Here is a 55818-nt window from a genome sequence, read left to right on the forward strand (position 1 = left end):
CGACTGCACTGTGGGTGGGGTCGATGGTCCAGGTTCCAGCCTTGTAGCCGGGGATGGAGGTCGCGGTCAGAGTCGTCATGTGGTGTGCTCCTTCAGGGGCAGGTCGGGGATCGGCGCGCTTGCGCCATGAATGATGCAAACGCATGCATTCCGGATCCTATTCCCCCGACGTGAACATGACGTTTCGCGACAGGTCAGCGAAGGGGTTCACCCAGCCTCGCGGTCTCGTTCCGCGCAACCAGGAGTTTCAGCGCGGCATCGTCGATCTGCTGTTCGGTGATCCGGCCCGCGTCGACGGCCGCGCCGATGTCGGCGACGAGGGCAGCCGGATCGACTCCGTCGACAGCCGGGGAGGAGCCCAGGACGAAGAGAAGCATCGTGGTGCCCGCAGCAAGCGCACGGATGGCGTTCTCCGACGGGTCCTGGTATTCGGCCAGACCGGTGTTGCGCAGCATGAGCATGTCATCGGTGATGGTGATGCCGTCGAAGCCAAGGGTGTCCTTGAGGATCTTGTGCCAGACCGGCGAGAGCGACGCGGGCTGGGGATCGACCGCGCTGTAGTCGAGGTGCCCGAACATGACGATGGGCGCCCCCGCCGCGATCCCCTTCTCGAACGGGATGGCATCCGCTGCCGCCCACTGCTCCAGGCTCATCGCCGTCGTGGGAACGCTCGTGTGGGAGTCCCCTGGCGCCGCGCCGTGGCCGGGGAAGTGTTTGAGGGTGGAGAGGACCGAGCGCTTCTCTCCCTCGACGGCCGCAGCGACTCGGTCTCCGGCGGCTTCGGGCGTCGTGCCGAGGGCCCGACGGTAGATGAATGAACCCGGATCGTCGGTGACGTCAGCGACGATTCCGAAGTTCACGGAGATCCCGGAGCGGGCCAGGAGTCGCGACCGCTGTCCGAAGGCGCGCTCGGTGTCCTCAACCGGTTGATCCTTGAGGGTCAGCGACGACGGCCACTCGTCCGAGCGGATCCGGCGGACGTCTCCGCCCTCCTGGTCGATGCCGATGAGCAGCGGGAATTCAGGATCTGCGCTCACTCCTGCGGCGAGGGCAGCGGTGTCGTCGACTCCGCCGCCGATGTTGTCGCCCATGAAGATCAGCCCGCCGGGCCGGTACGTGTCGACGAACGTTCGCAGCGCCGTGGCATCCGTTCCCGGCACGTGCAGCATGAGGAGACTCGCGATCTTCTCCTCCCTGGTCATCCCGTCGAACTTCACCTGGGCCGCCTCAGCGGCCCGGCTGGACGTCGGCGCCGGATCCGTCGAGGTCGGCGCAGGGCTCGGGGCGGGCCGGTCCTCCGGCGCCGTGCACCCGGTCAGCGCGACGGCCGAGAGGACGACGACGGCCGAGAGGCGCAGCAGTCGTCCACGAGTTCGTGCGGACCGGATCATCCTTCCAGCCTATGTCGCGGCGGACCGGTCAGGGGACGATGAGGGTCACCCCAGGGGCGTTGCGTGCGTTCGCGAGGTCGATCATCGCCGCAGGTGCTTCGTCCAGGGTGATGCGCCTGGTGATGAGCTCTTCTGGCCGGAGCCGCCCTGACGCGATGATGTCGAGCATGGCCGGGTAGTGCTGGGCAGCCATCCCGTGACTGCCGAGGACGGTCAGCTCGCCGGCGATGATCTCGCTCATCGGTACCCGGGGATCCTGGGCGAGCAGGCCGATCTGGACGTGCCGTCCACGTCGGGCGAGCGAGCGGACTGCGACCGCGATCGTGCTCTCCCTGCCGAGCGCTTCGACGGAGACATCCGCTCCCCCTCCGGTCAGTTCACGGACCGTCGCGACGACCTCGTCATCAGACAGACCGCTCGAGTCGATGACGTGTTCCGCGCCGGATGCCGTCGCCAGCGCAAGCGCGTCCGGTGCGATGTCGACGCCGATCACCCTGGCGCCAACGGCGGCACCGATCATGACAGCGCTCAGCCCGACGCCACCGCAACCGACGACGACGACCCATTCGTCCTGCTGCACCTTCGCCTGGCCGACGAGTCCCCGGAAGGACGTCGCGAACCGGCACCCCAGGATCGCCGCAGCGCCGGGGTCGAGTGTGTCGGGGATCGGGATGACGTTCACCTCGGCGTCGCGGATGGCGACGAACTCGGCGAACGAACCCCAGTGGGTGAAGCCTGGCTGGGTCTGGTTGCGGCACACCTGCCCGTTCCCGCTCTCGCACTCCGGGCACCTTCCGCACGCACAGACGAACGGTACGGTCACCCGCTGTCCGATCCGCAGCTCGGTGACTCCGGCGCCCAGCTCAGCGATCCGGCCGACCAGTTCGTGGCCGGGCACGTGCGGCAGGGTGATACCGGAGTCGTGTCCGCCCCACGCGTGGACGTCACTCCGGCACAGTCCGGTTGCGAGCACCTGGATGAGGACACCGCCCTCACCGGCATCCGGTCGGGGCACGTCGACAACACGGGGAACAGAGCCGAAAGACTCGTACAGGACGGCACGCATCAGGCCAGTATCCCCCAGCACAGCGGCACCGTGGCTCCGATACGCTGGAGACCACGCGATCACCCGAGCTTCGCGACCGCGACGATTCCCCTGGGGACGGTGATGGACCAGACAGCAGAGACCTTCACCCAGGTCCTCCGGTTCGTCGATCTCGCCGGTGTGCTGGCGAACGCCATCCTCGGCGGCATCGCGGCCCGCTCCGCTCGGCTCGACATCGTCGGATTCGTGATCCTCGCGGTGATGAGCGGGCTCGGTGGCGGCATCATCCGTGACACCCTGCTGCAACAGGGCACGCCTGTTGCCCTCACAGACCCTGCGTACCTGGCGATCGCCATCGCCGGAGCCGTGATCGCGTTCTTCGTCCCGTTCCGCGGCCGGTGGTCCCAGCGCTCGCTGATCCTGCTCGACGCCCTTGCCATCGGTTGCTGGGCGGCAACGGGCGCACAGAAGTCGCTCGACGCTGACCTGGGCTGGCTCGCAGCGATCGCGATGGGCATCGTGACCGCTGTCGGTGGCGGAGCCGTTCGCGATGTCATGCTGCTGCGGATTCCCCGGATCTTCGGCGGAAACACCCTGTACGCCACGAGCGCACTGGTATCCAGCGTGGAGATGGTGGTCTTGAGTTCACTGGGCATGCCGACGCTCGGTTCGGCCGTCGCGCTCGGGAGCGGCGCGCTGCTGTCATTGCTTGCGCGCCGGTACGGCTGGACTCTCCCCACCGAGATACGCATCCCACGCCCCCGCCTGCTCATCGACGCGCGCAGGCGTTTCAACCGGAGGAGAACGGATGCCGCAGACCCCGATCCTGCGGAGCCCGACGCGTCGAGCTGACGGGCGGCATCCGCTTTCACCCCATTTCCTCGACAGCGCTGTGACCGAGTCGTAGCGTTTATCGTGTCGCGACCTGGAGCCGCATCGGCCCAGGCGCTGACTCTGAGGAAAGGATGACGATGACCACCATCCACGAGCACGAACCTCCGTACACTGTCGGCTATTTCATCGGCAGTCTCGCGAAGGCGTCGATCAACCGGCAACTCGCGGGTGCGCTGGTGAAGCTCGCTCCCGATGACCTCATCCTGAGCGAGATCCCGATTCGCGACCTGCCGTTGTACAGCTACGACTACGACGCCGACTACCCACCCGTCGCGCGCGAGTTCAAAGAAGCCATCGCCTCGGTGGACGCCGTCATGTTCATCACTCCCGAGTACAACCGTTCGATCCCCGGAGCCCTGAAGAACGCCATCGACTGGGCCAGCAGGCCGTACGGCGAGAACTCGTTCACTCGCAAACCGTCAGCTGTGATCGGCGCATCGGTCGGTGCGATCGGAACCGCCGTCGCCCAGCAGAGCCTTCGAAGCGTGCTGAGCTTCTGCAATTCGCCCCAGATGAACGCGCCGGAGGCCTACATCCAGATCACGCCGGGTCTCATCGCCGAGGACGGCACGGTCACGAATGAGGGAACGGAAGAGTTCCTGCGGGATTGGATGATGGAGTTCCGCACATTCATCACGCGCGTGCTCACGGTCATCCCTCGCAGCTGACCTTCCGCTCACCGCGCGTCGAGATAGCGCCAGTTCCGACCCTCGCGGACGAATCGGCTGACTTCGTGCTGCTCTCCGCGCCCATCCGGGGATCGGAAGAACGCACGGAACTCGACGATGCCGTCCTCGTCGAGGAGGCCGCCGCGTCGCGTCGAGACGATGTCGAGGCAATACCAGCGCACGTCAGGGTCGGGCTCGACCATCTCCGGACGGGTTCGTGGATGCCATGACGACAGCAGGTAGGCCTCATCGCCGACGACGTAGGCCGAGTAACGGGACCGCATAAGCCTCTCGGCCGTCGGTGCACTCGAGTCTCCGTGATGGAAGGGGCCGCAGCAGTTGCCGTACGTCTCCCCGCTCAGGCAGGGGCAGCGGTCGGAGTCATCGAGGACGGCAAACGGCATGCTGCAATTATGGTGCCGGTCGCCTCTCGCTGGAGCACCACCGGCTGCTCGTGGGTCAACCGGCTGAGAAACCGGCGAGGCGTCTCGAGACCTGATGACCGTTCACCACGGGCTGGGCGTTCAGGGGTGGAGGTAGGGTTTGCGGGTCATCCAGGCTGATGGGACGGTGACCGGTTGCCGTCCACGACGGTCATGGTCCATTCGCAGGCGTGCATCATCCGGTGGTGGAACCAGCACAGAATCACCCCGTTCTCGACGACCGTTTTCCCGCCTTCCGACCAGGGGATGATGTGGTGCACTTCACAGCCGGTGGCGGGGATGTCGCATTCGTGGCAGGTGGGTCCGTCACGGGCGATGATCGTGAGTTTCTGCGTCCGGGTGAAGGTGCGTTGGGGGCTGGCCAACCCGGCCACCCCACCACCCGGGTCGAGGAACACCGGTTGGACAGTGCCGTCGCAGAGGATCTGCTCCACCGCCGAGTACGGGACCGGGTCGCTGACCCCGACAACCTGTCCTGTACCGGACTGCTCAGCCACCGTGTCCGCTGTGACGGTGACCAGTACCGTCGGTGCCGCACCGGAGATCGTGGGCATCTCGCCGGAGCGGGCGAGGGAATCGATCATCGCGGCGAACACGTCCGCGCGTTGCTGCCCCGGTGTTCGTGGGTCCTTCCGTGATTCCCGGTCGGCGTGTTCCGCATCGGTGAGGAATTGGGGTGCCGACCGGGGGTGAGGATCGCGTCGAACAGCGCATTCAGTTTCGCGGCGACATCCACGGTCAGTCTCCCGCCGAACGGCACCACACCGTGCTGGGCGGTGCGGGACACCCAGAGGTCCCGGTGCTGGAACGCCGCCTCGGCGCGGGGCTCGATACCGTCCGGGTCGAGGCCGTCCCGCCAGAGCCTCGCCTGAGCGGCGATCAAATCCGTTGGCACCGCCAACCCGCCCGGCATTGCAGCGCCGGTCGCCTGCCCCACCAACGCGGCCTCCGCGGCGACCAGATCCTCGACCTGGGCCCGCGGAGCCGCCTCCTCCAACGCTTTCGTGATCACCTCAGCGGTCTCCGCCCCGATCAACCCCGCCGAAAGCGCAGCACCCACGGTGGGGAACAGCGCCGGCAACACCATCCCGGTGTCGGACACCCGTTGCCCGGTCAAAGCGCCGACCTTCACGAACCGGTTCGCGGTGCGGGAAGACAACCCGGTGACCTGCTCCACCAGTTGCGACGGCCGGGCGAACCCATGCCGGGCAGCCAAACCGGCCGCACCACGGGCCTTCTCGGACCTGATCGCGACCTCGTTACTGCCGGCCGCCAGCACCGCTTCCGCCCGCCGCGACAGCCGGGCGACATCGGAGATCAACGTCAGCAGCTCGTCGCCGGTCACCCGGCCCAATGTATTCAGATCAGTGTCGAGAACAGACGCCGGCAGTCCTCAGCACAGCCCACATCGCCGGGCCGGGTATCGGTCGGAAATATGCCGGTGATCGGGGTGTTCATACGACCAGTGAACACCCCACCACCGACATTCCCACCCCCAGAACCCGCCCACAACCGCCCCTGTGGACAACACATCCGAAAGAGCTTCTTGTGGAGGATTCAACGACCGGATCGGCGGTATTTTCCCCGGCCGTCGCACGTGGATGAGCCGGTTACAGGGGCATTGGAAACGCGAACGGAGAGGCCGCGAGCCCGTCACCCGGGACCGTGCCGTCCGCGTCGCCGTCTCACTGGCCGACGCCGGCGGCATCCCGTCGCTCTGCATGCGCAAGCTGGCCGGCGAGCTCGGGATCGAGGCGATGTCGCTGTACTACCACGTCGCCGGCAAGGAAGACCTCCTCGTCGGCATGGTCGAGAGCGTTGTCGATGAAATGGCTGTGCCGACCGACGGCGAGCCCTGGCGGGACGCCCTCCGCAGGAGGGCCGACTCCGCGCGCTCCGTCCTCGCGAGGCATCCGTGGGCGATCAGCCAGATGGATGCCCGAACGACCCAATCGACGCGCGCCCGCACGACGCCATCATCGGATGCCTGCTCGGCGCAGGGTTCTCGATGGCGCTGGCCGCTCATGCGATGTCCCTCGTCGACAGGTACGTGCACGGGTTCGCCCAGCAGGAGGCGTCGCTCCCGACTGACGACGCCGGTGACATCAGCGTGGCCACCGAGGCCATCCTCGAACAGACACAGCGGATGCAGGCGTTCCCGAACCTCTCCCGGATGGGCAGGGAACTGGTCATGCAGCCGGGCTACGCCTACGGCAAGGAGTTCGAGTTCGGCATCGAACTGATCCTCGACGGACTGCAGGCCGCCCTCGAGCGCGAGGGCGCGTCCCGAAAATGAGAAATCCCTCCCGAACGCCTGTTCAGGAGGGATTTTTGGTGGATCTGAGGGGATTCGAACCCCTGACCCCCTGCATGCCATGCAGGTGCGCTACCAGCTGCGCCACAGACCCATTCGGTTGCTCTGATCTCTCGGAGCAACCTGATTAGATTACTACAAAATTCGCCCGGTCACGAATCGGCACTGCCGATCGGCGAGCCGTGTCGCTATTCCGCTACGGCAGGCGCTGCGACTGCGATCGGGACGACGGGGCAGTCCTTCCAGAGGCGTTCGAGCGAGTAGTACAGGCGCTCTTCCTCGTGGAAGACATGCACGACGAGGTCACCGAAATCGAGGAGGATCCAGCGGCCTTCGGAACGTCCTTCACGGCGGAGGGTCTTGTGTCCGGCCTCGTTGAGCTTGTCTTCGATCTCACCGGCGACGGCGACGACGTTGCGCTCGCTCCGGCCTGTGGCGATGAGGAAGATGTCGACGAAGGGCAGTGGCCCTGACACGTCGAGGGCGACGAGATCTTCTGCGCTCTTGTCCAGGGCTGCTGATGCAGCGATGTTGAGCTGCTCGATGGTTGATTCGCGTGCTGTCACGTGATGGATACCTTTCCGTTGATTATCGCGACTGGAATGCGCCGGCCGCGATACCGACGATGATGACAGCCAGCACTGCGACGGCGAGGACGCCGGCGGTGATGGCCAGGATGAGGAGCAGCCTGTTGCTGCGCGCTGGAGCCGGAGGCGTGATGACGTCACGCGTCGCGGTGTGGGTACTGACCGCCTTGCTGGCCGAAACCGGGGTTCCGGCGGTGGCAGGGCGAGCCTCGTCTTCGGCGTCGAACATCGCATCGATGTCGCTCTTGTCGAAGTGGTCGGGATGACCGCCGTTGGATCCCATCCCCGACGGCAGATCGATGGAACCGGTCACGACGACGTTCCCGTTCGCCGAGAGCGGGCCGGTCAACGGGTGCGAGTTGGGCATGATCGGGAGGATGATCGAGCTCGTGCTGACGCCGCTTCCGGCCTCCTCGAGCCCGCGTGCGATGATCTGGTCGAACGGTTCGTCCGTGCGCGGCGCTGCCGTCTCGGCCGGAGCGACACCGTCGAGAACGCCCTGTCCGAAGTTGCTGGCCAGCTGGGGCGCGTCTTCGTCCTTCTTCGACGCCTGCGCTGTCACCGCGGGGCCGAAGGCGGATTCGGGGTGAGGGGCGAGAATGAGGTCGATCGGTTCCTGTGCCGGGCCGTGGTCGTCGCCCGGAACGACCTCCGCGTCGACGATCTCAGGTTCCGCGACGGCTTTCTGCGCCGACGACGGTACGAACGAAGGCATTCGGCTGACAGACGTCGTCTGGCCGCCGTTCTTTCTGCCCTGTCGTGGGGTCGCAGGCTGGGTCGCCTCGGTGATTCCTGTGTCGACCTCAGGCGCCTGCTCGACGGTCTCGTTCACGGCCGGTTCCGCCGCGGCATCCGAATCAGGGCTTTCCGGGGTGATGACGCCGACGGATGCCGTTCGCACGCGCTCGAGGTCTCGCGCCTGGCGGCGCGTGAGCGGCCTGCCCTCTGCCTCGGCTTCTTCGAGCGCGGCGACCTCGCCGGTCGACAAGCCCGGTTCCGGCGGTGCCGGATTGACCTCAGGAATGTCTCCCCCGGCGACCGGGGACGTCGTCGACACACGCCTGGAGCGCGTCTCGGTGGGTGCACTGGGCTCGGTCGTTCGCTGCTGCTCACGCAGCTGGCGACGAGAGAGCGGTTGCTCGTCGGGCAGCGGGGTCATGCATTACTCCGATATAGGTGGTGTTTGGTGATGTACTGAACGACACCGTCGGGAACCAAATACCAGACCGGGAATCCCCGGCTCACCCGGCTCCGACAGTCTGTGGACGAAATCGCCAGGGCCGGAACTTCCAACAAGCTTACGTCCTGCTTCGGCAATCCTGAAACGCTCAAGGCGTGTCCCGGACGACTCACAGCCACGAAATGGGCGAGGGACCAGAGCTCCTCGACGTCTTTCCAGCTGAGGATCTGTTCGATGGCGTCCGCACCGGTGATGAAGAAGAGCTCGGCGTCCGGCCTCGCCTGGTGCAGGTCGCGCAGCGTGTCGATCGTATATGTCGTGCCCTGCCGGTCGACGTCGACCCTGCTGACGGTGAACCTGGGGTTCGATGCCGTGGCGATGACGGTCATCAGGTAACGGTGTTCTGCCGAGGTCACGACGTTCTTGTGCCAGGGCTGGCCGGTGGGCACGAAGAGGACCTCGTCGAGGTCGAACGACTGCGCCACTTCGCTGGCTGCCACGAGGTGGCCGTGGTGGATGGGATCGAAGGTACCGCCCATCACTCCCACCCGAGGTGGGCGCGGCAGATCTGCCATTGGGGGCTAGTGGCCGGTTCCCCGGGTGGAGCCGGTACGCTCGCGCGCGGCAACACGGCCGCCGTGGCGATTCGCGACATCACGGTAGCTGAAGGTCGCCACGCCCAGGAACAGGAAGACGATGAGCGCGATCACACCGAACATCCAGGCGGGCATCGGCAGTTCCGCGTGCTGCGTCGCTTCGGCGATCAGGATTGTCGCAAACGACATGTGTACTCCATTCGGTTCTCTGCGCTCGTCGGCGCCATGACAAGTCTACCGACTATGCACGTACCTGGCCTGTACCCCGAACGGTCCACTTCGTACTTGTCAGCTCGGAAACACCCATCGGACCCCGCGCATGCAGTTTCTGCGTCGAGATCCCGACCTCAGCACCAAACCCGAACTCGCCCCCGTCGGTGAACCGCGTGGACGCGTTCACCATCACGACGGCTGAATCGACCTCGGCCAGGAACCGCTCGGCTGTTGCGACGTCCTCGGTGATGATCGACTCGGTGTGCCCGGTGGAATACCGGCGGATGTGGTCGAGGGCGTCGTCGAGTCCGTCGACGACACGTACCGAGATGTCGAGGCTCATGTGCTCGGTCGACCAGTCGTCGTCCGTCGCGGGGACGGTCCCTGCGACGAGACCGGCTACCGTGTCGTCGGCGTGGATCGTGACACCGGATGCCGCGAGCCGGCTGAGCACGGACGGCAGCAGCCGTTCGGCGGCGGCGCGGTGCACGAGCACGGTCTCGACCGCGTTGCAGACGCTGGGGCGTTGCACCTTCGCGTTGTGGACGATTTCGGTGGCCCAGTCGAGTCTGGCGGATTCGTCCAGGTAGATGTGGACGACGCCTGCGCCGGTCTCGATCACGGGAACCTTCGACTCGGTGACGACGGCCTGGATGAGGGATGCACTCCCACGTGGCACGAGCACGTCGACGAGACCGCGAGCCTGCATGAGCTGTGTCGCACCTTCTCGCCCGAAATCATCCACGGTCTGTACGGCGTCGGCAGGCAGTCCGACGGCCTCGAGTGCGTCGCGGATGACCGCGATGAGCTCACGGTTGGTGTTCTCTGCCGCCGTACCGCCGCGGAGGACGACGGAGTTGCCGCTCTTCAGCGCGAGTGCTGCAATGTCGATGGTGACGTTCGGCCGGGCTTCGTAGATCGCACCGACGACACCGAACGGAACCCGTACCTGGTCGATCTTGACGCCGTTGGGGAGCTTCGACCCCCGGACAGTCTGCCCGATCGGGTCGGTCAGGGCGGCGATCTCCCGCACAGCGGCGGCCAGCGCCGCCACTCTGGCTTCGTCGAGGCGCAGTCGGTCGAGCAGTCCGGGTGCGAGTCCTGACTGCTGGCCGTTCTCCAGGTCGACGGCGTTCGCGGCGAGAACGCGCCCTGTTGCGGCGACGACGCCGACGGCGAGTGCTTCGAGCGCGGCGTTCTTGAGGTCGCCGTTCGCTGTCGCCAGGGCTCGGGACGCAAGCCGTGCGCGTTCCAGCCGCGCCCGGACGCCCGCGGCGACGTCGCCAGGGGTGGTCGAGGCGGGCGATGACGGCAGAGTTGTGGTCATGCCTTCGATTTTAGCCAGCGCCGCGCGCGAAGCGTGACCGGTCAGCCTCGAGGGGTGGGCTCGAACCAGGTTCCGATGTCGTCGCCGTTGAGGGCGCGGGCGACCAGGCCTGTCGACGTGATCAGCACACCGGCTCCCGCTTCGGCGGCGAGCCGCGCAGCAGACACCTTGGTCGACGCTCCCCCGGTGCCGACCCCTGCAGCGCCGATGTCGCCGAAGGTGACCTGACTGAGGGCGTCACCGGCGGCGACCGTCGGGATCAGTTCGGCCCCGGGTTCGGACGGGGGTTTCGTGTACAGGGCGTCGACGTCGCTCAGCAACACAAGAGCATCGGCGCCGACGAGGACCGAGACGAGCGCGGCGAGCCTGTCGTTGTCGCCGAAGCGGATCTCATGCGTCGCCACCGTGTCGTTCTCATTGACGATGGGGAGGATGCGCAGGGCGAGAAGACGTTCCATCGCACGCTGCGCGTTGCTCCTGTGCGCGTCGATCTCGAGGTCACCGGCCGTGAGGAGCACCTGCCCGGCGACGATGTCGAACCGGTCGAGGCTGTCCTGGTAGCGGTAGATCAGCACGTTCTGCCCCACCGCCGCAGCGGCCTGCTGCGTGGCGAGGTCGACCGGCCGTGAGGTCAGCTGAAGATACGGCATCCCGATCGCGATCGCACCGGATGACACGAGGATGATCTCGGTGCCACGCCCATGCGCCTCGGCGAGAGCGTCGACGAGGTGGGTGATCTGACCGGCGTTCTTCCCGCTGATCGACGACGAACCCACCTTGACGACGACACGACGTGCTGAACGGATGCCGTCACGACCGGTGAGCGCCATGTCCTACTTTTCCTCGTCAGCGCCTGCTGCTGCTGCGGCCTGCTCGTCTGCCTCGTACTGGTCCCGCCACAGCCCGGCTTCGCGCTCGCGGACAAGCTCGGCCCTGGCTTCGGTCTTCGCATCCATGCGCTCGAAGTACTCTTCGCGGCGCTGGTTGCGCGTGGGACGGTTGTTGGCGTCGAGCCTGGCGTCCAGACCACGCGGTGTGGTGATGAGCTCCGCAGACGACGTGAGAGTCGGCTCCCAGTCGAAGACGACGCCGTTGTCCCGGCCGATGATGACCGTCGAACCGCCGACGGCGCCCGCCTTGAACAGGCCGTCCTCGACGCCGAGCTTCGCGAGCCGGTCGGCGAGGAAGCCGATGGCTTCTTCGTTGGTGAAGTCGGTCTGCTGAACCCAGCGCTCCGGCTTGGCACCGAGCACGCGGTAGATGTTGCCGTAGCTTCCACCCTCGACGAGGACGGTGAACTTCGACTCGTCGACGGCCTTCGGGCGAATGACGATGCGCGGACGCTCGGCGGCTTCGACGCGGCGCGCCTCACGCTCGGTGGCGACGAGGTCGCCGAGGGCGTAGGAGAGCTGGCGGAGGCCTTCGTGGCTCACAGTGGAGATCTCGAAGACGCGGTACCCGCGCGCCTCGAGGTCTGGTTTCACGAGCTCAGCGAGCTCACGTCCCTCAGGGACGTCGATCTTGTTGAGAGCGACGAACTGCGGCCGATCGAGCAGGGGCAACTGGCCCTCGGGGACCGGGTAAGCGCCGAGCTCGCCGAGGATGATGTCGAGGTCGGTGAGCGGATCGCGACCGGACTCGAGGGTTGCACAGTCCAGGACGTGGACGAGGGCGGAGCAGCGCTCGACGTGGCGGAGGAACTCGAGGCCGAGTCCCTTGCCTTCGCTTGCGCCTTCGATCAGGCCGGGAACGTCGGCGACGGTGTACCGGTTGTCGCCGGCCTGGACCACGCCGAGGTTCGGGTGGAGGGTCGTGAACGGGTAGTCGGCGATCTTCGGCTTCGCGGCGGACATCGCGGCGATGAGGCTGGACTTTCCTGCGGACGGGTAGCCCACGAGAGCGACGTCTGCCACGACCTTGAGTTCGAGGGTGACATCACCCTCCCAGCCGAGCGTTCCGAGAAGCGCGAACCCGGGCGCCTTGCGCTTCGTGGTGGACAGCGCGGCGTTGCCGAGTCCGCCCTGCCCGGCCTGGCCGACGACGTACCTGACGCCAGGTTCGGTGAAGTCGATGAGTTCGTTGCCGTCGGCATCCTTGACGACGGTCCCGACGGGGACGGGGAGTTCGAGCTCTTCACCGGTCGTACCGCTGCGGTGGTCGCCCATTCCCGGGCCGCCGTTCTGCGAGCTGCGGTGCGGCGAACGGTGGTAGTTGAGGAGCGTGGTGACCTGAGCGTCGGAGACGAGGACGATGTCGCCACCGTTGCCTCCATTGCCGCCATCAGGACCGGCCAGCGGCTTGAACTTCTCTCGACGAACAGACACACATCCGTTACCGCCGTTTCCAGCACGCAGGTGCAGTGTCACCTGATCGACGAATGTGGCCACGAGAGCCCTCCAAATACCTTGTACTTCACGAAAATCGCTGCTTGATAAAAAACTCAGGGGCGAGCCGAAGCTCGCCCCTGAGATGAAACCAACGGATGCCTATTCGGCAGCTGCCGTCACAATGTTGATGACCTTGCGGCCGCCCTTGGCGCCGAACTCGACCGAACCGGCCGAGAGAGCGAACAGGGTGTCGTCGCCGCCGCGTCCGACGTTGACGCCGGGGTGGAAGTGCGTGCCGCGCTGACGGACGATGATCTCGCCCGCAGAGACAACCTGACCACCGAAGCGCTTCACGCCGAGGCGCTGTGCGTTCGAGTCGCGACCGTTGCGAGTGGAACTCGCGCCCTTTTTGTGTGCCATGTCTGTTCTCCCTCAGGCTCTACTTGATGCCGGTGATCTTGACGCGGGTGAGCTCCTGGCGGTGCCCCTGACGCTTCTTGTAACCGGTCTTGTTCTTGAACTTCTGGATGTGGATCTTGGGGCCGCGCAGGTTCTCGATGAACTCGGCGGTGACCTTGACCTTCGCAAGCTTCTCGGCGTCGGTGGTGATGTTGTCACCGTCGACGAGCAGGACGGCAGCCAGCTGGACCTTGCCGTCCTTGATGTTCTTGACCCGGTCCATCGTCACAATGGTGCCGACCTCAACCTTTTCCTGCCGACCACCGGCGCGCACTACTGCGTAAACCACTTCACGTACTCACTTCTCTGGGGAGCTCTCGCTCCGAGCTCAATCTGTCAAAGGAAAATTCACTGTGCGGTAGACCCCAGCGGGAAGGGAGGTCAAGCTGACAGAAAACCATGGGCAAAACGCGGGATAAGCCAACGTGCACCAACAGGCAACTTTACTTCATCCCACCCAATCCCACAAATGCAGCGGATGCCGTGTCGCGCCTTCCTAGAATTCTCCCATGACAGTCCTCATCGACCCGCCACGCTGGCCGGCCCACGACACTCTCTGGAGCCACCTGGTCAGCGACGCGTCGCTCGAGGAACTGCACGATTTCGCCGGTGCCAACGCGATCCCCGAGCGCGGCTTCGACCTCGACCACTACGACGTCCCTGCTTCTCGATACGACGCACTCGTCGCCGCAGGCGCTGTCCCTGTCGACGGCCATGAACTCGTTCGGCGCCTGATCCGGAGCGGACTTCGCGTCACGGCCAGGGAGCGACGGTCGTTGTGATGCAGAACGGCGGCCGCCCCGTCCAGGAGCGGCCGCCGTTCGTGTGAGTGCTACTCGCCCTGTGAGCGGTTCGCGTCCGCGTCGTACGCGACAGGAGTTCCGGTCAGCGCAGCCGTCGTCACACGACGGCGACGTGCCCGGCCCTTGCCTGGCTGCTTGGGCTCGGGGAGCGCGTCCAGCACCGAGCCGAGAAGGTCCTCGGCTGCGCGGGCGGTGACCCGCTGCTGCGGCTGTCGGGCCGGTTCGATCGGGATGTCCAGGATCGCGAGCGACGGGGCATCCGTCGGCTCGGTGCGCTCAGGAGTCTCCGTCTGCTGGTCGGCCGTTTGTGCCGGCTGCCCCTGCTGAGACTTCTGCGACCGGCGACGATCGTTGCGACGGTCGTTGCGCGACTCGTTCCTGTCGTTCCTGTCGTTGCGCGAATCGTTGCGTGAATCATTGCGGCGTTCGGCGGCGGGAGCGACCGGTGCCTCTGCGGCCACCTCGTCGTCGACGTGGTGAGCGATGGTCGACGCAGCGATCTTGGCCAGCGCGTTCTTCGCGTCATCCGTGATGGCGTGCGTGGGGACCTTCGGCGCGTTCGAGTTTCCGTTCGACCCATTTCCGTTCGACCCGGATGCGTTCCTGGAGTCTCCGCCGCCTGAGGCCTTGCCCCGGCGTTTGGTCTCCGGCTGCGGGCTCTGGCGGTGCTTCACGACCGGGTCGTGGTGGATCACGACGCCGCGACCTGCACAGACCTCACACGGCTCGCTGAAGGATTCGAGCAGGCCGAGGCCGAGCTTCTTCCTGGTCATCTGCACGAGACCGAGAGAGGTGACCTCTGCCACCTGGTGCTTGGTCCGGTCGCGGCTGAGGCACTCGATCAGGCGTCGAAGCACGAGGTCGCGGTTGGATTCGAGCACCATGTCGATGAAGTCGACGACGATGATCCCGCCGATGTCGCGCAACCGGAGCTGACGGACGATCTCTTCTGCGGACTCGAGGTTGTTCTTCGTGACGGTCTCTTCGAGGTTTCCGCCGGAACCGACGAACTTGCCGGTGTTGACGTCGACCACGGTCATGGCTTCTGTGCGGTCGATGACGAGGGAACCACCGGACGGCAGCCAGACCTTGCGGTCCAGCGCCTTCTCGATCTGCTCGGTGATGCGGTACTCGTCGAACGCGTCTCGCGTTCCCTCATACCGTTCGACCCGCTCGAGCAGGTCGGGGGCGACACTGCGGAGGTAGCTCTCGATGACTTCCTGGGCCTCGTCGCCTGCGATCAGCATCTTCTGGAAGTCTTCGTTGAAGACGTCACGGACGATCTTGATCAGCAGGTCGGGCTCGCTGTGCAGCAGTGCGGGCGCCTGGACGCTTTCCATCTGCTTGCTGATCTCGGCCCACTGGCTGATCAGGCGGTTCACGTCGAGCGTGAGCTGCTCTTCGGTCGCACCCTCAGCAGCGGTACGCACGATGACGCCGACGTTGTCCGGGAGGACTTCCTTGAGGATCTTCTTCAGGCGGGCACGCTCGGTGTCGGGAAGCTTGCGTGAGATCCCGTTCATCGAGCCGTTCGGCACGTAGACCAGGTAGCGGCCAGGAAGCGAGACCTGGCTCGTGAGGCGTGCACCCTTGTGGCCGATCGGGTCCTTGGTGACCTGGACGAGAACGCGGTCGCCCGGCTTGAGCGCCAGCTCGATGCGGCGGGGCTGGTTGCCGGTCTCGGCGGCATCCCAGTCGACCTCGCCTGAGTACAGCACGGCGTTACGGCCACGGCCGATGTCGACGAACGCGGCTTCCATGCTCGGGAGCACGTTCTGCACGCGACCGAGGTACACGTTGCCGATGAGCGAAGCTTCCTGGTTGCGGGCGACGTAGTGCTCGACGAGGACACCGTCTTCGAGTACGCCGATCTGGATGCGCCCGTTCTTGGAACGGACGACCATCTTGCGGTCGACGGACTCGCGTCGGGCGAGGAACTCGGCCTCGGTGACGACGGGACGGCGGCGGCCGGCATCGCGACCGTCACGGCGGCGCTGCTTTTTGGCCTCGAGCCGAGTCGAACCCTTGATCCGCTGCGGTTCTGTGATCAGTTCCGCTTCGCGCGGTTCGCGCGGCTGGCGTACCTTGACGACGGTGTTGGCCGGGTCGTTCTGGTTCGAGCGGCGGTCGTCGTTGGATCGGCGACGGGCACGACGGCGGACCGTCGAAGGCTCATCGTCTTCGTCGTCCTCGTCGTCTTCGTCGTCCTGTCGTGCGCGGGGCGGGAGCGGCTTGACGTCGGGGGCCTGGAAGAAGAGGGCCGTGGTCGGGGCGCCGGTGAAGACCGGGAGGGCCGGTTCGGCCGGGGTCTCTTCGGCGGCCTGCTCAGCGGCATCCGTGTCGTCAGCAGGCGTCGCATCCGAAGACGGCGCCTCAGTGGTATCGACGGCTTCTGCAGCCGTGTCTGGAGTGTCAGCACCGGTTCCGGTGGTCACCGGCTCCGTCTCGTCTGTCACCTGGTCATTGTTGCTGTCTGAATTTTTATTCACCATTTCTGGTGGACTCCTCATCCGGCGGGGCGACCGCGCCGCCCTTCCGGGAATTATCGAGCGGATGGCCGCTTCCGCGTGCCTCCCGCAAATCCTGTATGTGAGCGGCCGGCCCTCTGGCTCTAGCCCCACACCTTCTGTGTCGATCGTTCTGATCGACGAAACACTGTTTCCATCGAACACCGGTTCTGTGCCGTTTCGTTACGAGCACTGACCCGATAAGCCTTCTGTTGTACGAGCCCAGGGCGCGGCCCTGTCCTCGTCCTGCCATTATCGCACGGACCGGCCGTCGGGGCGCGACCACGCGCTCGACACGAACGGTGTCGTGCGATAATCCGAGGGTGAGCCCCCGTGAAATCGCACAACGCCCCGTGGGCCTCGGGATCTTCCTCATCGTCGCCGGCGTCATCGGCTGGATCGCCGCATTCGCGCTCACCATGGAGAAGTTCCACCTCCTCGAGTTCCCGGATGCGTCACTGTCGTGCGATTTCAGCGTGCTGGTGCAGTGCGGTGCGAACCTCGCCTCCTGGCAGGGTTCTGTCTTCGGGTTCCCCAACCCGATCCTCGGGCTCACCGGCTGGGTGGCGCCGATCGTCGTGGGGGCGGCGCTCCTCGCCGGCGCCCGGTTCGATCGCTGGTTCTGGCTCTTCTTCAACGCCGGAGTGGCGGCGGCGCTCGTGTTCGTGATCTGGCTGATCTCGCAGAGCATCTTCGTGCTCGGGACGCTCTGCCCGTGGTGCATGGTCACCTGGGCCGTGACGATTCCCGTGTTCTGGGCGGTGACGCTGCGGAACCTTGCCGCGGGGACTATCCCGGCTTCGCGGCGGATCCGGCGGGCCGCCAGCGCCCTCAACGGCTGGATCGTCATCCTCACGCTCGCCTGCTACGTCGTCGTCGCCGTTCTCGCGCAGCTACGGCTGGACGTGCTCGCGACCCTCTGACGCTGGCTCGCCGCGTGCGTGGGCCGCCGGCGGCATCCGAGTCGTTTCATCCGTCGCGTATGCAGACTTTCCACCCACGAAACCGACAAACGCGACGGATGAAACGGATGCAACCAGCCGGCCGCGCGGTTCATCCGTCGCATGTGCAGGGTTTTCGCACCCGAAGCCGACATTCGCGACGGATGAACCCTCGATGGCTTCTAGCCGATCGTTCGCTGCACGCAAAGTGCGGATTCGCGACCGCATGCCGTCCGTCCGTGACAACACGAACGGATGCCGCGACGCCGCATCCCCACCGCTTCATCCGTCGCGTATGCAGGGTTTTCGAGAACGAATCCGGCATACGCGACGGACGAACGGGGCCAGCCGGGCAGAAGACGCAAACGGCGGCACCCGGAAAACTCCGGATGCCGCCGTCGGAAAAGCGTGGACGCTACTTGAACCAGAGCGAGAGCTCGCGCGCCGCTGACTCGGGGCTGTCCGAGCCGTGCACGAGGTTCTGCTGGACCTTGAGGCCCCAGTCCCTGCCGAAGTCTCCGCGGATGGTCCCAGGGGCGGCCAGCGTCGGGTCTGTGGTGCCTGCGAGCACACGGAAGCCCTCGATGACACGGTTCCCAGCGACACGGATCGCGACGATCGGCCCGGAGAGCATGAACTCGACGAGGGGCTCGTAGAACGGCTTGCCCTCGTGCTCCGCGTAGTGCTCGGCAAGAACCGAACGATCGGGCTGGACGAGGCGGATGTCGACGAGCGAGTATCCCTTCGCCTCGATGCGCCGGAGGATTTCACCGGTGAGATTGCGTGCGACGCCGTCCGGCTTGATCAGGACGAGTGTTTCTTCAACCATGTGTTCTAACTTCCCATTTCTTCTGCGGCGGCTTTCTGACGGTCGATCCGGCCCCCGACGACCATGCAGTACACCCACATGCCGGCGAAGATGAGGCCGATGACCCACATCACCGGGACGAAGATGCCCGTGGCAACGATAACGCCTTGCAGCACCCAGCCGAGCGCGAAGCTCCACTCGTAGCGCAGAAGAGCGAGGGTGGCGAGGAGCGCGAGGCAGATCACTCCCCCACCGATCAGCGCGACGGGTCCCGGCTGAACCTTGAGTCCGAACGCGACGAGGGAGGCGAGGAACACGACGATGACCTCGAAGGCCAGCACGATCGACGCGAGGGACTGCCGGACGCTCCGTTTGCCGCCCCTCACTTCTTCCACCCGCTCTCCTCGGCCAGTTCGACGACTTCACCGGCGAGAACCACTGACCCGGTGACGACGACGAGTCTGCTCTCACCCTCGTTGGCCCATTCGCGGGCCTCGAAGACGGCATCCTCGAGGCTGTCGTAGCTGTGCACAAGCCCGGGCTCGACCGTCGCTCTCGCACGGTCGGCGAGCTCATCGACCGGCACCGAACGTGACGACGTCGACGCCGTGAGGTGGATGCGGGCGGCCAGCGGCGCGAGGACGGAGAGGATGCCTTCGGCATCCTTGTCACCCAGCACGCCGAGAACGAAGACGATCTCCTGGAAATCGAAGTACTTGCCGAGAGCCGCCGCGAGCGACCGGGCGCCGTGCGGGTTGTGCGCGGCGTCGACAAGCACGGTCGGCTCGATGCCGACCAGCTGGAGCCTGCCGGGCGATTCGACCTCGGTCAGCCCCTCGGTGAGCGGATCGGTCGACAGGCGCTGCAGTCCGTTACCCAGGAACGTCTCGACGGCAGCGATCGCCACCGCCGCGTTCTGGCCCTGGTGGTCGCCGTACAACGGCAGGTAGAGGTCGGAGTACTCCCCGGCACGTCCCCGCACGCTGATCACCTGACCGCCGACGGCGACGACATCGCTCGTGAGCGCGAAGTCGACGTCCTGCGCGATCACAGGCGCCTCGGAGAGCTCGGCGGCGTGAACGAGAGCCGCCATGGCATCCGGATGCTGTGCAGCGGTCACGACAGTGGCCGCCGGCTTGATGATCCCGGCCTTGGTCCGCGCGATCTCGGCGATGGTCTTGCCGAGGCGGTTGGTGTGGTCGAGGTCGATCGGCGTGAAGACGGCGATCTGCGCATCGGCGACGTTCGTGGAATCCCACTCGCCGCCCATACCCACCTCGACGACCGCGACGTCCACAGGCGCGTCGGCGAAGATGGCGAACCCGAGGACTGTCAGCACTTCGAAAAAGGTGAGCGTCGGCTCGCCCGCGTCCTCGAGCTCGAGGTCGACCATGTTCACGTACGGCTGGATGTCGTCCCAGTTGCGCACGAGGGTCTCGTTGGAGATCGGTTCTCCGTCGACGACGATCCGCTCGTTGAAGTGCACCAGGTGCGGGCTCGTGAACAGCCCGGTCCTCAGGCCGTATGACCGAAGGATGCCCTCGATCATCCGGCTGGTGCTCGTCTTGCCGTTCGTCCCGGCGAGCTGGATGATCGGGAACGCCCTCTGGGGGTCGCCGAGCAGGTCGAGCGCGCGCCGTGTCGGTTCGAGACGCGGCTGTGGCGCCCCTTCGCCGGTGCGGGACAGCAGCGCCTCATAGACGGCGCGACCCTGCTCGCTGAATTCGTCGTTCTCAGACATCGATTCTCCTGGTTGCGCGGCTCACGGCCACGATGAACGATCCGGTGTTGGCGAACGCGCCCGCAGCGAACTCCTGGTAGAACTCGACGGGTCCGCCGAACAGGCCCGGCAGCCACTCGGACGGCGTGCCGGCGCGCGTGGCCTCGCTGACCTCGTCGAGCACGTGGATGGACGAGCTCGTCGCGAGGGTCTCTGCGGCGATGTCGACGTCGGTGACGAACGACACGGCATCCGCGTCGCCTGCGTCTGAGAAGACGAGGCCGAGCACGATCCGGTCGCTGACGTCGAAGCCGGCGGCCTTGCGGGTGTCCTGCACCGACCGGACGACGTCCCGTGCGAGCCCTTCGGCTTCGAGTGCGGGAGTGGTCGCCGTGTCGAGAAGGACGAATCCACCCCCGGCGAGGAGCGCCAGGGCCGTGTCGGACCCGCCCTCGGCCGCGGCGGTTTCGAGGACGAGCTCGTATTCGCCTTCCTCCAGCGGGATCCCGCCTGCGGTGACGACGCCGCCCTGCTCGGACCAATCCCCTGCGCGGGCCGCCTTGATGACGGTCTGCACGTTCTTGCCGAGGCGCGGACCGGCGGCGCGGGCGTTGACGGTGAGGCGTGAGGTGATTCCATAGTCGGCTGCGCTCGACTCCGACAGCTGTACGAACCTCACCTCCTTGACGTTGAGCTCGTCGCGGAGGATGTCCTCGAACGGCGCGAGCACAGCGGGGTCCGGCGCCACGACTGTGAGACTCGCCAGAGGGAGACGGACCCGGCGTCCGGCCTGCTTGCGCAGCGACAACACGGTGGAACTGATCACGCGGATCGAGTCCATCGCGGTGACGAGGACGTCGTCCTCGGGGAACTCGGCAGCATCGGGCCAGTCGGCGAGGTGGATGCTCCGCCCGCCGGTGAGGTCCTTCCAGATCCGCTCGGAGACGAGCGGGAGGAGTGGCGCAGCGGCGCGGGTCAGCGTCTCGAGGACCGTGTAGAGCGTGTCGAACGCTTCGCTGCCGCTTCCGTCGTCGGCAACGCCGACCCAGAAGCGGTCGCGGGATCGCCTGACGTACCAGTTGGTGAGCACGTCGGCGAAGTCACGCAGCGTCGCCGCCGCGAGGGTCGAGTCGAGCGCCTCGAGGTGCGCGGTGACCTCGGTAAGCATGACCCGGCTCTTGGCGAGGATGTAGCGGTCGAGCACGTCTGTGGAATCGGTGCGACGGGTCGCGTCGTACCCGCCGTCGCGCGCCGAGTTGGCGTAGAGGCTGAAGAAGTACCAGGTGTTCCAGAGTGGCAGCAGCATCTGGCGGACGCCCTCGCGAATGCCTTCCTCGGTGACGACGAGGTTGCCACCGCGGAGGACGGAACTCGACATGAGGAACCAGCGCATGGCATCCGAGCCGTCCCGGTCGAAGACCTCGTTGACGTCCGGGTAGTTGCGCAGTGACTTCGACATCTTCTGTCCGTCGCTGCCGAGGACGATGCCATGGCTGACCACGTTCTTGAACGCCGGGCGGTCGAACAACGCCGTCGACAGGACGTGCAGGGTGTAGAACCAGCCGCGCGTCTGGCCGATGTACTCGACGATGAAGTCGGCCGGGTTGTGGGAGTCGAACCACTCGCGGTTCTCGAACGGGTAGTGCACCTGGGCGAACGGCATCGACCCGGAGTCGAACCACACGTCGAGAACGTCGGTGATGCGGCGCATCGTCGACGCTCCTGTGGGGTCGTCAGGGTTCGGCCGGGTGAGCTCGTCGATGAACGGACGGTGCAGGTCGGTCGGGCGCACGCCGAAGTCGCGTTCGAGCTCGTCGAGCGAGCCGTAGACGTCGACACGCGGGTAGTCGGGGTTGTCGCTCTTCCACACCGGGATCGGTGAGCCCCAGTAGCGGTTGCGGCTGATCGACCAGTCGCGCGCGTTGCCGATCCATTTGCCGAACTGGCCGTGCTTGACGTTCTCGGGCACCCAGTTGATCTGTTCGTTGAGGTCGACCATGGAGTCGCGGAACTCGGGCACGCGGATGAACCAGCTGGAAACGGCCTTGTAGATCAGCGGGTTGCGGCAGCGCCAGCAGTGCGGGTACGAGTGCTCGTAGCTCGCCTGCCGGAGCAGACGTCCCTCCTCGCGGATCAGCTGGGTCAGCGGCTTGTTCGCCTCAGACCAGAGCAGGCCGGCCACATCGGTCACCTCGGGGAGGAATTTGCCGCCGTCGTCGACCGAGATGACGACGGGGATGCCGGCCGCCTCACAGATCTTTTGGTCCTCTTCACCGTACGCGGGTGCCTGGTGCACGATCCCCGTGCCGTCCTCGAGCGTGACGTAATCGGCGACGAGGACACGCCAGGCATCCTGCAGACCGAACTCGTCGACGTCCGAGTAGTAGTCGAACAGGCGGTCGTATGTGACGTCCTGGAGCTCGGCGCCGAGCACAGTGCGGGAAACCGCCGCGAGAGCGTCGGCCGCGGACTCGTAGCCCAGGTCCTTGGCGTAGTTGCCGACGAGCGCCGTCGCGAGCAGGTATTCCCCACCGAGCACCTCGGTGGTTCCACCGCCGCCGTGCTTCTCGCGCAGCACGGTGGCATCCGGAGTGCCGTTCGGTCCGGCGGGGACGACGGCGTACTCGATGTCGGGGCCGACAGCCAGGGCAAAGTTGGTCGGGAGGGTCCACGGTGTGGTCGTCCAGGCGAGGGCACGGACGGCGGTGAGACCGAGCGACTCCGCCTTCGCGCCTGTGAGCGGGAAGGTGACGGTGACGGTCTGGTCCTGACGCATCTTGTAGACGTCGTCGTCCATCCGCAGTTCATGGTTGGAGAGTGGAGTCTGGTCGCGCCAGCAGTACGGCAGCACCCGGTAGCCCTCGTAGGCGAGGCCCTTCGAGTGCAGCTGCTTGAACGCCCAGATGACGCTCTCCATGAAGGTGATGTCGAGGGTCTTGTAGTCGTTCTCGAAGTCGACCCAGCGGGCCTGGCGCGTGACGTAACGCTCCCAGTCCTCGGTGTACTTGAGGACGGAGTCCTTCGCTGCCTGGTTGAAGGCCGCGATCCCCATCTCTTCGATCTGGCTCTTGTCGGTGATGCCGAGCTGACGTTCGGCCTCGAGCTCTGCAGGGAGACCGTGGGTGTCCCACCCGAAGCGGCGGTGCACCTGCTTGCCGCGCATGGTCTGGAACCGCGGGAACACGTCCTTGGCATAGCCGGTGAGGAGATGTCCGTAGTGCGGAAGGCCGTTGGCGAAGGGCGGGCCGTCGTAGAACACCCACTCGTCAGCGCCTTCGCGCTGCGAGACGGATGTCTCGAAGGTCGCGTCGTCCTTCCAGAACGCCAGGACGTCCTGTTCGATCGCCGGGAACTTCGGCGACGGCGTCACGCCGAACGCGGCTCCTGACTGGAGCGAGTCGTCATGGGACTTGGGGTACGGCATATTTCTCCCGGCAGGTTTCAGTGATCACCTGCGAGGGCGGATCAGGTTCGATCCGCGGTACCACCTCGCTTGCCGCACGCGTCGGCCGCTCGTTCTTTGGCTGTGACGGGCCAGACCCGCCCGGTTCTACTGGGTGACACAGGTTCATGTCGCTGTTCTTCCGGAGACTCCCCGGTGATGTCCGGATCGATGTCGTTGTAACAAGGATAGCGTCTCGACCGGCGCAGGGCGTCGAGTTGCCCGGATCGACGGGTTCTCGAAGCGCGACACCCACCGAGCCGGGCGACTCACCATCAGGATGCCGCGGCGCGGCTCGTGAGCGTCTTGATCACGCCGGCGCCGGTTTCCGCATCGTCGACGGTGACGACGAGCCGCCGGCCGTCCGTCCGGGTGATCTCGATTCCAGGTCCCCGACGCATGATGATTCCGGTGCGACGCCCGGATGCCATCCGCCAGCCCCAGCCGCCGAAGTCCGCTGTCGGGTTCACCTCGATGACACGCACCTCGGCGATGTCCGTGTTCGGGATGCTCACCCGCGGCCAGCCGAGTGCGCCCCGCACGAGGAATCCGCGGCGGTCAGCCCTCACCCGCCAGAACGACATCCCGATCGTCAGCACGATCACGAAGCTCGCGATGGCCACGGCGAACGGCAAGGCTGTGGCCGAACTCAGAGACGCAAGGATGGCGACACCCACCGAGAAGACGAGGATGACGACGATCAACGACACGACGGCCCCCGAGATGCGGACCGTACGTTCCCAGAACACGCGTTCGTCAGGGGCGAGGTCGATCGGCCTGGCTTCCGCCGCCTCCTCGACGCGCGCTGGAACGGCTTTCGGAAGAATGAACCACACTGCGGCAGCGAACAGGACACCGCCGATGGCGCCGACGAACAGCGGACCGGCGATATCCGGAGCGTCATGCGCATCACCGAGACCGCGCTGGACAGCGAGCGAACCGATCGTCCCCACGGTCAGCAGGACGCTGAGGAAGTGACGGGTGACGATCAGGATCTTGTCGTTGATCGTCAGTGTTCCGCTGCGTCTCGCCTCAGTGAGGGCGAGTCCGGTGATCACCGTGAAGACAACGGTGATCCCGACGGGAATGAGGATCAGCGTCCAGGCGCTGCCGAAGCCGTCTGCGCCGCCTCTCCCCCAGTGGATCGCCACCGGATCAGGGAGGTCAGGCAGCCAGGTGATTGCGAGAGCAGCACCGACGAGCGTGAGCAGGATGGGCAGCACGGTGCCGATGAGCAGGTAGCGTCTCCGGCCGGGAACACCTGTCTGGTTGTCGGTCATTTGAATGCCTCCCGAAGTAGTGAGTTGACCGTGTCCGGCCCGATGCCGAGGGTCTTCGCCTCGGCGACGACCGTGTCGATGGCCGCGCTGAGCTGGGCGTAGCGCCCGGCTGTATTCGTGATGATCGCTCCCCTGCCCCTGCGCAATTCGACCAGCCCTTCGTCGCGCAGCACCTGGTAGGCACGGAGCACCGTGTGCACGTTGACGTCGAGTGACTCTGCGAGGTCACGGGCCGTCGGCAGGCGTTCCCCCGCCTTCACACCGCCGGCGATCACCGCGCCCCTGATGCTCCCGGCCAGCTGGTCGAACAGCGGAACCGGTGAGCCTGGGTCGATTCGGAGGAGCATGCCCCGATTCTATAGTTCTAGTTCAACTAGAACAAGTAGCGATCATGAACATCACCGATCAGAGCGCGCGGGCGAATCCGTCACAGACCGGCGTGATCGCCTCGGCCACGTACGCGTCGAGCGGACGCCTGTTCACGCCGGCCCGCGCCCACTCCCCTGCCGCGGCAGCCGCGGCCGCGAGGACCGCGAAAGCGATGGCCTGGGGCGGCACTGAGCGGCTCGGGGGCAACCGCTTCGCCAGAAACGCTTCGAGGACGGCACTCTGTTTCATGAATCGTGCCAGCCCTGACGCCTGGAGTTCGTCCCTCGTTCCCATGAGCTCGTACTGGGTCAGCGCCCACGGGACACTGCCCGACGGGTGGGATGCCGCGACGGCCGTGATCGCCTGCCTCACGGCATCCATCGGCGCCATCCCGGAATCGATGGCGTCGAGTTCCCCGCCGAGCCTGGCCATCGTCTCGTCGAAGTCGACCCAGAGGAGATCGCTCTTGGCCGGAAAGTAGTTGAAGAAGGTGTTGCGGCTGACGCCCGCGCGCGCGGCGATCTGGTCGATCGTCGTCCCTGCGTAGGTCTGCTCGAGGAACAACTCGGCAGCGGCCTCCTCCAGGATGCGCTGCGAGGATCTCCGTGGTCTCCCGACCGCACCGGCCACGTCGTTCATGCCGCCCCTTCCGTCTCCCTGAAGCGTAGCGACCGCACGGCTTCCGGGAATTCATTCCCGCATTCGCTCGTTAGTAGACTCAGACCAGATATTCCTGCCTCCCGCTTTCACCGGAAGAACTTTCGCCCCCATGCACTCAGCACCCTCTCGTCGCACGCGCGGTCTTGCCGCCGTCGGCGGTATCGCCATCGCGACCCTCGCACTCACCGCCTGCCAGGCTCCGACGCCGACCCCGCAGGACACACCCGTCTCGGGTGGAACACTCACTTATGCCAGCGGCGACGCCGAGCCGACCTGCCTCGATCCGCACGTCGGCGGGAACTACCCTCAGGCACTCCTCGCCGGCCAGGTCTTCGACTCGCTCGTGTCCCGGAACGACGACGGCGAGATCATCCCGTGGCTCGCCAGCGAGTGGGCGGTCGCCGACGACGGCCTCAGCTGGGAATTCACGCTGCGTGACGACGTCACCTTCACGGACGGAACGCCGTTCGACGCCGAAGCCGTGAAGGTGAACATGGAGCACCTCCAGGACCCGGCGACCGAGTCGTCGACCGGATACCTCGCACTCGGCAAGGTGAGCGCCGTCGAGGCCGTGTCGGACACGGTCGCCCGGTTCGAGCTGACCGAGCCGGACAGCGCCCTGCTCGAGTCGCTCGCCCAGCCGTGGCTGGCGATCGAATCCCCCGCCGGAATCGCCCGTGGGATGGACGAGAACTGCGCGTCACCGATCGGAACAGGTCCGTTCATCATCGACGAGTGGGTCAAGCAGGATCACGTGAGCCTCGTCCGCAACGATGACTACAACTCACCCCCCGCCGATGCCGCACACGAAGGACCCGCCTACCTCGACGGGATCGAATGGCGTTTCATCCCTGATTCCGCGTCACGGTACGCCGCGCTGCAGGGTGGCCAGGTCGACGTCATCGACAACGCCCAGCCGGACACGCTCTCCGCTGCGACGAAGAACGACAGCCTCACAGAAATCGACGCTCCGAGGCCAGGCGCATCGAACCGGATCGAACTGAACTCGGGCAAGGCGCCCTTCGACGACGTCAAGGTACGTGAAGCGTTCATCCGCGCCGTCGACGTCAACGACGGCATCGACTCCCTGTTCTTCGGAACCGCCACCCGGTCGTACTCGCCGCTCTCCAGCGCCGAGACCGCCGCGTACTCCGACGACACACTGTTCGGCGTCGACCTCGATGCCGCCAACGAGCTTCTCGACGACGCCGGATGGACCGATCGGGATGCCGACGGCTACCGCGTGAAGGACGGCGAGCGCCTCAGCCTCGACTTCCCTGTCTCCACGAACCAGTCGATCCCGGCGGAGCAGTCCCTGTTCGACCAGGTGCAGGCGACTGCGAAGGAGGCGGGTTTCGACGTGAAGATCAGCCTGCTCGACCTCTCCGGCTGGTACACCGCACTCGGTGAGAACAACTACGACATCGTCAGCGCCCCGTACACCAAGCTCGGCCCAGACGTGCTTCGGATCCTGTTCCACTCCTCGGGCATCACTCCGGCGCCGAGCGGCTACTTCGCCAACCACGCACAGGTGAACATCCCTGAACTGGACGACCTGCTCACGCGAGCCTCCCAGATCACCGATGAGGGAGAACGCACCGACCTCTACGCCGATGCGCAGCGGATCATCCTCGAGGGGTTCTACATCCTCCCGCTGTACGACCAGCAGAATCACTTCCTCCTCGGCCCGGACGTCTCCGGCGCCCGTGCGTTGCCCACGGTCTCGACGCCAACGTTCTATGACGCCTGGCTCACAGACTGATCAGCCGGCCCAGGCGACGAGGAACGGCGGCACCGCCCGCTGGTTCCTCGCTCGCCTGGCCGGATCGGTCTTCGTGCTCTGGGCGGTGGCGACGCTCACCTTCTTCGCCATCAGGCTCATCCCCGGCGACCCGGCGGAAGCCGTGCTCGGCGGACCAGGATCGCAGGCGTCCGAGGAGACGCTCGAACAGGTCAGGCAGGAGTACGGCCTCGACCAGCCGCTCCTCGCCCAGTACGTCGCCGCTCTCGGCAGACTGGTGACCGGCGACCTCGGAACCTCATACGCCCTCAAGGTGCCCGTCGCCGACCTGCTCGGCCAGCAGATCATCGGCACTCTCACCCTCGCCGTCTCCGCCCTGGCCCTCGCGTGGCTGATCGCCATCTCCTTGTCGCTCTGGTCCACAGGGGGCGGTCGGGTCGCCGCAGCGGTCGGCCAGGGAATCGAGCTGACGAGCGCCGCCCTTCCTCACTTCTGGCTCGCCACCGTCCTCATCGCCGTCTTCAGCACGACCCTGGGCTGGTTCCCTCCTGTCTCCACCGGTGACGTCTCCGGCCTCGTGCTCCCCGTCGTGACGCTCGCCATCCCCCTCGCCGGCTTCCTTGCCCAGGTGATGCGAGAAACCCTCCTCGACACGCTCGACTCCCCCTTCATCCTCTCTGCACGGGCGCGCGGAGAGAGCGAAACCGGCATCCGACTGCGTCATGCTCTCCGCCACGCGGCGATCCCCGGCATCAGCCTCTCCGGCTGGGCTCTCGGCTTCCTCATCTCCGGCGCCGTCGTCGTCGAGACGATCTTCGCCAGGCCGGGTCTCGGGCGAACACTGCTGCAGGCGGTGACGTTGCGGGACGTTCCCGTCGTGACCGGCGTCGTCCTCGTCGTCGCGGTCGCATACATCCTGATGACCTTCCTCACGGATGCCGCTTCCCGGGTCGCCGACCCGCGCCTTCGCCAGGCGGACACCCGGTGAGCGAACTCGAAGTCAGGTCCGCGGCCGTCACGGCGCCGCCGGGAAAGCGACGCCGACGATTCGGTGTCGGAGAGCTACTGGCCGCCGCCTTCGTCGTCTTCCTCCTGGTCGCGACCGTCGCACCCGACATCGTCAGCACCGCGGATCCGAACCAGATCGACCCGAGGAACGCCTTCAGCCCGCCGACGGCGTCCCACTGGTTCGGCACGGACGAATCCGGCAGGGACGTCTACAGCAGGGTCGTCGCAGGCACCGCCCCCTCCCTCCTCATCGGTGTGACGGCGACGGCCATCGGCCTGGCACTCGGCCTCGCCCTCGGCGTTCTCGCCGGCTTCGGCGGCCGCGCCCTCGACTTCACCGTCAACCGGGCGGTCGAAGTGCTGTTCGCATTCCCCGGGCTGCTTCTGGCCCTCCTCGTCATCGTCATCGCGGGCCCCGGCCCTGTGTCCGCGACCATTGCGGTCGGGCTGTCGACAGCTCCCGGATACGCCCGCATCATCCGGGGGCAGCTCGTGGCCATCCGTTCATCGGCTTGGGTGGAATCCGCCCGGGTCCTCGGCCACAGCCCCGGACGGATCCTCACGCGACACATCCTCCCGAACGCCCTCACTCCGCTCGTCGTGCTCGCCACCCTCGGCATCGGTCAGGCGGTCGTCTGGGCTGCGGCGCTCAGCTACCTCGGGCTCGGGGCGCAGCCGCCGTCCGCCGAGTGGGGTGCCATGCTGTCCGCCGGCCGTACCTACATCGGAACGGCGTGGTGGCTCACTGTCTTTCCCGGCCTGATGATCGTGCTGACCACGATCGTCTCGACCGTTCTCGGCCGGGGCATCACGCGTCGATCGAAGGGAGCCTGAATGTCCGGACTTCTCGATGTGAAGGGCCTCACCGTGTCGTTCGGCGGCGGGTCATCGGCTCGCACAGTGGTGGAGAACCTATCGCTCACCGTCGCCGCCGGTGAATGCGTGGCCATCGTGGGTGAATCCGGCTCAGGCAAGAGTGTCACGGCACGCTCGCTGCTCGGGCTGGCGGGCACGGGATCCACCGTCACAGCCGACGTTCTCACCCTCAACGGCCGTGATCGCCGGCGAGCCACCGACCGGGAGTGGCGAGGCGTCCGCGGACGCGACGTCGGTCTCATCCTGCAGGATGCCCTCGTCTCACTGGATCCGCTCCGCCCCATCGGACGCGAGATCACCGACACGATCCGACTGCACGGCCGGATGCCTGCGACCGCCGCCACCGCCCGGGTCGTCGAGCTGCTCGAGAAGGTCGGCATGCCCGACCCGGTCAACGCGGCACGTCAGCGATCGGGGGAACTCAGCGGCGGGCTGCGGCAACGGGCTCTCATCGCGTCGGCCATCGCGCTCGACCCACCCCTCCTCATCGCCGACGAGCCCACGACCGCCCTCGACGTGACCATCCAGTCGCGAATCCTCGACCTCATGGCCGCGTTGAAGGCCCAGGGCACCGGCATCCTCCTGATCAGCCACGACCTTGCCGTCGTCAGCGCGATCGCAGACAGGGTTCTCGTGATGCGGAACGGCCGAGTCGTCGAGACGGGCACGACCGCACAGATTCTCGCCGCACCGACCACCGGCTACACCCGGGAGCTGATCGCTGCCGTCCCCGCCGGGCGACCGCGGGGAGTGCCCCTCCTCCCTGCGGCGAACCCGTCCGTGAACGGATCCACGGCTCCGGCGGCTCAGCCACTTCCCCGCACTGCTTCAGCCATCAGCGAGGCCGTCATCCTCTCCGGGTCGCATCTCGTCAAGAGCTATCCATCGCCGTCAGGACGGTTCCGTGCGGTCGACGACGTCTCGTTCGAGATCCGCCGGGGTGAGACCCTCGGCCTCGTCGGCGAATCGGGGTCAGGAAAAACGACGGTGGCTCGGCTTGCTCTCGCCCTGACGGCCGCGGAGTCCGGCACTGTGCAGCTCGACGGCGGCGACTGGCTCGACCTCCCCGAAAAGGCGAGGCGGCCTCTTCGGACACGGATCGGTGCGATCTACCAGGATGCGCTGAGCTCGTTCGACCCGCGGTGGACCGTCAGGCAGATCCTGGAGGACGCGATAAGCACGACCGGGTCGGCTGAATCCGTGGCCGAGCTCCTCGATTCGGTGGGGTTGCCCGCCGATATCGGGCCGACTCACCCACTGTTCCTTTCCGGCGGCCAGCGCCAGCGGGTGGCGATCGCCCGCGCCCTCGCCGCCCAACCTGACGTGCTCATCTGCGACGAGCCCGTTTCGGCCCTCGACGTCACCATCCAGGCGCAGGTCCTCGACCTGCTCAACCGACTCCAGCGGGAGCGTGGCCTCGGTTACCTGTTCATCTCCCACGATCTCGGCGTCATCCGACACATGAGCGACCGCGTCTCCGTCATGCAGCGCGGCCGTATCGTCGAGACCGGCGAGGCCGCGACCGTGTTCGACGACCCGCAGCATCCGTACACCGCCCAGCTCGTTCGGGACACGCCGAGGCTGGCTCCGGCGACCGAGTAGGCAGTTCCCGTCGACGCCCCTCCGGTACGATGGACGGCGGACCACAGACACTCAGGCACGTTCACACGGTGCCGCCTATATCGAAACCGGAGTTCTCCATGACCGCGCACGTTCCAGACAAGCCGGCACTCGAAGGCCTCGAAGCCAAATGGGGGCAGGTCTGGGAAGACCAGGGCACCTACCGGTTCGACCGCCCGGCGGCCGTCGCCGCAGGCAAGGACTGCGTCTACTCGATCGACACTCCCCCACCGACCGCGTCAGGGTCGCTCCACATCGGACACGTCTTCAGCTACACCCACACCGATGTCGTCGCGCGCTTCCAGCGGATGCGCGGCAAGCAGGTGTTCTACCCGATGGGTTGGGACGACAACGGACTGCCCACCGAACGCCGCGTGCAGAACTACTACGGTGTCCGCTGCGATCCGACGCTGCCGTACGACACCGAATTCGTTCCTCCGTTCGAGGGCGGAGACGGCAAGAGCTCCAAGGCCGCCGATCAGAAGCCCATCTCACGCCGCAACTTCATCGAGTTGTGTGAGCGCCTCACCGCAGAGGACGAGAAGCAATTCGAAGCGCTGTGGCGCACCCTCGGCCTGTCTGTCGACTGGTCTCAGTCGTACCGCACCATCGGCGAGGACTCCATCCGCGCCAGCCAGCTCGCCTTCCTCCGGAACATCGAGCGCGGTGAGGCCTACCAGGCCATGGCGCCGACACTGTGGGATGTCACCTTCCGCACCGCGGTCGCGCAGGCCGAGCTCGAGGACAAGGAACAGACCGCTTCGTACCACCGTGTGGCGTTCCACAAGCCGGACGGCGGCACGATCGAGATCGAGACCACGCGGCCCGAGCTCCTGCCCGCATGCGTTGCCCTCGTCGCCCACCCGGACGACGAGCGTTTCAAGCCCTACTTCGGCACCACGGTGACCACCCCGGTGTTCGGCGTCGAGGTTCCCGTGCTCGCCCACCACCTGGCCCAGCCGGACAAGGGCGCAGGCATCGCGATGATCTGTACCTTCGGCGACGTGACCGACGTGGTCTGGTGGCGCGAACTCGACCTCCCGAACCGCACGATCATGGGCCGCGACGGTCGCATCATCCACGAAGCCCCGGATGTCATCACCTCGGAGTCCGGACTGATCGCCTACCGTGAGCTGGCAGGCAAGACGGTGTTCAGTGCCAAGCAGGCCATCGTGCAGCTGCTGAAGGACTCCGGTGACCTCATCGGCGACCCGAAGCCGACCACCCACCAGGTCAAGTACTACGAGAAGGGTGACAAGCCGCTCGAGATCGTGTCCACCCGCCAGTGGTACATCAGGAACGGCGCCCGCGACGAAGAGCTCCGTGCCCGCCTGATCGAACTCGGCCAGGAGCTCCAGTGGCACCCTGACTTCATGCGGGTGCGTTACGAGAACTGGGTCGGCGGTCTCACCGGAGACTGGCTCATCTCCCGCCAGCGATTCTTCGGCGTGCCGATCCCGCTGTGGTACCCCCTCGACGGCCATGGCGAACCGATCTACGAGTCGCCGATCCTCCCGGATGCCGCGTCCCTCCCTGTCGACCCGTCCAGCGACACCGCCCCCGGTTATGACGCGTCTCAGCGCAACGTGCCCGGCGGCTTCGCGGGCGAACTCGACATCATGGACACCTGGGCGACGTCGTCGCTGACCCCGCAGCTCGCCGGCGGCTGGGAGCGGGATCCCGAACTCTGGAACCTCGTCTTCCCGTATTCGATGCGGCCCCAGGGCCAGGACATCATCCGCACCTGGCTGTTCTCCACGATGCTCCGCTCCGCGCTCGAGTACAACGAGAAGCCGTGGGAGCACGCCGCCCTCTCCGGCTGGATCCTCGACCCCGATCGCAAGAAGATGTCGAAGTCGAAGGGCAACGTCATCACGCCGGCCGACATCCTCGAGAAGCACGGTTCGGATGCAGTCAGGTACTGGGCAGCGTCGAGCCGACTCGGAACCGACGCCGGTTTCGACCCGCAGAACCCGACCCAGATCAAGATCGGTCGCCGCCTCGCCATCAAGGTGCTCAACGCGTCGAAGTTCATCCTCAGCTTCGAGTCGGCGGAAGATGCGCCGGTGACCGAGCCGATCGACCTCAGCATGCTGGCAACCCTGCGCACGGTCGTCGCCGACGCGACAGCGGCATTCGACGCATATGACCACGCCCGCGCCCTGGAGACGACCGAGTCGTTCTTCTGGACCTTCTGCGACGACTACCTCGAGCTCGTCAAGGAGCGTGCATACGACGCGGAGCACCCCGGCCAGGCCTCGGCGGTCGCCGCCCTCCGCGAGGCGCTCAGCATCCTGCTGCGGCTCTTCGCGCCATTCATCCCATTCGCGGCCGACGAGTCCTGGTCCTGGTGGAACGACGGATCCGTGCACGCCGCCACCTGGCCGACCGTCGACGAGCTGCCGTCCACCGGTGAACCTGAGCTCCTCGTCCTCACCGGACAGGCGCTCACGAGCATCCGCAGGGCGAAGACCGATGCGAAGGCATCGCAGAAGGCGACCCTGACCGAGGCAACCGTCACCGGAAGCCCGGATCAGATCACACTTCTGGCTCACGCGGAAGGGGATCTCAAGGCGGTGGGTCGTATCGTTAGACTCAGGTTCACCCCGGGCGACGAGTTGACCGTGACCGGTGTCGAGTTCGCCCCGGTCGACGACCCTACGCCGACCAACAGTTGAGGAGAAACAATGACGTTTGAGATCCGTCCCGTCCGCGACGGCGACTTCTTTAGCTGGCTACCGCTGTTCGCTGACTACGGCGACTTCTACGGCACACCCGTCCCGGATGAAAAAGCACTCCTCGTCTGGAGCTGGCTGACCGCCGGCACCCACGGGCTTTCCGCTTTCGTCGCGCAGAAGGACGACGGCAGCCTGGTGGGCCTCGCCCATTACCGTACCTTCGCGCGCCCGCTCGCCGGCGGGACCGGCCTGTACCTGGACGACCTCTTCGTCGCCCAGGACGAACGCGGCAACGGGATCGGCACGGCGCTGATCGGCCGAGTCAAGGACGTCGCGGCCGAGCAGCACTCCGGCATCGTCCGCTGGGTGACCGCACCTGACAACGAAGAGGCCCAGGTTCTGTACGACAAGCTCGCTGAGCGCACGTCCTGGGTCACATACGACCTCACCGTCTGACGGAGCGATCATGCAGCTGGGCACGCGCTGGAGCGTCGGCGACACACCGCCGACCGGCCTCCCCGAGGTCGTCGTCGCCGCCGTTCGGACCGTCGAAGACGAACTGAAAGCCGACGATGTCGACGCTCGCGGCTGGCGGTGGACGCTGACCTGGCTCGAACGGATGCCGATCATCGAACTGGATGACGGCACCGTCGTGACGTACAATCCGGTCGCAGACACGGCGACCATCCGCCAGCACGACGAAGGCGCGAGGGACGACGACGCCTGAACCCCCGGCGGACATCCGCCGACGGTTACTTGCGGGCGAGGATCTCGCCGTGGGGCATGGCGTACCAGCCACGCTCGTCTGCGACCCACTCGGACCAGGCGGCGGAGATCTCCTCGAGGTCGTCCTGCGTCGCTGAGCCGCTCTCGAGCGACTGAGGTGCGAAGCTCGACTTGAGCGCGCGTTCTGCCCAGGCGCTCCCCCACCAGTCGCGGTCGTCGGAGTTGGAGAAGCACCAGATCGACGCGCTGCTCTCGACGTCGGTGAACCCCGCGTCGAAGGCCCAGGACTTCAGAGATCGGCCGGCATCCGGTTCGCCACCGTTCGAGCGGGCGACGGCCTGGTAGACGCGCATCCAGGTCTCGAGACCGGGGATCAGCGGATACCACGCGGCGGCCCCGTAGATGACGTCACGCGCTGCGACGATGCCCCCTGGTTTCACGACCCGACGCATCTCCTTGAGTACCGCAACAGGGTCTGCCACGTGCTGGAGTACCTGGTGTGCGTGCACGACGTCGAACGAGTCGTCCGGGAAGTCGAGCGCATAGGCATCCCCTGCCATGAAGTCGACGTTGAGCACCTCACTGTCGCGGGCAAGCGTCGACGCCTGGATACAGACCTCCGCTGACGCGTCCAAGCCGACGACGGCTCCCGGCTGGACGCGGGTCGCGATGTCGATGGTGATGGTCCCTGGACCGCTGCCGACGTCGAGAACGCTCACCCCCGGGGTGAGGTACGGGGCCAGATAGGCGGCGGAATTGTCTACGGTGCGCCAGCTGTGGGTGCGAAGTACGCTTGCGTGGTGCCCGTGCGTGTAGCGCTCGGTTGTTGCCATGCATCCAGCCTAGGCGTGTGCCGAGGGAGCGCCGTGCAAGATGTCACCCATAAGGTGGTGGGATGTCTGACGCATCGAATCCGTTCCTCAGCCCGAGTCCGCTGCCGTATCAGCTGCCTCCGTTCGCCGACATCCGTGACGAGCATTTCCGTCCCGCATTCGAACTCGGAATGGCTGAACAACGGGCCGAAGTGTCTGCCATCGCCGGGTCAGCCGAGGCTCCGACTTTCGAGAACACGATGATCCCGCTGGAGCGATCCGGCCAGACCCTCGACAGGGTCAGTCACGTGTTCTTCAACAAGAGCTCAGCGGATTCGAATCCGGTCACCACCGCGCTGGAGGAGGAGATCGCGCCGCTGCTGTCCGCCCACCACGATGCCATCCGTCTCGATCCGGACCTGTACGCGCGTATCGCCGACCTGCACGCGCGACTGGACACCCTGGAACTGGATGCCGAGTCCCGCTACCTCGTCGAGCGCTACTACACCGAGTTCACGCTGGCCGGCGCCGGCATGAGGAAGGACGACAAGGGAGCACTCCGTGCCCTCAACAGCACCCTCTCGACCCTGACCACCCGGTTTGAAAAGAACCTCCTCGCCGATACGAACGACCTTGCCGTCGTCATCGACGATGTCAGCGAACTCGATGGCCTCACGGCAGGTGAGATATCCGCGGCGGCCGAAGCGGCCAGAGAGCGTGGACTCGACGGCCGCTACCTGATCGCTCTCGTGCTCCCGACCGGTCATCCCGCCCTGGCAAGCCTCACCAACCGCGAGGTGCGCGAACGGATCATGCGCGCCTCACGCGCCAGGGGCATCCGCGGTGGAGACTTCGACAACAGGGACCTGGTGCTCGAAATCAGCGCGCTCCGTGCGAGGCGGGCCCGCCTGCTCGGTTTCGATTCGCACGCTGCGTTCGTCACGGCGGACCAGACGGCGAAGAACCCCGCGAACGTCGCAGACATGCTGGGATCGCTCGCCCCGGCCGCAGCAGCCAACGCCCGCGCCGAGCAAGCCGATCTGCAGGCCGTGGCCGACGCCGCAGACACAGCGTTCACGGTCGCGAGCTGGGACTGGGCCTTTCTCACGGAACAGGTGCGCACCGCCCGCTTCGCCGTCGACACGGCCGCGATGCGGCCCTATTTCGAAGCTGAACGAGTGCTCAGGGACGGCATCTTCTTTGCCGCTGAACGCCTCTACGGTGTGCGATTCACGGAGCGGACCGACCTGGTTGCCTATCATCCCGACGTCAGGGTCTTCGAGGTCAACGATGAGGACGGGACCGCGGTCGGCCTGTACCTTCTCGACCTGTACACCCGTGACTCGAAGCGCGGCGGCGCGTGGATGAACCCGCTCATCTCGCAGAACCGCCTCCTCGATCAGCCCACCGTCGTCGTCAACAACCTCAACGTGCCCAAACCTGCCGCCGGTCAGCCGACGCTGTTGAGCTTCGACGAGGTCACCACGTTCTTCCACGAGTTCGGCCACGCGTTGCATGGGCTGTTCGCCCGGGTCACCTATCCGCGGTTCGCTGGCACGAACGTGTTCCGGGACTTCGTGGAATTCCCCAGCCAGGTCAACGAGATGTGGATGCTCTGGCCCGAGGTCCTCGCGAACTATGCGGTGCACCACGAGACGGGCGAACGGATGCCGCAGGACCTCGTCGACAACCTGCTCAGCTCCGCCTCGTTCAATGAAGGCTTCCTCACGAGCGAATACCTGGCTGCGACGATCCTGGACCAGGCCTGGCACCGCATCGGCGCCGAAACGACCGTCGCCGACGTGGCCGCGTTCGAGGCGGATGCCCTCGCGGCGGCCGGGCTCGACAACCCGGCCGTGCCGACCCGATACTCCAGCACCTATTTCGCGCACACCTTCTCCGGGGGCTACGACGCCGGCTACTACTCCTACATCTGGAGTGAGGTGCTCGACGCGGATGCCGTGGAGTGGTTCACAGAGAACGGCGGCCTGACGCGCGAGAACGGCGACCGCTTCCGGTCGCTCCTTCTCGGGGTCGGCGGCAGCAAGGACCCGCTCGAGGCGTACCGGGACTTCCGTGGGCGCGACGCCCGCATCGAGCCGCTGCTCGCCCGCCGCGGACTCGCCGGGTAGGGCGGGAGTTCCCGCGCCTCTGCCGTCTCTCGATTCGCCCCACAAGGTCGTTCGCGCGATCGAGGCGCCCCAAAGGGTCGTGCCGGCGCGGGTTGAACAGCACTTTGGGCAACTCGGCTGCAAGCCGGCGCGCACTCCAAACGGCGCCCACACGCGGGCGCCGGCGGCGGCGAACCGACGTTACGCCGACTTCTCCTGGCGACGCGCCTTATGAGGAACAATCGTCGGCGCAGCGTTCTCGAGCACGGACGCACGGGTGATCACCACGCGGGCGACCTCCTCGGTCGACGGCACCTCGAACATGACCGGGCCGAGGACCTCTTCGAGGATCGCACGGAGGCCGCGTGCACCGGTCTTGCGGAGCACCGCGAGGTCGGCGATCGCCTCGAGCGCACTCTGCTCGAACTCGAGCTCGACACCGTCGATCTCGAACATGCGCTGGTACTGGCGCACGAGGGCGTTCTTCGGGACCGTGAGGATCTCCATCAGCGCGTGCTGGTCGAGTGGCGTGACGGTGGTGACGACCGGGAGTCGCCCGATGAACTCGGGGATGAGTCCGAACTTGTGCAGGTCTTCGGGCAGAACCTCACTGAACAGGTTCATGTCGTCACCCTTGGAGTGCAGAGGGGCGCCGAAGCCGATCCCCTTCTTGCCCGCGCGGGACGAGATGATCTCTTCGAGGCCGGCGAAGGCACCGGCGACGATGAACAACACGTTCGTCGTGTCGATCTGAATGAACTCCTGGTGCGGATGCTTGCGCCCGCCCTGAGGGGGAACGGACGCGACCGTGCCCTCGAGGATCTTCAGCAGCGCCTGCTGCACGCCCTCACCGGAGACGTCGCGGGTGATCGACGGGTTCTCGGCCTTGCGGGCGATCTTGTCGACCTCGTCGATGTAGATGATGCCGGTCTCCGCACGCTTGACGTCGTAGTCAGCGGCCTGGATGAGCTTGAGCAGGATGTTCTCGACGTCTTCTCCGACGTAACCGGCCTCGGTCAGCGCCGTGGCGTCCGCGACCGCGAACGGAACGTTGAGCCGCTTCGCGAGCGTCTGGGCCAGATAGGTCTTGCCGCAACCCGTCGGACCGATGAGCAGGATGTTGCTCTTCGCGATCTCGATGTCGTCTGAGATCGAATCGGCGCTGGTGAGCGACGTGCGTGCGCGGGTCCGCTTGTAGTGGTTGTAGACGGCGACAGAGAGGGCCTTCTTGGCTGCCTCCTGGCCGATGACGTACTCCTCGAGGAAGTTGAAGATCTCTTTGGGCTTCGGCAGCTCGAAATCGGGAGCGGCGGCTTCGCCGGCTTCGGCGAGGCGCTCCTCGATGATCTCGTTGCACAGCTCTACGCACTCGTCGCAGATGTACACGCCAGGCCCCGCAATGAGCTGCTGAACCTGCTTCTGGCTCTTTCCGCAGAAGGAGCACTTGAGCAGGTCGGCGCTCTCACCGATTCGAGCCATCAGTCCACACTCCTCTTGCTGGCCGTTTGCCTGACTTGAGCCTAACCCGAACCGGTGTCATCGCGTCGCAAGCGGGTCACCGGGTGTCGGAAACCCCCCGTGGGTTTCGCTCTGGGCATACTCCGCACGGGACACAAAAACGGAGCCGGGGTCTCCCCCGGCTCCGTTTCGCTCAGCTTCGATCAGGAGGACGCAATGGCTCCTGCTGCCGTCTTGTTGAGGGTCGGCAGGTGCTTGCGGCTGGTGAGGACCTGGTCGATCAGTCCGTACTCCAGTGCCTGCTCCGCCGACAGGATCTTGTCGCGGTCGATGTCCTTGTTGACCTGCTCGACGCTCCGGTTGGAGTGAGCGGACAGGGTCTCCTCGAGCCATACGCGCATGCGCAGGATCTCGGCAGCCTGGATCTCGATGTCGGATGCCTGGCCCTGGCCGGCCTCGCCGACGGCGGGCTGGTGGATCAGGATACGGGCGTTCGGCAGCGCGAGGCGCTTGCCTGGGGTTCCCGCAGCCGTGAGGACGGCAGCGGCTGAAGCCGCCTGGCCGAGCACGACGGTCTGGATGTGCGGGCGGATGTACTGCATCGTGTCGTAGATCGCCGTCATCGCGGTGAACGAGCCACCCGGTGAGTTGATGTACATGACGATGTCGCGGTCGGGGTCCATGCTCTCGAGCACGAGGAGCTGCGCCATCACGTCGTCGGCGGATGCGTCGTCGACCTGGACACCCAGGAAGATGATGCGGTCCTCGAACAGCTTGGCGTAGGGGTCCTGGCGCTTGTAGCCGTAGGCGGTGCGCTCTTCGAAGCTCGGCAGGATGTAGCGCGAGTTCGGCATGGCAGCCGCGGTGGCTGCGAAGTTGCCTGCGGCGCGGAAGGTCGGGGTTTCCATATGTTCTGTCCTCTTGATCTCTCGACGCTTAGTCTGCGTCGGTTCCGCCGCCGCCGGCGACGTCAGTGGCCGACTCGCGGATGTGGTCGACGAAACCGTACTCGAGGGCTTCCTGCGCGCTGAACCAGCGGTCACGGTCGCCATCGGCGTTGATCTGCTCGACGGTCTTGCCCGTCTGCGCAGCGGTGATCTCTGCCAGGCGGCGCTTCATGTCGAGGATGAGCTGCGCCTGGGTCTGGATGTCGCTGGACGTTCCGCCGAAGCCGCCGTGCGGCTGGTGCAGCAGGACGCGGGCGTTGGGGGTGATGTACCGCTTGCCCTTCGTGCCTGCGGTCAGCAGGAGCTGACCCATGGATGCCGCCATGCCGATACCGACGGTGACGATGTCGTTCGGGACGAACTGCATGGTGTCGTAGATCGCCATGCCGGCCGTGATCGAGCCACCGGGTGAGTTGATGTACAGGTAGATGTCCCGCTTGGAATCTTCAGCCGCGAGCAGCAACAGCTTCGCAGCAATCTCGTTCGCATTCTCATCGCGGACCTCTGCGCCGAGCCAGATGATGCGATCCTTCAGCAGTCGGTCAAAAACACTGTTGGGCAGTGTCAGTTCGGCCATGTCGCGCTCCATTTCAGTTGTTGCGTGTAATCGAATCTATCGGAGCCAACGCACCGGAACTGCTCTGTTCGCCGTGGGCAGATAACGTGCCGCCGTGTCCGTTAACGACGGATGCCCCGGAGTCGTCCCCGGGGCATCCATGCGTGTGAAAAAGGTTACTTCTCGGTCGAGCTCTCGTCGGCGTTGTCAGCGGCGGCCTCGTCGGTCGCTGCCTCGTCTGCGTCGTCTTCCTCGGTCGGCACGAAGCCGGTCAGGTCGACGGCCTTGCCTGCGGTGTCCACGACGGTGGTCTTGGCGAGGACGACGGCGAGTGCCTTGTTACGGGCGACCTCTCCGACCATCGCCGGGATCTGACCGTTCTCGTCGAGCACCTTGATGAACTCGCCCGGCTCCATGTTGTACTGCGCTGCGCCCTGGATCAGGTACTGGGTGAGCTCGTCCTGGCTGACCTGGACGTTCTCGGCCTCTGCGATGGTGTCGAGGAGCAACTGCTGCTTGAACGTGGCCTCGCTGGAGGTGGTGACCTCCGCGCGGTGCTCGTCATCTTCGAGGCGACCTTCGCCCTCGAGGTGACGGTGGACCTCGTCTTCGACAAGCTTCTCCGGAACGGGGATCTCGACGAGCTCGACGAGCTTCTCGAGCAGCTTGGTGCGAGCGGTTGTGCCCTGGCCGAAGGCCTTCTGGCGCGCGACCTGCTCCTTGAGGCTCTCGGTCAGCTCGGCGATGGTGTCGAACTCGCTGGCGATCTGAGCGAAGTCGTCGTCTGCCGCGGGCATTTCGCGTTCCTTGACGGCGCTGACGGTGACGGTGATCTCGGCGTTCTCGCCCTCGTGGTCTCCACCGAGCAGCGGAGCGCTGAACGTGGTGACCTCACCGGCGGTAAGCGACTCGAGCGCCTCGTCGATGCCCTCGATCAGGTCGCCTGAACCGACCTCGTATGAGATGCCTGACGCGTTGTCGACCTCTTCGCCGTTGATCGTGGCGATCAGGTCGATCTGCACGAAGTCACCGGTGGTTGCGGGGCGGTCGACGGTGATGAGCGTGCCGAAGCGTGTGCGGAGCTTGTCGAGCTCCTCGGTGACGTCGGCGTCGGTGATCTCGGCCTCGTCGACCTCGATGGTGATGTCGTCGTAGGCCGGGAGCGTGATCTCGGGGCGAACGTCGACCTCGATGGCGAGCTGAAGGTCTCCGGAGAAGTCCTTGTCGCTGGGCCACTCGACGATGTCAGCCTCTGGCCGTCCAAGGGTGCGGATGCTGTGCTCTTCGACAGCGGCGCGGTAGAAACCGTCCAGGCTCTCGTTGACGGCGTGCTCGAGGACGGCGCCCTTGCCCATCCTCTGGTCGATGATCGCCGGCGGAACCTTGCCCTTGCGGAAACCGGGGATGTTGACCTGTTCGGCGATGTGGCCGTATGCGTGGGTGATGCTCGGCTTCAGGTCCTCAGGCGTCACCGAGATGGCGAGCTTGACTCGGGTGGGGCTGAGCTTTTCGACCGTGGATTTCACGTTGGTGTGTTCTCCTGTGTAGTGGATTTTTCCTCGAGCTGAGGAGTACGGACTTGTCGGGGCGACAGGATTCGAACCTGCGACCTCCCGGTCCCAAACCGGGCGCTCTACCAAGCTGAGCTACGCCCCGGTAGCACCTACCGGTGGTGGACTCACACACCGAAGCAAAACGATGCATCAAGGTGGAAGGCCTCCGACAGTCTAATGCACGGCCGCTCCGAAAATTCCGCCTCGGGCATCAGCGGCACGAGGCGACCCGAAACGTGTACTACGATATTCGGGTGCCGGTCTTCCGGCGTCGGGATGTCGCCCGACCAACAACTGAATACGAAACTCCGGCGGAGACCCGTCGGATTCGGGGCTGTAGCTTAGTGGTAAAGCCTCTGTCTTCCAAACAGATGATGCGAGTTCGATTCTCGTCAGCCCCTCCAATATGAAAATCCTCCGCGCCTATTCGCTGTGGACGACAGCAGGTGTGGTCCTGTTCGTCGTCGGAGGCTTCGCGATGGGCACCGGCCGCTTCGGCGTCGGCGTTTTCCTGCTCGCCGCCTCAGCCGTCTGCCTCGGCACGGCGATGGCATCCCACCGGCGGTGGGTCAAGAAGTACGGCTCCGACTAGCCGCGTTCCTCATTCGGCCGGTTCGCCATGGTGCTGAGCGTTTGCCACATACCGCGCCGCGTTCTGACGGATGCCGTCGACCTCGTCATCGGTGAGCGACCGGCGCACCTTCGCCGGGACCCCTGCGACGAGTGACCGCGGCGGCACCACCGTCCCTTCGAGCACGACCGCTCCCCCCGCGATGAGGCACTCATCGCCGATGACGGCGCCGGAAAGCACGACAGAGCCCATCCCGATCAGCACAGTGTCGCCGATGGTGCATCCGTGGACGACGGCGTTGTGGCCCACAGAGACGTCTCGTCCGATTCGGACCGGCCAGGCGGCATCCACGTGCACAGCGACGCCGTCCTGGATGTTGCTGCCTTCTCCGAGCTCGATCGAGGCGTAATCGCCGCGGAGCACGGCGTTGTACCAGACACTCGACGACGGTTGGAGGGTGACGTTGCCGATCACCCGGGCCCCAGGGGCGACGAACGCACCGTCGGTGTGTGGCCCGGGAACGCCGGAGAGTCTGATGATCGATGAAGAGTCCTGGACTGTCATGGCGACACCCTATCCGGCGCAGAATTCCTCCACAGCCCGAGCCCGGCTTCCCCAACCCCGAAAGGGGCGGTTGCGGTGCGCGCGGCTCCGACAGAATGGGGCAATGCCCGAATTCCAGGACCCGCGTCGCCTCAGCAGGTGGCCGGCGGACGCGTCGCTCCTCACCGACACCACGGTCTGCCCGGCGTGCTTCCACCCGCTCGGCAGGACGGTGTGCGCCAACTGCGGCCTCGACCTCGGAGTCTCCGCCGCAGGCGACCTTCTCGCCGCCGGAACGGCCGTCGCCACCGCCGAGGCCGCCAGACAGCGGCTCATCAGCAGGATGCGCGTCGAGCAGGAACAGCGTCTCCTCGCGAAGCGCATGGCCGCGGGTGCGCGATCGGTGAGCACTGCCGGTCCCGACCACGGGGCACCCGAAGCGGGGTTCCCTCCTTCGGGCCCCGGTCACGCACCGATCCTGCCGCCGGCGGCACCCGCTGGCGGCACGATCGTCACGGCGGCGTTCGCCCCAGTGCCTGGAACGCCCGGTCCGTCCGTGCCCCAGCCGGCTCCCGCAGCAGCGCAGTTCGCGCCTTCCCAGCCGATTCCCCCGATGTTCGCGGCCCCACCGGCTGGGATGACACCGATGGGCGCGCCACAGGCCGGGCCTGCGCGACCGCGACGGAGCGGCATCCAGATCCTCATGCTCACCGTCGGCGTGATCCTCGTCTCGATCATGGCCCTCTTCTTCGTGCTGCTCGCCTACCTCATCGCCAGTCTCGAAGTGCGGTCGATCCTCACAGGGCTGGCGAGCGTCGCGGTGTTCGGCGTGGCCGTCCTGCTCTCCCGCCGACGTCTGCGGGGAACGGCTGAAGGGATCGCTGCGCTCGCTGTGGTGCTCTTCCTCCTCGACCTCTGGATCGTCAGGGCGAACGGCTTGTTCGGATCCGACCGGCTCGACGGTTGGCTCTACGCCGGGCTCTCGATCGGCCTGCTGACCGGTCTCCTCGCGCTGGCGGCGCGGGCGCTGCCTCTGCGGACCCTGTCCTTGTCCGCGGCCCTGCTCGGCCCCGTTGCCGGGTTCGCCCTCGTTCAGGGCGTCCTCGCCGACGTCGATCCCTGGACCAGGACCTGGGCCGCGTTCACCGCCGTCGGTGTCGGCGCCCTGGTCTGGACCAGGGTGCAGCGCCGCGTGGAACAGGGAATCCTGCGCGCGTCAGGCATGCTCGCGGCCGCCTGGGCGACGATCTGCGCGTTCGGAGCATTCCCCGACCTCGACGCCGGCGGCACGATCGCGTTCACCGTCGTCGCTTCGGTCTGGTTCCTGACCCTGGCTGTGGCGCCTGTCGGCCAGGCCGTTGCCGGTGAGGATGCGGTCCGTCCGGCGCGATTGGACGGCTGGGGTGCGCTTGCCGCGATCGGCCTCGGCCTCGCAGCTGCGGCGGCAGGGCTGTCCCTCCTTCTCCGCGGCGGTGTCGATGACGCCGTGTTCTGGCTGCCGGCGACGGTGACGGCATCGGCTGCAGTCGTCGTGGCACTGCTCGCCCGCATCCCCGGACTCACGCGGCTCGTCCCTGCGCTGCGTCTGGCCGCCCTCCTGCCCCTCAGCCTTGCCGCGCTCGCGACCGGTCCATCCATCGTGTACTCCGCCGCCATCACCGCCTGGGGCGCGACAACTCGCCCGTTCAGCCTGTCCGCGTTCGGGACTCCGCCGAACCCGCTGGTCCCGCTCGACGTGGGAGCGCCACTCGGCCTGCTCCTCGTCTCGGGACTCGCTCTCGCTGCACTCTCCGCACTCGGCTTTGCCCGGCAGATGGTCTGGCTCCCCGCGATCGTCGGCGGATTCGGGCTCGTCGCCGTCAGCGCCGTGATCGGCCAGCCGGTCGCATCCGCAGTGTGCCTCGGAATTCTGGCGGCCCTCCTGCTCGTCGCATTCGCAGTGCTGCCGCCCGGTTCTCTGCGTGTCGCCGTCTGCACCGTGTTCTCCGTCGCCCTCTTCGCCTTCGGCACGATCGGGCTGACCAGCACGGCCACCTTCCCGGTGACCGCTGTCGCGTCGGTGATCCTCCTGGCGGCGGCGAGGCAGGTGTGCGTGCGTGCGGTCGCTCTCGCTGCGGCAGCGGTCCTCGCGCCCGTTGCCACCGGTTCTGCTGTGATCGCGCTCATCGTCAGCGCCCGACTCGTCCCGACGTGGTTCGAGGTCGTCACGGGCACCACGGTGACCGCCGCGATTCCTCCGCTGTGGATGACGGTCTCCGCGCTTCTCCTGGCCGTCGGAGTCGTCGTTGCCGCCGAACGCCTCACCCGGGCCGAAGCCGCCGTCATCACCGCAGTCTCGGCGGTCTCCGTCGGCATCGGGCTCGCCGAGCTCAGCATCTGGAGCGACCCGATTCCCCACCTGGTGGCGCTGGCGGCTACCGTTGCCGCCGGGCTGGTCTGGCAGCTTGGCGGGCGGGTTTCCGACTGGGCCGAGCGATACGTGGCCGCTGCGGCCGCACCCGCGGCCGCTGTCTGGGCCGTCGGCGTTGCATGGACCGAGTTCGGTCCTGAACTTCCCTCCGGCCTCGACCCGGCCACGACGACGGGCGTCGTGCTCGCTGTGGCGACCGTCGCTCTCGCAGCGATCGCGCCCCTTCTCTTCCGTCGACGGGACGGCAGTGCCGGCTCTCATCCGGCACGGATAGCGTGGGATGTCTCCCTCGGTTTCGCTGCGGCGGTCGTGATCGCGTCGGTCTTCTTCCGCCCTGAGCTCGGCTGGCTCACTCTCGTCTTCCTGGCTGTCACACCCGTGCTCGTTGCGAGCGGAGACGGCGACATCGTCGCCGGGAACTCGCCGAGACGACACGTCGCGTGGCTCGGACTTCCCCTCGCGGTCTCCGGCCTGTGGCTGGGTCTCGCGCGTGCCGACGCCACCATCGTCGAGTACTACACCCTGCCGGTCGCCGGACTCCTCCTGGCGCTTCTCGCACTCACCCTGCTGCGGCGGCCAACCACCGGTCCCGGGAACGGACGCACCCTCCTGCTCGCGTCTGCGCTTCTCGTCGGTCTCGGCCCGAGCGCGATCGCGGCATCCGACGCGGCACCGATTCGAGGATTTCTCGTCCTGATCGTCTCCGCGATCCTCGTCGTCGCCGGGTCGCTCGTGGCTTCGGTGTATCGCGGACTCCAGGGCGGACGTGTCTTCTGGCTGGCCGGCGTGTGCGCGGCCGTCATCGTCGGGATGGGTCGCACCTCGCTGAACCCGACCGCGTCCTCGCTGCCGTTCGAGTGTTGGTCAGCAGGCGCAGCCCTGATTCTCGTCACCGGCGGCGTGCTCTGGCACACCAGGGCGCGCGCGCCTTCCTCCTTCGCCACCGCCGCGATGATCGCGTCGGTGGTCGTCGTTTCCTTGCCAACCACGATCGTCCTCCTCGCGGCGGGCACGGATGCCTGGCGCGCGGTCACGGTTCTCCTCGTGACCTGCGGATACATCGTTGCGGCATCCGTTCGCGACGAATTCGGCCCCGCCCTGCGCTGGGTGTCGATCGCGTCCGGCGTCGTCCTCGGCGGGACGATCCTCGTGACCGGCACCGCCGACCCGTTCGAACTCGCCACCGTCCCGCTCGCAGTGGCGCTCCTTCTCGGCGGAAGTGTTCGACTCGGCCGCGACGAGCGTCGGGGCTCGTGGCCCGAACTCGGACCAGGGCTTGCGCTGCTCCTGCTCCCGTCGCTCGCCGCCGACTTCGGTCCGAACGAGCTATGGCGGGTCGTCGCGCTCGGCGTCGTGGCCCTCGGCGTGCTCGGCACCGGGCTGGCGCTCAAGCTGCAGGCTCCGACGTTGATCGGCGCCGCAGTCGTTGTCCTCCACGGGCTCGCACAACTCTGGCCCTGGATCTCGGATTTGTACGGCAGCGTGCCGTGGTGGCTGTGGGCGGGCATCGGAGGCGTGATACTCATCATCCTCGCCGTGACATACGAAAGCCGGATCCGTGACCTCAAGGCCGTGGCCCGCGGGGTGTCCTCGCTGCGCTGACGCCGGTCTCGGGCCCGCGAAGAAACTGGCGCTCAGGACCTCAGGTAGCGCAGCACGGCGAGCACCCGGCGATGGTCGGACGCCGACGCCTCGAGCCCGAGCTTCGCGAAGATCGCGGTCACGTTCTTCTCCACGGCGCCGACCCCGACGACGAGCCGCCTGGCGATGCCCTGGTTGGTGACCCCCTCTGCCATGAGCTGGAGCACCTCGCTCTCACGCGGGGTGAGGGATGCCAGCGGGTCCCGGCGCTGTGCGAGCAACTGGTGGACCACCTGCGGGTCGAGCACCGTTCCGCCCGAAGCGATCCGAGTGACGGCCTCGCGAAGCTCCTCGAGCGACGCGACGCGGTCCTTCAACAGGTACCCGACTCCACCGGATGACGCACCGAGCAACTCGTCGGCGTACGCGCCTTCGACGTACTGGCTGAGTAGGAGGATGCCGATCCCCGGGTGGGTGCGCCGAATCTCCAGCGCGGTGCGTACGCCTTCGTCCCGGTAGCCGGGAGGCATCCGGACATCGAGGACGACGACATCCGGTGCGGTCCCGGCGAGTCCGGCGAGCAGGCTGTCCCCGTCGCCGTATGAGCCGACCGTGGAGAATCCTGCTTCGTCGAACAGCCGGACGAGGCCCTCACGGAGCAGCACAGAGTCGTCGGCCACCGCCACCCGTATCGGGCCTCGTTGCGCGTCCAGTTGAGTCACGCCCCCAGCCTAGGGCCGGGGCGCCTGACCGGACCGGGGTGAGCCGGTCAGGCCAGCGGCACGGATGCGGTCGCCCGCGTCCCCGCACCGACGGGGCTGTCGAGCGTCAGTGAGCCGCGCAGCCCCTGCAGGCGATCGCGAAGCCCCTGCAGGCCGTGTCCGTCAACGATTCGGGCGCCTCCGACACCGTCGTCCGAGACGATGAAGGTCAGCATCCGGCCGCTCTCGGTTGCGACGACCGACAGGTCGACCGTCACGGATCGCGCCCTGGAGTGCTTCGAGGCGTTGGTGACGAGTTCGGCGGCGATGAAGTACCCGTTCCTTTCGATCTCTGCTGGAAGCCGCAGGCCGGGTTCGAGCGAGGTGGTGACGGTCACAGGGATGGTGCTCACCGTGGCGAGCGACTCGATGGCGCTCACCAGCCCCCGGTCGCCGAGGATCGGCGGAGCGAAGCCGCGGGACAGCGCTCGGAGCTCTTCGAGCGACGCCTGGGCCTGCTGCCGGGCCTCACCGATCAGTGTCCTGGCGGCATCCGGGTCGGTGTCGAGTCGGCGTTCGGCCGCTGCGAGGTCCATCTGCAGGCGCACGAGACGCTGCTGTGGGCCGTCGTGGATGTCGCGTTCGAGCCGCCGGACGGACTGGTCCTCGGCCTGCACTGCGGCGCCGCGCGATGCATCCAGGGCCGCGACCTCACGGCGGAGGTCGTCACTGCTCCACCGCGACAGCAGCCCACGCGCGATCGTGTGGTGAAGCGTGGTCAGACCGCGGGTGATGAACGGCAGGGTGGCGAGGAAGATCACGCCGAGGACGAACTGGGCGATGGAGTCGGCGACGGCCGGATCGATGCCGAGGGGGCGGCCGTTCGACGCAAGCGCGAATGCCCACTCGCTGAGGTAGAACTCACGGTCCCCTCGCGGAAGGAAGATCGACCAGAACCAATAGCTGACGCCGCCGAGACCGACCGAGACCCAGACGATGGTGATGGTCCAGGTCGCGACGCTCACGATCGGGTTGATCACCAGGCCGTGCAGTAGGTAGGTCCAGTAGTGGCCGTCGGCAACGGGGCCAAGCGCGGTCCGCCAGAATCCGGCGTCAGCTCCGGCGCGCGGCCACTCCGGCGTTGGGACAGTTGGGCGCCCTGCCGCGCGGAGCCTGACGAGTTCGAGGGTGCCGAACGCCCGTGCCACGTAGAGCGTGGCGACGACGACGAACACGCCGACGACGATCGCGAGCAGACCGAGCCCTGTGGAGAAGAGGCTGGACATGACCACCAGCCCGAGGATGGCGATCGGCATGGTGAGGAGCAGGAATCCGAGCTCACGGGGAACGCCTCGCCACAGCCCGCCGTATCCGCGGCGCGCCTCTGGCGCTGGTGCGGGTGGCTCGGGTTCCATGGTGCCCAGCGTGCCAGAGATCGGAGCCGGGCGGGTGTCCAGCTCGAGGTTGTCAGTGCTCATGATCGGTTCCTTCTGTCTGTCGTGGCCCGTAGCCGCCTGGCAGCGTGTCGGTGTGGTCTTCGGTGGAGTCGTGTTCGCCCGGTTCGACGGTGTCGCCGGGTTCCACGACCAGGAACTGGCCCATCATTCCGGCGTCTTCGTGCCAGAGCAGGTGGCAGTGGTACATGTAGGGAGAATCGCGGTCACCGTCTGTGCCGAAGCGCATCACGAGCCGGTACTCCACCTGTGGGGCGAGGTAGACCGTGTCCTTCCAGCCGGCCAGCTCCGGGGGCGGGTCGTCCCCTCCGACGGATGCCACCTGGAACTGCACGTCGTGGACATGGAAGTTGTGGGGCATCGCCATGCCGTTGCGCACGACCCAGGTCTCCGTGCTACCGGCGGTGACGACCTCGTCGATACGGTCCATGTCCATCGTCTCCCCGTTGATGGTGAACCCGTCGAGGGTGAAACTCCGCGTGGCGACGGCATCCGACTCGCGCAGCGGTTCGATCGAGGCGAGGCTGTCGGGGACGAGCGCTGCCGGGACGAGTTCGGGACCGGCGCGCAGCTCGAGGACATCGAACCGGTCTGCGCCCCCGTTGCGTCCGGCGAGAGCGTCCGGCATCCCGAGGTCCTGCTCGGTGGATCGGAGCACGGGGCGCTCCCCCGCGCTGAGCGACACGATGATCTCGGCGCGTTCTCCAGGAGAGAGCCGGATCGCGTCCGTGGTGTGCGGCCTGCTGAGCAGACCGCCGTCTGACGCAACCATGGCGAACGTCCGTTCGTCGTCGAAACCGAAGTTGTATGTCCTGGCGGTGGACGCGTTCAGGAGGCGCAACCTGACGGCCGCGGTGCTCACGTCGAGGTACGGGGCGAGAGTGCCGTTGACGAGGAGTTCGGTTCCGAGGGCGCCGACGAAGCCGCGGTTGTCGTCCGAAAGGACGGCAGATTCGTCGAGGTCGACGTCCTGCACGAGAACGGGGATGTCATCGAGCCCGTAGGTCCGCGGAAGATCCAGGGCGGCTTCTTCGGCATCCGTCACCAGGAACAACCCAGCCAGTCCCCTCGCGACCTGGTCTTCGGTGTCGTCGTGAGGGTGGGGGTGGTACCAGAGGGTCGCCGCAGGCTGGTCGAGAGTCCACTCCGGCGCTGCGTGTCCCCCTGGCGCGATGGGCTGGTGGGGGCCTCCATCCATCGCGGCAGGAAGATGCATTCCGTGCCAGTGCAGGGTGGTGGGGTCCTCCAGTCGGTTGGTGATCTCTGTGCGCACCTTCTCACCGCGGGCCGCGACAAGGGTCGGACCGAGGTGGGCGCCGTTGTATCCGCGCGTCGCCGTCTGCTCACCCGATCGGAATTGCCTGTGTCCGTCCTGCGCTTCGAGTTCGAAGACCCGCGTGCCGTCGGCATCCACCCGCGATGGCGCAAGCGGAGGGATGGCCAGTGGCCGACTGAAATCGACGTTGCCGACGGTGTCGACCTTCTGGGCCGAGAGCAGCCCGGGGATCATCCGCCCTACGAGGGCGATCGCCGCGCATCCGGCGATGAGTAGAACGGGCACCAGAGTGAGCGCGACGGCGAGTCGGCGCTTCCGACGCCGGGGCGGCGTCGGTCGAGGTGCTGGGGCAGGAGTCGAGATCATGCCTCAAGCCTTCCGGCGAACGTCGCCTCGCGACATCAGGCATCCCACCGACTCCTCTCGGGGGAAAACCCCCGGAAACACGAAGTAAGACGAGCCTTGTCTTGGTTGCGGAATGCCAGAGCCTGAGTAGCGTTGTTCTCAAGAGCGCACCACAATCCACGCGCAAGCGAAGGGGAACACCCATGACAGACATCACCACCGTTTCATCGACCTCCGTCAGCCCCGACGTCGCCGCGGGAGTCGCCCAGTTCCTGAGCCCGGTCGTCATCGACCTCACCGCCCTTGTCGTGAACGGCAAGCAGGCCCACTGGCACGTCCGCGGAGCCAACTTCGTCGGCGTCCACGAACTCCTCGACACGATCGTCGCCCACGCCCAGGACTGGGCTGACAGCGCCGCTGAGCGGATCGTCGCCCTCGGCCTGCCCGTCGACGGCCGGCTCTCCACGGTGGCGGCGAAGACCACGACAGGCGAGCTGACCGCCGGATTCCAGCAGTCGAACACGACGATCGCTGAGTACGTGGCGCAGATCGACGCAGCCCTCGTCTCGGTGAAGACCGCCGTCGACGAGCTGGACGGAATCGACCTGACCAGCCAGGACGTCGCCATCGAGATCGCGCGCGGTCTCGAGAAGGACCGCTGGTTCCTCGTCGCCCACGTCTCGAAGTAGACAACGCACAGACGTCAGAGGGAGGGTCGCCACACCGGCGGCCCTCCCTCTCTCGTTGGCGGATGCCGTCAGAGCGAGGTGTGGGTGTCCCGTCCGTTGAGGATCGTGGCAGCCACCGGCATACTCCTGAGCTCATCGGGGCTCGACGCGTACGGGTCACGGTCGACGATCACGAGGTCCGCGACCTGACCCGCCCTGACGACGGCCGAACCGATCCGCGTGGACGCCGCGAGGGCCTCGGTTACGGTGATCGACTGCTCAGGATGCCACGGCGTACGACCGTCACGTGACCTCCCGACGGCAGAAGCGATCGCCAGCCACGGGTCGGGCGGAGCCACTGGGGCATCCGAACCGAGGGCGAGCGTCCCGCCGGCGTCGAGGATGCTCCTCAGGGGAAACGCCCGGTCGGTCCGGCCCGCCCAGTAGCGGTCGGCCACCTCTCTGTCGTCCATGGCGTGTTCCGGCTGAACACTCGCGGTCACGCCGAGTTCGGCGAAACGGGCGAGGTCGCGCGAAGACAGAAGCTGCGCGTGTTCGACGCTCCCGCGGGAACCGGTGGAGGCGAAGGAGTCGAGGACGTGACTGTTCGCCTGGTCTCCGATGGCATGGATCGCCGACTCGAGCCCGACGCTCTTCGCGCGAGACATCAGAGTCCTCAGGTCCTCCGGCTGGACGTTGAGCACGCCGTGGGAGTGCTGCGCACCACTCATGCCCGGGTACTCGTCGACGCAGTAGGCGGTGCGGGTGTTGAGCGATCCGTCGGTGATCACCTTGAGTGACCCGACCTCGAGGAGCCCGTGTGTGTGCGGCAGGATCTGTCCGGTCTGCAACCGTTCGGCGATCGCGCGGTCGAGGTGATGCGGGTAGATGCCGAAACGGGCGCGCAAGGCGATGTTCCCGCCGGCGATCCGCCGAGCCCAGGCCTCGAGGTTCCACGCCATTTCGAAATCGATGACGCCGACGACTCCGCGGGCGGCCGCGGCGTTCGCAGCCTCGCTCACCCAGCCGTCGACGACGGCATCCGTCGCGGTGTCGAGGGCGCGGTGCACAGCGAACGCATCTTCTTCACGCAGCAGCCCTGTCGGGTGGCCGGCGTGGCCGTGACGGAGCAATGCTGCGCTGTTCAGCCAGGCGCAGTGCAGGTCGGCGGCGATGAGAATGACCTCCCGCCCGTGGGAGACGGCATCGAGGGAGGCGAGATCGACGGTGTCCGGCCACAGTGCGTCGCGGAAACCGAAACCGACGGCGGGCTCGTCAACGCCCGTGGGGGTGTTCGCATCGACGACGGCAAGCACGTCGGCAGCGGTCGTCGTGCCGGAGAGGTCGAACCGGCGCGAGGTCTGCGCCCACTGCGTGAAGTGGACGTGAGAGTCCCAGAGCCCCGGCAGGATCCAGCGCCCATCCGCCGCAGTCACGTCACCTTCGGGCCGTCCACTGCCCGCCGGTCTCACATCGGCCACCCTGCCGTCTTCGAGCACGACGTCGACAGGGCCGTCCGCTCCCCCGGCGATCCGGACACCGGCGAGCGTGCGTCGGATGCCTGACCCCGGCCGCGACGCCCGCAACCGGAATTCGCTCATCGTCGTGCCCGGCGCATCTCAGCGGCCAGGGCGGGGTTGGTGTACTCCGGACCGTTCTCCAGCTGGTCGATGATCCTGTCGACCGTTTCGGCCGGGCGGTTCTGGCTGAGCTTGCGCTTCGCGACGACCTTCGTCGGCGTCAGGCGGAATCCGACTGTTCCGCTGCTGATGCGGGCGGCATACTCGGCGTTGGCCGGTGTGCCCTCCATCAACCGCGGTTCAGGCATCCGGCCTTCGAAGTGCTCGACGAGCTGACCGAGGACCCGGAAGTTCTCCTCGTCGCTGAGGATCTCGGGGGTCCCGCTCAGGTGCGCGACGACGAAGTTCCAGGTGGGAACCGCCGGCTTGTCGTCGTACCAGCCTGGCGAGATGTAGCCGTGCGGTCCCTGGACGACGACGAGGAGTTCGTGGGAGCCGAGCTCGTGGATCGCTTCGTCCGGCCGGCCCACATGGCCGAGGATCGTGAGGTCATCACGGTCAGGGTCGAGCACCACCGCGTAGTGCGACGCGACCAGGCCGTCTGCCGTGTCGCTGACGAGCGTCACCCACGGGTTCCGTTCGATGAGCCTGCGCAGCTCGGGGATGTCGCCGAGCACGAAGCTGGGGTTCTGTCTCATGGGGTCCTCTCGATGTGACCATTCAGCGAATCGTTCAGCGCTGGCAGTTCGGGCACCAGTACAGCTTGCGTGCGCCCATCTCCTCCAGCGCGATGTGGGTGCCGCAGACCCGGCACGGCAGGCCCTCCCGTTTGTACACCCAATGGCGATCATCCCGTGATGCCATCGCCTTGCGGTAGTCCTCGCCGCTGAGGTCGTCCATCGTCATCATCTGACCGGTCTCGACCCCGATCCGCAGCAGTCGCGCCCAGTCCCGCCAGATCGCGCGAACGGTCTCCTCGGGCACAAGCCTGCCTGGAGTGTGCGGGTCGACCCGTGCGCGGAACAGCAGTTCGGCACGGTAGACGTTGCCTATCCCGGAGACGACGGTCTGGTCCATCAACAGCAGGCCGATCGGTGTCGGCTTCCTGCGCACGACGACCGTGAAGCGCTCCTCGGCTTCGGTGCTGTCGTCGAGCAGGGGGTCTGGGCCGAGCTTCGCGATCACTTCTCCCACACGCGCGTCGTCGATCACCTCGCAGGCCGTCGGGCCGCGGAGGTCGGCGACGGCGTGGTCGGTGAGCAGTCGCACCCGGACGGCGCCCACCGGTTCAGGCGGGAAGGTGTCCCATTCGTCCCCGGCGAGGCCCTTCGTCTGCTCCGACATCCGTACCCGGGTCTTCCGCGGTGCGCCGATCGAATGCAGCGAGTTCTCGCCGGCGTCGTCGAGGATGGCCGTCGCGAGGTCGGTCCCCTTCTGGTTCGTCTGGCCCATCCGTCCGTTCGCCGAGGCGATCGTGGCATCCTGGGTGATCTCACCGGCGAAGTCCCACGCACCGTACATCCCGAGGTGCACCCGAAGCCAGACGCTGTCGTCGAAGTCGATGAACATCTGCTTGCCGACCGCTTTCACGGCGGTGACTGTGCGCCCGTCCAGGATCGACGCCCCCTCTGCGAACCGGCCCTGCGGCGACGAGACCGCGACCCGGTGACCCTGGAAGTTCTGGCGGAACTGCCGTGCGATGCGGTGAACGGAATGGCCCTCTGGCACGCTAGCCCCGTTCTGGGAGAGCGTCGACGCCCTTGCCTGCGATCGTGCCCGTCGTCTCGAACTCGGCGAGCTGGGCGATCCGTCGCACGTGGCGTTCCTCTGCGGTGAACGGTTCGGCGATGAACGCGTCGATGAAGGAGATCACGTCCTCCACCGGATGCTGCCGGGCACCGATCGAGATGACGTTGGCGTCGTTGTGGTCCCTCGCGAGCGTCGCAGTGCTGAGGTTCCAGACGAGCGCGGCGCGGACGCCACGAACCTTGTTGGCCGCGATCTGCTCGCCGTTCCCTGACCCACCGAAGACGACGCCGAGTGCTTCGACGCCGGACTCCTGGTCACGGACGACCCCGAGAGCAGCGTTGATGCAGAATGCCGGGTAGTCGTCCAGCGCGTCGTACTCGGCGGGACCGTGATCGATGACCTCGTGTCCGTTGTCGCGGAGGTGCTGCTGCAGGTGCTTGCTGAAGTCGAGGCCGGCGTGGTCGGTGGCGATGTGGATGCGCATGGTTACATTCTGCCGTTTCCGGCACCGTCACCGCTCCCCGACGGCTCAGCTGAAGATCGGGCCGACGGTGCGGCTCCGTTTGATCTCGAAGAAGCCCGGGTATGCGGCGACGGCGACGACCCCGTCCCACAGTCTCGCGGCCTCTTCCCCCTGCGGCGACGGCGAGATCACCGGGCCGAAGAAGGCGACGTCGTTGACAGCGATGACCGGGGTTCCGACGTCCTGGCCGACGCGGCCGATCCCGTCGAAGTGGCTCGCACGCATCTGCGGGTCGAACTCGTCCGTCAGGGAGTGCTCGGCGAACTCAGGAGGCAGACCCACTTCGGCGAGCGCCTGGGCGATCACGGTGTCAGGATCTGTCGACTCCCCCGGGTGGATCTGCATCCCGAGCGCGTCGTACAACGGCTTCACGATGGCCTGCCCGAAGTGCTCCTGGGCGGCAGCGACGAGACGGGT

The 55818-nt window shown here is 66.7% G+C and carries 53 protein-coding genes, 3 tRNA genes and 1 pseudogene (2 of these 57 running past the window's edge); 17 read left to right on the forward strand and 40 right to left on the reverse strand.

Going from position 1 to position 55818, the window contains the following annotated elements; translation table 11 throughout:
- The 3 genes from AC1M0F_RS02855 to AC1M0F_RS02865 form a co-directional block, all read right to left on the reverse strand.
- On the reverse strand, nt 1-79 hold the beginning of the coding sequence (locus tag AC1M0F_RS02855) for a YceI family protein (protein WP_480236688.1). It extends 485 nt beyond the left edge of the window; the window shows 79 of its 564 coding nt (coding positions 1-79); its start codon is at nt 77-79; the stop codon falls past the left edge of the window.
- A gap of 115 nt (nt 80-194) precedes the next feature.
- Nucleotides 195-1391, reverse strand: coding sequence for a glycoside hydrolase family 3 N-terminal domain-containing protein (locus AC1M0F_RS02860; protein WP_480236689.1), 1197 nt, complete (start codon nt 1389-1391; stop codon nt 195-197).
- Between the two features lie 28 nt (nt 1392-1419).
- Entirely contained in the window at nt 1420-2457 is a 1038-nt protein-coding gene (locus AC1M0F_RS02865; protein ID WP_480236690.1) for a zinc-binding dehydrogenase, read from the reverse strand.
- 102 nt (nt 2458-2559) lie between these two features.
- Between AC1M0F_RS02865 and AC1M0F_RS02870 the strand changes: the two genes are divergently transcribed.
- A complete protein-coding gene (locus AC1M0F_RS02870; protein WP_480236691.1) occupies nt 2560-3288 on the forward strand; it encodes a trimeric intracellular cation channel family protein in 729 nt (242 codons plus the stop codon).
- Nucleotides 3289-3407: 119 nt separating this feature from the next.
- Nucleotides 3408-3998 carry an NADPH-dependent FMN reductase gene (locus AC1M0F_RS02875; RefSeq protein WP_480236692.1) on the forward strand — a complete coding sequence of 197 codons (591 nt, stop codon included), beginning with the start codon at nt 3408-3410 and terminating at the stop codon, nt 3996-3998.
- A gap of 8 nt (nt 3999-4006) precedes the next feature.
- On the opposite strand, the gene AC1M0F_RS02880 is transcribed toward AC1M0F_RS02875, so the two are convergent.
- The 4 genes and pseudogenes from AC1M0F_RS02880 to AC1M0F_RS02895 all read right to left on the reverse strand — a co-directional run bounded on the left by AC1M0F_RS02880 (nt 4007) and on the right by AC1M0F_RS02895 (nt 6354).
- Nucleotides 4007-4402, reverse strand: coding sequence for a YchJ family protein (locus tag AC1M0F_RS02880; protein WP_480236693.1), 396 nt, complete (start codon nt 4400-4402; stop codon nt 4007-4009).
- A gap of 146 nt (nt 4403-4548) precedes the next feature.
- Nucleotides 4549-4815 carry an HNH endonuclease gene (locus tag AC1M0F_RS02885; protein WP_480237352.1) on the reverse strand — a complete coding sequence of 89 codons (267 nt, stop codon included), beginning with the start codon at nt 4813-4815 and terminating at the stop codon, nt 4549-4551.
- Nucleotides 4807-5786: pseudogene (locus tag AC1M0F_RS02890) on the reverse strand (DUF222 domain-containing protein); the annotation flags it as partial. The gene AC1M0F_RS02885 and the pseudogene AC1M0F_RS02890, both read right to left, overlap by 9 nt.
- 340 nt (nt 5787-6126) lie before the next feature.
- Complete coding sequence (locus tag AC1M0F_RS02895; RefSeq protein ID WP_480236694.1) at nt 6127-6354, reverse strand: hypothetical protein; 228 nt, start codon at nt 6352-6354, stop codon at nt 6127-6129.
- 2 nt (nt 6355-6356) lie between these two features.
- Between AC1M0F_RS02895 and AC1M0F_RS02900 the strand changes: the two genes are divergently transcribed.
- Nucleotides 6357-6737, forward strand: a complete 381-nt coding sequence (locus tag AC1M0F_RS02900; RefSeq protein ID WP_480236695.1) for a TetR/AcrR family transcriptional regulator C-terminal domain-containing protein — start codon at nt 6357-6359, stop codon at nt 6735-6737.
- A 36-nt stretch (nt 6738-6773) separates the two neighbouring features.
- Here the strand turns inward: AC1M0F_RS02900 and AC1M0F_RS02905 are convergent.
- The 10 genes from AC1M0F_RS02905 to rplU form a co-directional block, all read right to left on the reverse strand.
- Nucleotides 6774-6849, reverse strand: a tRNA-Ala gene (locus AC1M0F_RS02905).
- A 94-nt stretch (nt 6850-6943) separates the two neighbouring features.
- On the reverse strand, nt 6944-7321 hold the full coding sequence (gene rsfS, locus AC1M0F_RS02910) for a ribosome silencing factor (RefSeq protein WP_480236696.1): 378 nt from the start codon (nt 7319-7321) through the stop codon (nt 6944-6946).
- Between the two features lie 22 nt (nt 7322-7343).
- Nucleotides 7344-8501: a hypothetical protein gene (locus tag AC1M0F_RS02915; protein ID WP_480236697.1), complete on the reverse strand. Its 1158-nt coding sequence runs from the start codon at nt 8499-8501 to the stop codon at nt 7344-7346.
- On the reverse strand, nt 8498-9097 hold the full coding sequence (gene nadD, locus AC1M0F_RS02920) for a nicotinate-nucleotide adenylyltransferase (protein WP_480236698.1): 600 nt from the start codon (nt 9095-9097) through the stop codon (nt 8498-8500). The genes AC1M0F_RS02915 and nadD overlap by 4 nt, the downstream gene beginning before the upstream one ends.
- Before the next feature lie 6 nt (nt 9098-9103).
- Entirely contained in the window at nt 9104-9307 is a 204-nt protein-coding gene (locus AC1M0F_RS02925; RefSeq protein ID WP_480236699.1) for a hypothetical protein, read from the reverse strand.
- A 52-nt stretch (nt 9308-9359) separates the two neighbouring features.
- Nucleotides 9360-10658, reverse strand: coding sequence for a glutamate-5-semialdehyde dehydrogenase (locus tag AC1M0F_RS02930; protein ID WP_480236700.1), 1299 nt, complete (start codon nt 10656-10658; stop codon nt 9360-9362).
- 41 nt (nt 10659-10699) lie between these two features.
- Nucleotides 10700-11488: a glutamate 5-kinase gene (gene proB, locus AC1M0F_RS02935; RefSeq protein WP_480236701.1), complete on the reverse strand. Its 789-nt coding sequence runs from the start codon at nt 11486-11488 to the stop codon at nt 10700-10702.
- A 3-nt stretch (nt 11489-11491) separates the two neighbouring features.
- On the reverse strand, nt 11492-13045 hold the full coding sequence (gene obgE / locus AC1M0F_RS02940; protein WP_480236702.1) for a GTPase ObgE: 1554 nt from the start codon (nt 13043-13045) through the stop codon (nt 11492-11494).
- Nucleotides 13046-13144: 99 nt separating this feature from the next.
- Nucleotides 13145-13405, reverse strand: a complete 261-nt coding sequence (gene rpmA / locus AC1M0F_RS02945) for a 50S ribosomal protein L27 (protein WP_121672712.1) — start codon at nt 13403-13405, stop codon at nt 13145-13147.
- A 19-nt stretch (nt 13406-13424) separates the two neighbouring features.
- Nucleotides 13425-13733 carry a 50S ribosomal protein L21 gene (gene rplU, locus AC1M0F_RS02950; protein WP_480236703.1) on the reverse strand — a complete coding sequence of 103 codons (309 nt, stop codon included), beginning with the start codon at nt 13731-13733 and terminating at the stop codon, nt 13425-13427.
- 220 nt (nt 13734-13953) lie between these two features.
- Here rplU and AC1M0F_RS02955 point away from each other — a divergent pair, with 220 nt between their 5' ends.
- Nucleotides 13954-14226 carry a DUF4031 domain-containing protein gene (locus AC1M0F_RS02955; RefSeq protein WP_480236704.1) on the forward strand — a complete coding sequence of 91 codons (273 nt, stop codon included), beginning with the start codon at nt 13954-13956 and terminating at the stop codon, nt 14224-14226.
- 50 nt (nt 14227-14276) lie between these two features.
- On the opposite strand, the gene AC1M0F_RS02960 is transcribed toward AC1M0F_RS02955, so the two are convergent.
- On the reverse strand, nt 14277-16739 hold the full coding sequence (locus tag AC1M0F_RS02960) for an Rne/Rng family ribonuclease (RefSeq protein WP_480236705.1): 2463 nt from the start codon (nt 16737-16739) through the stop codon (nt 14277-14279).
- 338 nt (nt 16740-17077) lie between these two features.
- Here AC1M0F_RS02960 and AC1M0F_RS02965 point away from each other — a divergent pair, with 338 nt between their 5' ends.
- Nucleotides 17078-17677, forward strand: coding sequence for a vitamin K epoxide reductase family protein (locus AC1M0F_RS02965; RefSeq protein ID WP_480236706.1), 600 nt, complete (start codon nt 17078-17080; stop codon nt 17675-17677).
- A 433-nt stretch (nt 17678-18110) separates the two neighbouring features.
- Here AC1M0F_RS02965 and ndk read toward each other — a convergent pair whose 3' ends face one another.
- From ndk to AC1M0F_RS03000, 7 genes are all read right to left on the reverse strand, one after another.
- Nucleotides 18111-18524 (reverse strand): nucleoside-diphosphate kinase, encoded by a 414-nt coding sequence (gene ndk, locus AC1M0F_RS02970; RefSeq protein ID WP_480236707.1) that lies wholly within the window; start codon nt 18522-18524, stop codon nt 18111-18113.
- 5 nt (nt 18525-18529) lie between these two features.
- A complete protein-coding gene (locus tag AC1M0F_RS02975) occupies nt 18530-18898 on the reverse strand; it encodes a DUF4233 domain-containing protein (protein WP_480236708.1) in 369 nt (122 codons plus the stop codon).
- Nucleotides 18886-20244 (reverse strand): bifunctional folylpolyglutamate synthase/dihydrofolate synthase, encoded by a 1359-nt coding sequence (locus AC1M0F_RS02980; protein ID WP_480236709.1) that lies wholly within the window; start codon nt 20242-20244, stop codon nt 18886-18888. The genes AC1M0F_RS02975 and AC1M0F_RS02980 overlap by 13 nt, the downstream gene beginning before the upstream one ends.
- Entirely contained in the window at nt 20237-23647 is a 3411-nt protein-coding gene (gene ileS, locus AC1M0F_RS02985; protein WP_480236710.1) for an isoleucine--tRNA ligase, read from the reverse strand. The genes AC1M0F_RS02980 and ileS overlap by 8 nt, the downstream gene beginning before the upstream one ends.
- 293 nt (nt 23648-23940) lie before the next feature.
- The gene (locus tag AC1M0F_RS02990; RefSeq protein WP_480236711.1) at nt 23941-24945 is read right to left on the reverse strand and encodes a DUF1648 domain-containing protein; all 1005 of its coding nucleotides are present in this window, start codon (nt 24943-24945) and stop codon (nt 23941-23943) included.
- A complete protein-coding gene (locus tag AC1M0F_RS02995) occupies nt 24942-25292 on the reverse strand; it encodes a GntR family transcriptional regulator (RefSeq protein WP_480236712.1) in 351 nt (116 codons plus the stop codon). Before AC1M0F_RS02995 ends, AC1M0F_RS02990 begins: the two co-directional genes overlap by 4 nt.
- A gap of 58 nt (nt 25293-25350) precedes the next feature.
- Nucleotides 25351-25953 carry a TetR family transcriptional regulator gene (locus AC1M0F_RS03000; RefSeq protein WP_480236713.1) on the reverse strand — a complete coding sequence of 201 codons (603 nt, stop codon included), beginning with the start codon at nt 25951-25953 and terminating at the stop codon, nt 25351-25353.
- A 130-nt stretch (nt 25954-26083) separates the two neighbouring features.
- On the opposite strand from AC1M0F_RS03000, the gene AC1M0F_RS03005 reads away from it, so the two are divergent.
- The 7 genes from AC1M0F_RS03005 (at nt 26084) to AC1M0F_RS03035 (ending at nt 34624) form a co-directional block, all read left to right on the forward strand.
- Nucleotides 26084-27736: an ABC transporter substrate-binding protein gene (locus AC1M0F_RS03005; RefSeq protein ID WP_480236714.1), complete on the forward strand. Its 1653-nt coding sequence runs from the start codon at nt 26084-26086 to the stop codon at nt 27734-27736.
- Nucleotides 27714-28703 carry an ABC transporter permease gene (locus tag AC1M0F_RS03010; RefSeq protein WP_480236715.1) on the forward strand — a complete coding sequence of 330 codons (990 nt, stop codon included), beginning with the start codon at nt 27714-27716 and terminating at the stop codon, nt 28701-28703. The genes AC1M0F_RS03005 and AC1M0F_RS03010 overlap by 23 nt, the downstream gene beginning before the upstream one ends.
- The gene (locus AC1M0F_RS03015) at nt 28700-29557 is read left to right on the forward strand and encodes an ABC transporter permease (protein ID WP_480236716.1); all 858 of its coding nucleotides are present in this window, start codon (nt 28700-28702) and stop codon (nt 29555-29557) included. Before AC1M0F_RS03010 ends, AC1M0F_RS03015 begins: the two co-directional genes overlap by 4 nt.
- Entirely contained in the window at nt 29558-31201 is a 1644-nt protein-coding gene (locus AC1M0F_RS03020) for a dipeptide ABC transporter ATP-binding protein (RefSeq protein WP_480236717.1), read from the forward strand.
- A gap of 98 nt (nt 31202-31299) precedes the next feature.
- The gene (gene valS / locus AC1M0F_RS03025) at nt 31300-33897 is read left to right on the forward strand and encodes a valine--tRNA ligase (RefSeq protein ID WP_480236718.1); all 2598 of its coding nucleotides are present in this window, start codon (nt 31300-31302) and stop codon (nt 33895-33897) included.
- Between the two features lie 9 nt (nt 33898-33906).
- Nucleotides 33907-34353, forward strand: coding sequence for an N-acetyltransferase family protein (locus AC1M0F_RS03030; protein WP_480236719.1), 447 nt, complete (start codon nt 33907-33909; stop codon nt 34351-34353).
- 10 nt (nt 34354-34363) lie between these two features.
- Entirely contained in the window at nt 34364-34624 is a 261-nt protein-coding gene (locus tag AC1M0F_RS03035; RefSeq protein WP_480236720.1) for a hypothetical protein, read from the forward strand.
- Between the two features lie 25 nt (nt 34625-34649).
- On the opposite strand, the gene AC1M0F_RS03040 is transcribed toward AC1M0F_RS03035, so the two are convergent.
- On the reverse strand, nt 34650-35456 hold the full coding sequence (locus AC1M0F_RS03040; RefSeq protein WP_480236721.1) for a class I SAM-dependent methyltransferase: 807 nt from the start codon (nt 35454-35456) through the stop codon (nt 34650-34652).
- Nucleotides 35457-35518: 62 nt separating this feature from the next.
- On the opposite strand from AC1M0F_RS03040, the gene AC1M0F_RS03045 reads away from it, so the two are divergent.
- Nucleotides 35519-37567, forward strand: a complete 2049-nt coding sequence (locus AC1M0F_RS03045; protein WP_480236722.1) for a M3 family metallopeptidase — start codon at nt 35519-35521, stop codon at nt 37565-37567.
- 180 nt (nt 37568-37747) lie between these two features.
- Here the strand turns inward: AC1M0F_RS03045 and clpX are convergent, their stop codons facing one another.
- The 5 genes from clpX to AC1M0F_RS03070 all read right to left on the reverse strand — a co-directional run bounded on the left by clpX (nt 37748) and on the right by AC1M0F_RS03070 (nt 42163).
- Entirely contained in the window at nt 37748-39025 is a 1278-nt protein-coding gene (gene clpX / locus AC1M0F_RS03050) for an ATP-dependent Clp protease ATP-binding subunit ClpX (protein WP_480236723.1), read from the reverse strand.
- Between the two features lie 182 nt (nt 39026-39207).
- On the reverse strand, nt 39208-39912 hold the full coding sequence (locus tag AC1M0F_RS03055; protein ID WP_480236724.1) for an ATP-dependent Clp protease proteolytic subunit: 705 nt from the start codon (nt 39910-39912) through the stop codon (nt 39208-39210).
- A 28-nt stretch (nt 39913-39940) separates the two neighbouring features.
- On the reverse strand, nt 39941-40528 hold the full coding sequence (locus tag AC1M0F_RS03060) for an ATP-dependent Clp protease proteolytic subunit (protein WP_480236725.1): 588 nt from the start codon (nt 40526-40528) through the stop codon (nt 39941-39943).
- A gap of 155 nt (nt 40529-40683) precedes the next feature.
- Nucleotides 40684-42033, reverse strand: a complete 1350-nt coding sequence (gene tig, locus AC1M0F_RS03065) for a trigger factor (RefSeq protein ID WP_480236726.1) — start codon at nt 42031-42033, stop codon at nt 40684-40686.
- A 56-nt stretch (nt 42034-42089) separates the two neighbouring features.
- Nucleotides 42090-42163: transfer RNA gene (locus AC1M0F_RS03070), tRNA-Pro, on the reverse strand.
- A 227-nt stretch (nt 42164-42390) separates the two neighbouring features.
- Here AC1M0F_RS03070 and AC1M0F_RS03075 point away from each other — a divergent pair.
- Nucleotides 42391-42464 (forward strand) — tRNA-Gly (locus AC1M0F_RS03075).
- 2 nt (nt 42465-42466) lie between these two features.
- Complete coding sequence (locus AC1M0F_RS03080; RefSeq protein WP_480236727.1) at nt 42467-42652, forward strand: hypothetical protein; 186 nt, start codon at nt 42467-42469, stop codon at nt 42650-42652.
- Nucleotides 42653-42661: 9 nt separating this feature from the next.
- Here the strand turns inward: AC1M0F_RS03080 and AC1M0F_RS03085 are convergent, their stop codons facing one another.
- Nucleotides 42662-43195, reverse strand: a complete 534-nt coding sequence (locus tag AC1M0F_RS03085; RefSeq protein ID WP_480236728.1) for a gamma carbonic anhydrase family protein — start codon at nt 43193-43195, stop codon at nt 42662-42664.
- A 103-nt stretch (nt 43196-43298) separates the two neighbouring features.
- Here AC1M0F_RS03085 and AC1M0F_RS03090 point away from each other — a divergent pair, with 103 nt between their 5' ends.
- On the forward strand, nt 43299-47186 hold the full coding sequence (locus tag AC1M0F_RS03090) for an SCO7613 C-terminal domain-containing membrane protein (RefSeq protein ID WP_480236729.1): 3888 nt from the start codon (nt 43299-43301) through the stop codon (nt 47184-47186).
- Nucleotides 47187-47218: 32 nt separating this feature from the next.
- Here AC1M0F_RS03090 and AC1M0F_RS03095 read toward each other — a convergent pair whose 3' ends face one another.
- Genes AC1M0F_RS03095 through AC1M0F_RS03105 form a run of 3 tightly spaced genes read right to left on the reverse strand, consistent with a single transcriptional unit; the run spans nt 47219 to nt 50962 of the window.
- Complete coding sequence (locus AC1M0F_RS03095; protein ID WP_480236730.1) at nt 47219-47887, reverse strand: response regulator transcription factor; 669 nt, start codon at nt 47885-47887, stop codon at nt 47219-47221.
- Nucleotides 47888-47934: 47 nt separating this feature from the next.
- The gene (locus AC1M0F_RS03100; RefSeq protein ID WP_480236731.1) at nt 47935-49344 is read right to left on the reverse strand and encodes a sensor histidine kinase; all 1410 of its coding nucleotides are present in this window, start codon (nt 49342-49344) and stop codon (nt 47935-47937) included.
- A complete protein-coding gene (locus AC1M0F_RS03105; protein WP_480236732.1) occupies nt 49334-50962 on the reverse strand; it encodes a multicopper oxidase family protein in 1629 nt (542 codons plus the stop codon). Before AC1M0F_RS03105 ends, AC1M0F_RS03100 begins: the two co-directional genes overlap by 11 nt.
- Nucleotides 50963-51144: 182 nt before the next feature.
- On the opposite strand from AC1M0F_RS03105, the gene AC1M0F_RS03110 reads away from it, so the two are divergent.
- Nucleotides 51145-51630 (forward strand): Dps family protein, encoded by a 486-nt coding sequence (locus tag AC1M0F_RS03110; protein ID WP_480236733.1) that lies wholly within the window; start codon nt 51145-51147, stop codon nt 51628-51630.
- A 68-nt stretch (nt 51631-51698) separates the two neighbouring features.
- Here AC1M0F_RS03110 and AC1M0F_RS03115 read toward each other — a convergent pair whose 3' ends face one another.
- The 5 genes in view from AC1M0F_RS03115 to AC1M0F_RS03135 are tightly spaced (at most 45 nt apart) and all read right to left on the reverse strand, a layout consistent with a single transcriptional unit that may run on beyond the window.
- Nucleotides 51699-53210 (reverse strand): amidohydrolase, encoded by a 1512-nt coding sequence (locus AC1M0F_RS03115; RefSeq protein WP_480236734.1) that lies wholly within the window; start codon nt 53208-53210, stop codon nt 51699-51701.
- Nucleotides 53207-53827 carry an FMN-binding negative transcriptional regulator gene (locus tag AC1M0F_RS03120; protein ID WP_480236735.1) on the reverse strand — a complete coding sequence of 207 codons (621 nt, stop codon included), beginning with the start codon at nt 53825-53827 and terminating at the stop codon, nt 53207-53209. The genes AC1M0F_RS03115 and AC1M0F_RS03120 overlap by 4 nt, the downstream gene beginning before the upstream one ends.
- Nucleotides 53828-53861: 34 nt before the next feature.
- A complete protein-coding gene (locus AC1M0F_RS03125) occupies nt 53862-54857 on the reverse strand; it encodes an Fpg/Nei family DNA glycosylase (protein WP_480236736.1) in 996 nt (331 codons plus the stop codon).
- A 1-nt stretch (nt 54858) separates the two neighbouring features.
- Entirely contained in the window at nt 54859-55362 is a 504-nt protein-coding gene (locus AC1M0F_RS03130) for a ribose-5-phosphate isomerase (RefSeq protein WP_480236737.1), read from the reverse strand.
- Nucleotides 55363-55407: 45 nt separating this feature from the next.
- On the reverse strand, nt 55408-55818 hold the 3' portion of the coding sequence (locus AC1M0F_RS03135) for a mycothiol-dependent nitroreductase Rv2466c family protein (protein ID WP_480236738.1). It continues 216 nt past the right edge of the window; 411 of the gene's 627 nt are visible here — the last part of the coding sequence; its start codon lies off the right edge, out of view — the gene reads right to left on this strand; it ends in the stop codon at nt 55408-55410.

Source organism: Mycetocola sp. Y719, from assembly GCF_056713205.1.

Excerpts from the sequence above, each read along its gene's own strand:
- AC1M0F_RS02860 (WP_480236689.1), bottom strand. The coding sequence starts at position 1,391 with ATGATCCGGTCCGCACGAACTCGTGGACGACTGCTGCGCCTCTCGGCC.
- AC1M0F_RS02865 (WP_480236690.1), bottom strand. The coding sequence starts at position 2,457 with ATGCGTGCCGTCCTGTACGAGTCTTTCGGCTCTGTTCCCCGTGTTGTC.
- AC1M0F_RS02870 (WP_480236691.1), top strand. The coding sequence starts at position 2,560 with ATGGACCAGACAGCAGAGACCTTCACCCAGGTCCTCCGGTTCGTCGAT.
- AC1M0F_RS02875 (WP_480236692.1), top strand. The coding sequence starts at position 3,408 with ATGACCACCATCCACGAGCACGAACCTCCGTACACTGTCGGCTATTTC.
- AC1M0F_RS02880 (WP_480236693.1), bottom strand. The coding sequence starts at position 4,402 with ATGCCGTTTGCCGTCCTCGATGACTCCGACCGCTGCCCCTGCCTGAGC.
- AC1M0F_RS02895 (WP_480236694.1), bottom strand. The coding sequence starts at position 6,354 with ATGCCTCGCGAGGACGGAGCGCGCGGAGTCGGCCCTCCTGCGGAGGGC.
- AC1M0F_RS02915 (WP_480236697.1), bottom strand. The coding sequence starts at position 8,501 with ATGACCCCGCTGCCCGACGAGCAACCGCTCTCTCGTCGCCAGCTGCGT.
- nadD (WP_480236698.1), bottom strand. The coding sequence starts at position 9,097 with ATGGCAGATCTGCCGCGCCCACCTCGGGTGGGAGTGATGGGCGGTACC.
- AC1M0F_RS02925 (WP_480236699.1), bottom strand. The coding sequence starts at position 9,307 with ATGTCGTTTGCGACAATCCTGATCGCCGAAGCGACGCAGCACGCGGAA.
- AC1M0F_RS02930 (WP_480236700.1), bottom strand. The coding sequence starts at position 10,658 with ATGACCACAACTCTGCCGTCATCGCCCGCCTCGACCACCCCTGGCGAC.
- proB (WP_480236701.1), bottom strand. The coding sequence starts at position 11,488 with ATGGCGCTCACCGGTCGTGACGGCATCCGTTCAGCACGTCGTGTCGTC.
- rpmA (WP_121672712.1), bottom strand. The coding sequence starts at position 13,405 with ATGGCACACAAAAAGGGCGCGAGTTCCACTCGCAACGGTCGCGACTCG.
- AC1M0F_RS02955 (WP_480236704.1), top strand. The coding sequence starts at position 13,954 with ATGACAGTCCTCATCGACCCGCCACGCTGGCCGGCCCACGACACTCTC.
- AC1M0F_RS02960 (WP_480236705.1), bottom strand. The coding sequence starts at position 16,739 with ATGGTGAATAAAAATTCAGACAGCAACAATGACCAGGTGACAGACGAG.
- ndk (WP_480236707.1), bottom strand. The coding sequence starts at position 18,524 with ATGGTTGAAGAAACACTCGTCCTGATCAAGCCGGACGGCGTCGCACGC.
- AC1M0F_RS02980 (WP_480236709.1), bottom strand. The coding sequence starts at position 20,244 with ATGTCTGAGAACGACGAATTCAGCGAGCAGGGTCGCGCCGTCTATGAG.
- ileS (WP_480236710.1), bottom strand. The coding sequence starts at position 23,647 with ATGCCGTACCCCAAGTCCCATGACGACTCGCTCCAGTCAGGAGCCGCG.
- AC1M0F_RS02990 (WP_480236711.1), bottom strand. The coding sequence starts at position 24,945 with ATGACCGACAACCAGACAGGTGTTCCCGGCCGGAGACGCTACCTGCTC.
- AC1M0F_RS02995 (WP_480236712.1), bottom strand. The coding sequence starts at position 25,292 with ATGCTCCTCCGAATCGACCCAGGCTCACCGGTTCCGCTGTTCGACCAG.
- AC1M0F_RS03000 (WP_480236713.1), bottom strand. The coding sequence starts at position 25,953 with ATGAACGACGTGGCCGGTGCGGTCGGGAGACCACGGAGATCCTCGCAG.
- AC1M0F_RS03005 (WP_480236714.1), top strand. The coding sequence starts at position 26,084 with ATGCACTCAGCACCCTCTCGTCGCACGCGCGGTCTTGCCGCCGTCGGC.
- AC1M0F_RS03010 (WP_480236715.1), top strand. The coding sequence starts at position 27,714 with ATGACGCCTGGCTCACAGACTGATCAGCCGGCCCAGGCGACGAGGAAC.
- AC1M0F_RS03020 (WP_480236717.1), top strand. The coding sequence starts at position 29,558 with ATGTCCGGACTTCTCGATGTGAAGGGCCTCACCGTGTCGTTCGGCGGC.
- valS (WP_480236718.1), top strand. The coding sequence starts at position 31,300 with ATGACCGCGCACGTTCCAGACAAGCCGGCACTCGAAGGCCTCGAAGCC.
- AC1M0F_RS03030 (WP_480236719.1), top strand. The coding sequence starts at position 33,907 with ATGACGTTTGAGATCCGTCCCGTCCGCGACGGCGACTTCTTTAGCTGG.
- AC1M0F_RS03035 (WP_480236720.1), top strand. The coding sequence starts at position 34,364 with ATGCAGCTGGGCACGCGCTGGAGCGTCGGCGACACACCGCCGACCGGC.
- AC1M0F_RS03040 (WP_480236721.1), bottom strand. The coding sequence starts at position 35,456 with ATGGCAACAACCGAGCGCTACACGCACGGGCACCACGCAAGCGTACTT.
- AC1M0F_RS03045 (WP_480236722.1), top strand. The coding sequence starts at position 35,519 with ATGTCTGACGCATCGAATCCGTTCCTCAGCCCGAGTCCGCTGCCGTAT.
- clpX (WP_480236723.1), bottom strand. The coding sequence starts at position 39,025 with ATGGCTCGAATCGGTGAGAGCGCCGACCTGCTCAAGTGCTCCTTCTGC.
- AC1M0F_RS03055 (WP_480236724.1), bottom strand. The coding sequence starts at position 39,912 with ATGGAAACCCCGACCTTCCGCGCCGCAGGCAACTTCGCAGCCACCGCG.
- AC1M0F_RS03060 (WP_480236725.1), bottom strand. The coding sequence starts at position 40,528 with ATGGCCGAACTGACACTGCCCAACAGTGTTTTTGACCGACTGCTGAAG.
- AC1M0F_RS03080 (WP_480236727.1), top strand. The coding sequence starts at position 42,467 with ATGAAAATCCTCCGCGCCTATTCGCTGTGGACGACAGCAGGTGTGGTC.
- AC1M0F_RS03085 (WP_480236728.1), bottom strand. The coding sequence starts at position 43,195 with ATGACAGTCCAGGACTCTTCATCGATCATCAGACTCTCCGGCGTTCCC.
- AC1M0F_RS03090 (WP_480236729.1), top strand. The coding sequence starts at position 43,299 with ATGCCCGAATTCCAGGACCCGCGTCGCCTCAGCAGGTGGCCGGCGGAC.
- AC1M0F_RS03100 (WP_480236731.1), bottom strand. The coding sequence starts at position 49,344 with ATGAGCACTGACAACCTCGAGCTGGACACCCGCCCGGCTCCGATCTCT.
- AC1M0F_RS03105 (WP_480236732.1), bottom strand. The coding sequence starts at position 50,962 with ATGATCTCGACTCCTGCCCCAGCACCTCGACCGACGCCGCCCCGGCGT.
- AC1M0F_RS03110 (WP_480236733.1), top strand. The coding sequence starts at position 51,145 with ATGACAGACATCACCACCGTTTCATCGACCTCCGTCAGCCCCGACGTC.
- AC1M0F_RS03115 (WP_480236734.1), bottom strand. The coding sequence starts at position 53,210 with ATGAGCGAATTCCGGTTGCGGGCGTCGCGGCCGGGGTCAGGCATCCGA.
- AC1M0F_RS03120 (WP_480236735.1), bottom strand. The coding sequence starts at position 53,827 with ATGAGACAGAACCCCAGCTTCGTGCTCGGCGACATCCCCGAGCTGCGC.
- AC1M0F_RS03130 (WP_480236737.1), bottom strand. The coding sequence starts at position 55,362 with ATGCGCATCCACATCGCCACCGACCACGCCGGCCTCGACTTCAGCAAG.